53 protein-coding genes (2 of these 53 running past the window's edge) are annotated in these 57,339 nt (G+C 68.2%); 26 read left to right on the forward strand and 27 right to left on the reverse strand.

The genetic code is table 11. From position 1 onward, the window contains the following. The 3 genes from BLW81_RS06535 to BLW81_RS06545 all read right to left on the reverse strand — a co-directional run. Window positions 1–46: the 5' end (the start) of an integrase gene (locus BLW81_RS06535; RefSeq protein ID WP_235632206.1), read on the reverse strand. The gene continues 2,063 nt to the left of window position 1, outside the view; the window shows 46 of its 2,109 coding nt (coding positions 1–46); its start codon is at window positions 44–46; its stop codon lies off the left edge, out of view. 35 nt (window positions 47–81) lie between these two features. Next, entirely contained in the window at window positions 82–843 is a 762-nt protein-coding gene (locus BLW81_RS06540) for a TnsA-like heteromeric transposase endonuclease subunit (RefSeq protein ID WP_083406483.1), read from the reverse strand. 166 nt (window positions 844–1,009) lie between these two features. Continuing rightward, window positions 1,010–2,599, reverse strand: a complete 1,590-nt coding sequence (locus tag BLW81_RS06545) for a TniQ family protein (RefSeq protein ID WP_157897614.1) — start codon at window positions 2,597–2,599, stop codon at window positions 1,010–1,012. 953 nt (window positions 2,600–3,552) lie between these two features. Between BLW81_RS06545 and BLW81_RS06555 the strand changes: the two genes are divergently transcribed. Next, window positions 3,553–3,906 (forward strand): type II toxin-antitoxin system RelB family anti-toxin, encoded by a 354-nt coding sequence (locus BLW81_RS06555; RefSeq protein WP_083406485.1) that lies wholly within the window; start codon window positions 3,553–3,555, stop codon window positions 3,904–3,906. 65 nt (window positions 3,907–3,971) lie between these two features. On the opposite strand, the gene BLW81_RS29270 is transcribed toward BLW81_RS06555, so the two are convergent. From BLW81_RS29270 to rpsF, 7 genes are all read right to left on the reverse strand, one after another. After that, a complete protein-coding gene (locus tag BLW81_RS29270; protein WP_157897615.1) occupies window positions 3,972–4,628 on the reverse strand; it encodes a hypothetical protein in 657 nt (218 codons plus the stop codon). A gap of 126 nt (window positions 4,629–4,754) precedes the next feature. Then, window positions 4,755–5,450: a translation initiation factor IF-2 N-terminal domain-containing protein gene (locus tag BLW81_RS30125; protein ID WP_407662320.1), complete on the reverse strand. Its 696-nt coding sequence runs from the start codon at window positions 5,448–5,450 to the stop codon at window positions 4,755–4,757. Between the two features lie 104 nt (window positions 5,451–5,554). After that, a complete protein-coding gene (dnaB, locus tag BLW81_RS06565) occupies window positions 5,555–6,937 on the reverse strand; it encodes a replicative DNA helicase (RefSeq protein ID WP_083410361.1) in 1,383 nt (460 codons plus the stop codon). A 469-nt stretch (window positions 6,938–7,406) separates the two neighbouring features. Continuing rightward, window positions 7,407–7,865 carry a 50S ribosomal protein L9 gene (rplI, locus tag BLW81_RS06570; protein ID WP_083406487.1) on the reverse strand — a complete coding sequence of 153 codons (459 nt, stop codon included), beginning with the start codon at window positions 7,863–7,865 and terminating at the stop codon, window positions 7,407–7,409. A gap of 14 nt (window positions 7,866–7,879) precedes the next feature. After that, the gene (gene rpsR, locus BLW81_RS06575) at window positions 7,880–8,137 is read right to left on the reverse strand and encodes a 30S ribosomal protein S18 (protein ID WP_069414185.1); all 258 of its coding nucleotides are present in this window, start codon (window positions 8,135–8,137) and stop codon (window positions 7,880–7,882) included. 43 nt (window positions 8,138–8,180) lie between these two features. After that, window positions 8,181–8,687, reverse strand: a complete 507-nt coding sequence (locus BLW81_RS06580) for a single-stranded DNA-binding protein (RefSeq protein ID WP_083406488.1) — start codon at window positions 8,685–8,687, stop codon at window positions 8,181–8,183. 84 nt (window positions 8,688–8,771) lie between these two features. Then, complete coding sequence (rpsF, locus tag BLW81_RS06585) at window positions 8,772–9,062, reverse strand: 30S ribosomal protein S6 (protein ID WP_018603055.1); 291 nt, start codon at window positions 9,060–9,062, stop codon at window positions 8,772–8,774. Window positions 9,063–9,203: 141 nt separating this feature from the next. Here rpsF and BLW81_RS06590 point away from each other — a divergent pair, with 141 nt between their 5' ends. After that, window positions 9,204–10,508 (forward strand): adenylate/guanylate cyclase domain-containing protein, encoded by a 1,305-nt coding sequence (locus tag BLW81_RS06590; protein ID WP_083406489.1) that lies wholly within the window; start codon window positions 9,204–9,206, stop codon window positions 10,506–10,508. Here BLW81_RS06590 and BLW81_RS06595 read toward each other — a convergent pair. The 3 genes from BLW81_RS06595 to BLW81_RS06605 form a co-directional block, all read right to left on the reverse strand. Then, window positions 10,505–12,184 (reverse strand): glycosyltransferase family 87 protein, encoded by a 1,680-nt coding sequence (locus BLW81_RS06595; protein ID WP_083410362.1) that lies wholly within the window; start codon window positions 12,182–12,184, stop codon window positions 10,505–10,507. The two genes, BLW81_RS06590 and BLW81_RS06595, sit on opposite strands and share 4 nt — an antisense overlap. Then, window positions 12,181–14,562, reverse strand: a complete 2,382-nt coding sequence (locus BLW81_RS06600) for a transglycosylase domain-containing protein (RefSeq protein ID WP_157897900.1) — start codon at window positions 14,560–14,562, stop codon at window positions 12,181–12,183. The genes BLW81_RS06595 and BLW81_RS06600 overlap by 4 nt, the downstream gene beginning before the upstream one ends. 166 nt (window positions 14,563–14,728) lie before the next feature. Continuing rightward, entirely contained in the window at window positions 14,729–15,154 is a 426-nt protein-coding gene (locus BLW81_RS06605; protein WP_083406491.1) for a DUF5318 domain-containing protein, read from the reverse strand. Window positions 15,155–15,263: 109 nt separating this feature from the next. Between BLW81_RS06605 and BLW81_RS06610 the strand changes: the two genes are divergently transcribed. The 5 genes from BLW81_RS06610 (at window position 15,264) to BLW81_RS06630 (ending at window position 19,769) form a co-directional block, all read left to right on the forward strand. Next, window positions 15,264–16,109 carry a thioesterase family protein gene (locus BLW81_RS06610; RefSeq protein ID WP_083406492.1) on the forward strand — a complete coding sequence of 282 codons (846 nt, stop codon included), beginning with the start codon at window positions 15,264–15,266 and terminating at the stop codon, window positions 16,107–16,109. Between the two features lie 23 nt (window positions 16,110–16,132). Further along, window positions 16,133–16,987, forward strand: a complete 855-nt coding sequence (locus BLW81_RS06615) for a DUF1707 SHOCT-like domain-containing protein (RefSeq protein ID WP_083406493.1) — start codon at window positions 16,133–16,135, stop codon at window positions 16,985–16,987. 121 nt (window positions 16,988–17,108) lie between these two features. Continuing rightward, complete coding sequence (locus BLW81_RS06620; protein ID WP_083410363.1) at window positions 17,109–17,663, forward strand: PadR family transcriptional regulator; 555 nt, start codon at window positions 17,109–17,111, stop codon at window positions 17,661–17,663. 36 nt (window positions 17,664–17,699) lie between these two features. Continuing rightward, on the forward strand, window positions 17,700–18,776 hold the full coding sequence (locus tag BLW81_RS06625; RefSeq protein WP_083406494.1) for an inositol-3-phosphate synthase: 1,077 nt from the start codon (window positions 17,700–17,702) through the stop codon (window positions 18,774–18,776). 93 nt (window positions 18,777–18,869) lie between these two features. Next, entirely contained in the window at window positions 18,870–19,769 is a 900-nt protein-coding gene (locus BLW81_RS06630) for an Rv0045c family esterase (RefSeq protein WP_083406495.1), read from the forward strand. Window positions 19,770–19,773: 4 nt separating this feature from the next. On the opposite strand, the gene BLW81_RS06635 is transcribed toward BLW81_RS06630, so the two are convergent. Next, window positions 19,774–21,711, reverse strand: coding sequence for an Ig-like domain-containing protein (locus tag BLW81_RS06635; protein WP_157897617.1), 1,938 nt, complete (start codon window positions 21,709–21,711; stop codon window positions 19,774–19,776). 137 nt (window positions 21,712–21,848) lie between these two features. Here BLW81_RS06635 and BLW81_RS06640 point away from each other — a divergent pair, with 137 nt between their 5' ends. The 6 genes from BLW81_RS06640 to BLW81_RS06665 are packed head-to-tail and all read left to right on the forward strand — an operon-like array spanning window position 21,849 to window position 28,534. Continuing rightward, the gene (locus BLW81_RS06640; RefSeq protein ID WP_083406496.1) at window positions 21,849–23,918 is read left to right on the forward strand and encodes a PhoX family protein; all 2,070 of its coding nucleotides are present in this window, start codon (window positions 21,849–21,851) and stop codon (window positions 23,916–23,918) included. A gap of 19 nt (window positions 23,919–23,937) precedes the next feature. Next, the gene (locus BLW81_RS06645) at window positions 23,938–24,738 is read left to right on the forward strand and encodes an LLM class F420-dependent oxidoreductase (protein WP_157897618.1); all 801 of its coding nucleotides are present in this window, start codon (window positions 23,938–23,940) and stop codon (window positions 24,736–24,738) included. Between the two features lie 51 nt (window positions 24,739–24,789). Then, window positions 24,790–25,458, forward strand: a complete 669-nt coding sequence (locus tag BLW81_RS06650) for a GntR family transcriptional regulator (protein ID WP_083406498.1) — start codon at window positions 24,790–24,792, stop codon at window positions 25,456–25,458. Window positions 25,459–25,505: 47 nt separating this feature from the next. After that, complete coding sequence (locus tag BLW81_RS06655) at window positions 25,506–27,296, forward strand: ABC transporter substrate-binding protein/permease (protein ID WP_083406499.1); 1,791 nt, start codon at window positions 25,506–25,508, stop codon at window positions 27,294–27,296. Further along, window positions 27,296–28,030, forward strand: a complete 735-nt coding sequence (locus BLW81_RS06660) for an amino acid ABC transporter ATP-binding protein (RefSeq protein WP_083406500.1) — start codon at window positions 27,296–27,298, stop codon at window positions 28,028–28,030. The genes BLW81_RS06655 and BLW81_RS06660 overlap by 1 nt, the downstream gene beginning before the upstream one ends. A gap of 57 nt (window positions 28,031–28,087) precedes the next feature. Then, entirely contained in the window at window positions 28,088–28,534 is a 447-nt protein-coding gene (locus tag BLW81_RS06665; RefSeq protein WP_083406501.1) for a MarR family winged helix-turn-helix transcriptional regulator, read from the forward strand. A gap of 4 nt (window positions 28,535–28,538) precedes the next feature. Here BLW81_RS06665 and ggh read toward each other — a convergent pair whose 3' ends face one another. Continuing rightward, window positions 28,539–29,879, reverse strand: coding sequence for a glucosylglycerate hydrolase (gene ggh / locus BLW81_RS06670; protein ID WP_083410364.1), 1,341 nt, complete (start codon window positions 29,877–29,879; stop codon window positions 28,539–28,541). 67 nt (window positions 29,880–29,946) lie between these two features. Between ggh and BLW81_RS06675 the strand changes: the two genes are divergently transcribed. Continuing rightward, window positions 29,947–30,615, forward strand: coding sequence for an SDR family oxidoreductase (locus tag BLW81_RS06675; protein ID WP_083406502.1), 669 nt, complete (start codon window positions 29,947–29,949; stop codon window positions 30,613–30,615). Window positions 30,616–30,665: 50 nt separating this feature from the next. On the opposite strand, the gene BLW81_RS06680 is transcribed toward BLW81_RS06675, so the two are convergent. Both BLW81_RS06680 and leuS read right to left on the reverse strand, forming a co-directional pair. Continuing rightward, window positions 30,666–31,523 (reverse strand): type IV toxin-antitoxin system AbiEi family antitoxin domain-containing protein, encoded by an 858-nt coding sequence (locus tag BLW81_RS06680; protein ID WP_083406503.1) that lies wholly within the window; start codon window positions 31,521–31,523, stop codon window positions 30,666–30,668. Between the two features lie 92 nt (window positions 31,524–31,615). Further along, on the reverse strand, window positions 31,616–34,459 hold the full coding sequence (gene leuS, locus BLW81_RS06685; RefSeq protein ID WP_083406504.1) for a leucine--tRNA ligase: 2,844 nt from the start codon (window positions 34,457–34,459) through the stop codon (window positions 31,616–31,618). 177 nt (window positions 34,460–34,636) lie between these two features. On the opposite strand from leuS, the gene BLW81_RS06690 reads away from it, so the two are divergent. Both BLW81_RS06690 and BLW81_RS06695 read left to right on the forward strand, forming a co-directional pair. Further along, window positions 34,637–35,611, forward strand: a complete 975-nt coding sequence (locus BLW81_RS06690; RefSeq protein WP_083406505.1) for an LpqN/LpqT family lipoprotein — start codon at window positions 34,637–34,639, stop codon at window positions 35,609–35,611. Window positions 35,612–35,688: 77 nt separating this feature from the next. Continuing rightward, on the forward strand, window positions 35,689–36,039 hold the full coding sequence (locus BLW81_RS06695) for a hypothetical protein (protein ID WP_083406506.1): 351 nt from the start codon (window positions 35,689–35,691) through the stop codon (window positions 36,037–36,039). 3 nt (window positions 36,040–36,042) lie between these two features. On the opposite strand, the gene BLW81_RS06700 is transcribed toward BLW81_RS06695, so the two are convergent. Continuing rightward, window positions 36,043–36,657: a YqgE/AlgH family protein gene (locus BLW81_RS06700; protein WP_173839702.1), complete on the reverse strand. Its 615-nt coding sequence runs from the start codon at window positions 36,655–36,657 to the stop codon at window positions 36,043–36,045. A gap of 105 nt (window positions 36,658–36,762) precedes the next feature. On the opposite strand from BLW81_RS06700, the gene BLW81_RS06705 reads away from it, so the two are divergent. Next, a complete protein-coding gene (locus BLW81_RS06705) occupies window positions 36,763–38,040 on the forward strand; it encodes an MFS transporter (protein WP_083406507.1) in 1,278 nt (425 codons plus the stop codon). A 10-nt stretch (window positions 38,041–38,050) separates the two neighbouring features. Beyond that, on the forward strand, window positions 38,051–38,827 hold the full coding sequence (locus BLW81_RS06710; protein WP_083410366.1) for a TIGR03084 family metal-binding protein: 777 nt from the start codon (window positions 38,051–38,053) through the stop codon (window positions 38,825–38,827). Here BLW81_RS06710 and BLW81_RS06715 read toward each other — a convergent pair. Together BLW81_RS06715 and BLW81_RS06720 are read right to left on the reverse strand one after the other, a co-directional pair. After that, a complete protein-coding gene (locus tag BLW81_RS06715; RefSeq protein WP_083406508.1) occupies window positions 38,824–39,312 on the reverse strand; it encodes a pullulanase in 489 nt (162 codons plus the stop codon). The two genes, BLW81_RS06710 and BLW81_RS06715, sit on opposite strands and share 4 nt — an antisense overlap. Window positions 39,313–39,318: 6 nt before the next feature. Beyond that, the gene (locus BLW81_RS06720) at window positions 39,319–40,773 is read right to left on the reverse strand and encodes a CCA tRNA nucleotidyltransferase (protein ID WP_083406509.1); all 1,455 of its coding nucleotides are present in this window, start codon (window positions 40,771–40,773) and stop codon (window positions 39,319–39,321) included. 142 nt (window positions 40,774–40,915) lie between these two features. Between BLW81_RS06720 and BLW81_RS06725 the strand changes: the two genes are divergently transcribed. The 8 genes from BLW81_RS06725 to BLW81_RS06760 all read left to right on the forward strand — a co-directional run bounded on the left by BLW81_RS06725 (window position 40,916) and on the right by BLW81_RS06760 (window position 51,694). Continuing rightward, the gene (locus BLW81_RS06725; RefSeq protein WP_157897619.1) at window positions 40,916–41,809 is read left to right on the forward strand and encodes an NUDIX hydrolase; all 894 of its coding nucleotides are present in this window, start codon (window positions 40,916–40,918) and stop codon (window positions 41,807–41,809) included. Continuing rightward, the gene (locus BLW81_RS06730; RefSeq protein ID WP_083406511.1) at window positions 41,806–44,202 is read left to right on the forward strand and encodes a hypothetical protein; all 2,397 of its coding nucleotides are present in this window, start codon (window positions 41,806–41,808) and stop codon (window positions 44,200–44,202) included. Before BLW81_RS06725 ends, BLW81_RS06730 begins: the two co-directional genes overlap by 4 nt. Next, entirely contained in the window at window positions 44,199–47,879 is a 3,681-nt protein-coding gene (gene murJ, locus BLW81_RS06735; protein ID WP_083406512.1) for a murein biosynthesis integral membrane protein MurJ, read from the forward strand. Before BLW81_RS06730 ends, murJ begins: the two co-directional genes overlap by 4 nt. Before the next feature lie 80 nt (window positions 47,880–47,959). Then, complete coding sequence (gene sigM, locus BLW81_RS06740; RefSeq protein WP_083406513.1) at window positions 47,960–48,529, forward strand: RNA polymerase sigma factor SigM; 570 nt, start codon at window positions 47,960–47,962, stop codon at window positions 48,527–48,529. Between the two features lie 57 nt (window positions 48,530–48,586). After that, window positions 48,587–48,934, forward strand: coding sequence for a hypothetical protein (locus BLW81_RS06745; protein ID WP_083406514.1), 348 nt, complete (start codon window positions 48,587–48,589; stop codon window positions 48,932–48,934). Window positions 48,935–49,047: 113 nt separating this feature from the next. Then, the gene (gene trxB / locus BLW81_RS06750) at window positions 49,048–50,019 is read left to right on the forward strand and encodes a thioredoxin-disulfide reductase (RefSeq protein ID WP_083406515.1); all 972 of its coding nucleotides are present in this window, start codon (window positions 49,048–49,050) and stop codon (window positions 50,017–50,019) included. Between the two features lie 11 nt (window positions 50,020–50,030). Continuing rightward, window positions 50,031–50,366 (forward strand): thioredoxin, encoded by a 336-nt coding sequence (gene trxA, locus BLW81_RS06755; RefSeq protein ID WP_083406516.1) that lies wholly within the window; start codon window positions 50,031–50,033, stop codon window positions 50,364–50,366. Between the two features lie 131 nt (window positions 50,367–50,497). Then, on the forward strand, window positions 50,498–51,694 hold the full coding sequence (locus tag BLW81_RS06760) for an N-acetylmuramoyl-L-alanine amidase (protein ID WP_083406517.1): 1,197 nt from the start codon (window positions 50,498–50,500) through the stop codon (window positions 51,692–51,694). Between the two features lie 3 nt (window positions 51,695–51,697). On the opposite strand, the gene BLW81_RS06765 is transcribed toward BLW81_RS06760, so the two are convergent. The 7 genes from BLW81_RS06765 to yidD all read right to left on the reverse strand — a co-directional run. Beyond that, entirely contained in the window at window positions 51,698–52,459 is a 762-nt protein-coding gene (locus tag BLW81_RS06765) for an acetyltransferase (RefSeq protein ID WP_083406518.1), read from the reverse strand. A gap of 218 nt (window positions 52,460–52,677) precedes the next feature. After that, window positions 52,678–53,667: a ParB/RepB/Spo0J family partition protein gene (locus BLW81_RS06770; RefSeq protein ID WP_083406519.1), complete on the reverse strand. Its 990-nt coding sequence runs from the start codon at window positions 53,665–53,667 to the stop codon at window positions 52,678–52,680. Window positions 53,668–53,704: 37 nt separating this feature from the next. After that, a complete protein-coding gene (locus tag BLW81_RS06775) occupies window positions 53,705–54,676 on the reverse strand; it encodes a ParA family protein (protein WP_083406520.1) in 972 nt (323 codons plus the stop codon). Then, window positions 54,673–55,362, reverse strand: a complete 690-nt coding sequence (gene rsmG / locus BLW81_RS06780; protein WP_083406521.1) for a 16S rRNA (guanine(527)-N(7))-methyltransferase RsmG — start codon at window positions 55,360–55,362, stop codon at window positions 54,673–54,675. Before rsmG ends, BLW81_RS06775 begins: the two co-directional genes overlap by 4 nt. A gap of 59 nt (window positions 55,363–55,421) precedes the next feature. Next, window positions 55,422–55,979 carry a Jag family protein gene (locus tag BLW81_RS06785; RefSeq protein WP_083406522.1) on the reverse strand — a complete coding sequence of 186 codons (558 nt, stop codon included), beginning with the start codon at window positions 55,977–55,979 and terminating at the stop codon, window positions 55,422–55,424. A gap of 38 nt (window positions 55,980–56,017) precedes the next feature. Further along, window positions 56,018–57,130 (reverse strand): membrane protein insertase YidC, encoded by a 1,113-nt coding sequence (yidC, locus tag BLW81_RS06790; protein WP_083406523.1) that lies wholly within the window; start codon window positions 57,128–57,130, stop codon window positions 56,018–56,020. Next, on the reverse strand, window positions 57,123–57,339 hold the 3' portion of the coding sequence (yidD, locus tag BLW81_RS06795; RefSeq protein ID WP_083406524.1) for a membrane protein insertion efficiency factor YidD. Its footprint extends 128 nt past the window's final position; the window shows 217 of its 345 coding nt (coding positions 129–345); its start codon lies beyond the right edge, outside the window — the gene reads right to left on this strand; its stop codon occupies window positions 57,123–57,125. Before yidD ends, yidC begins: the two co-directional genes overlap by 8 nt.

A 57,339-nucleotide genomic window follows, 5' to 3' on the forward strand; every position in this document is an offset into this window, starting at 1 on the left:
TAGGGTCGAAACGAACGACGAGCTCCGCACCCGTCTCCGTGAGCACCCGCGCTCCCTCGTAGAGAAATGTCCGGCCGGCGTTCATCGCAATACTTCGACAGATAGGCGCACAGACGTGTCCAGCCCCCACTGGCACGTCGTGTCGATACTCAAAGCCCCCTTCCAAACCATATGCCAAACAGACGATTTCAGTTCACCGCAGCCGTCGTCCGCGTCAAACAACGCTCCGAGGGTTGCTTCGTGACCGGAGACGAGGTCAACAATCTGGCGTTCATGAAATTGCAACCATGATGGCTCTCTTCTAAACCCGTTCAGCCACATGAGATTCAGCCGCTCAGCTTGAGCCATTTCGCCGAACACCTCATAGCGCCATCCCACAGCAGCGCACGCGTGCTCTGTGATGCGGCTCTGGGCCCTGAACTCGTCGTCCTGCTTTTCGGGTGCGCGTACGTCCCAGATAGTCACGCGCCCCTCGACATCAACGGTTAGAAGGTCGGGAGTGTGACGTCCAGGCAAACCTCTCCACGCGAGCCGGAATGGCTGCGAGACCATCCAGGCGACACGCGGGTCTCTGTCGAGTCTCCGGAAGAGGTCGTGCTCCAGTCCGGATTCGAGATGCACGCTCGCACCGTTAGTCATGGAGTGAGCCGTCACGGGTATATGGCGGCTGAAGGTGGACGAGACAATCCTTCGCATTGGTTCGAGACTGTGCACCGGCGGCGAGCTACTCCGCTGCCACATCCACACGATTTCGGTGCCCTGCAGCCTGAACGTCCACGTAAGCCCTGGCGCGCGCAATGCCAAGGCGTCAAGGAGATCGTCTTCATCGTCACTCGAAGGCATGGTTCGGACCTTTTCGTCGGTTCCCGCGCGCCAAGAAGGACAAGCCCCCGCGCGAGACCAGCGCGGACTATCTTACGTGGTCAAGACGACGGTGAATAGCACAAGTTGATTCTGCGAGGGTGTTGAAATGCGCTCTAGCCCAACCGATCTTCTAGTTTACGGGTAGCTATGTTAGGTCCGCGACACCAATTATTTTGAGCGGCGGATGCCACTCTACAGGCTCGTCGATCCCGAGGCGACGTAGATGCACCAGCGCCTGGTCTGGTTGCTGGGGCGCCGTCCGCGGCAGCGTTTCGTCGGCGGATTCGCCCCTGATCCTGAGCCAGTCCTGCCACTCGAGCCGAGCCGAGTAGACCAACTTCCTCCGACGCGCGTAGTCGATTTCTGAACCCTGAGTTACGAGATAGTCGCTCAGACTGATTAGCGTTCTGCATATAGAGTTCCAGCGCGGCAACGAATAGAGGAGCTCGAGTTGTTCATTCACGGTGCGGTGGGACGGGCGCGCAGACAACAGTTTCTCTGCACCACCGATCGTGATATTGCTGCCGACGATGAGCGTGGCGATCGATAGCGCGCGCCTCATATCCGCATCTACTGACGTATCCGCGAGCAGCTTCTCGCACCAGGTTGGCCACATCAATGCGGGTAGTGTCGCCGCGAAGCTCCAGTCATCGAGATAACTGCGCCGTGGGGCTTCGGGCGCTGGAGTTGCCGCGCGGTAGCGGAGTTCGCCCTGCGCTCCAAGCTGTTGCCTACTCGCCTTAATCGTGATCGCCGCAGCTAGCGCATCGTCGGTGCGACACCAGAGCAACTCGGTCTGGCGGGCTTTGGCGTCTTGGCTGTCTACCAGCCACCGAAGCCGGCTCGCTGATTCCTCAATGGTTTCGGCGCCTAAGACCTTGACAGCAACGGTTATCCCCACGGCGGCCTCAACGGTCCGCATCGATGGGTACGAATTCACCGCACTTCGTCCACGGCTCGGATTCGGTTCCGCGGAAAGTTCATCGAATGTGAATCCGCCTCCCAGTCTTGCTGCGGTTGCCAAGCCGTGGCGTGCCGCGAAGTTGATCGTTCGATTGGCCAGACTCCGGACCGCTTCCAGTGACTCACGACGCGATCGCGCCTGACGCGCAAGCACTCCGCCGCTCGGGCGGGCTCCGCTGAGAATCTTACCGATGAAGCGTTGCGCAACAACGACGTCGTGCTCGCTCCCAACCGCAGGGGTGGGCACCGACGTGAGATCGCAGCCGCACCGACATTTGGTCGGCATCGGAATGCTTGTGTAGTTCTGCCGACGCCGCTGATCCTCTCCACAACTCGGACATTGAGCAGCCAGCAACCGGCCGTGGGTTGTGCATGCGAATGACCAGCCCAACCGCCACACGAGCCGCCATCTGCCGCTCGACTCGTGTAGGCACTCGGGACAGAACCTCGACCCCGGTAACACGCCGAACGGGAATGTGCGGTCGGGTTCGTGTGAATCGGTGAGGACGGGCAGACCTTTGACGGCGTAGTCGTCGAGTGTCATCGTTGCGATGTCTTCGGCCGGGGTGCCCGTTAACACTTGAAGAGAGTCCAACTGGTACTGCGGCAGCCACCAAATCCATTGCGGCTTCGCGGCTATCGGTAGATGCAATTGGCGAGATACATCGCCGAGCGTAACTCCCATCACAGCCGCCGTCGCATCCAACCATGAATCGATGCACTCCCCTGACGCAGGCTTGACCCGCACAGGCAAGAGAGCGGCGGTCACCATTAGCCGGATCCCCATCTTGTGGCTCGATCCGGAAGGAGCCAGTCTGCTCGTAGCCGACTGCGCATACTTCAGGAAGCCACGTGCGGAGCGACGTGTCCGCCCTACTAGTGGTGCTGCGATCGCGCCGGTCTCAGCTAGGAACTATGGCGTCGCCGACTCGAGTGCGGCGAGGGCATTATCGCTATACGTTGACCCCGGTACGTTTACATCCACGAGCTGGGTGAGTTCGGACTGATCGAAGTAACCGACCCGGTCTCGAACCGCAAACGCAGCCGCATCCAAGCGGGACAGAAGGGCGAGAAACCCCCTGAGCCCTATGAGATTTCGGTGTCGATGTTCAATGGTATGCCGTCCACCGACGCCCGATTCGATCTCTCGAAGTTCAACATGCCGGCCACCGACCGCGTGGTGTTCAACCTCACCTTTCAAGCGCCACGGTTCAGATAGCACAACGGGGGAGGGTGAAAATCGGCCCCGGCGCGCCATGGGTAGCACGATCCAATGCCGCGCAATTGCTCGATATGGTGTTGGCAGCATATGGCTCTAAAGCCATACTTGTGGACATGGACGTCGACGGACCCTCGAGTTCTTCGACTGGCTGGACCGCACCGAAGACAAGGCCCGAAACGGGGACGAACCCCCAGACGGCTACTGGCCCGCGCAGTTGACGCGCTCAAACAACTGCGAACGCTCGAACAGGCACCGACCGAAGACACACCCGACCTAAGAGGAGTATGACAATCGAAGATTCGCCGGGCGCACAGCCCACCCCTTCGATCGCGAAATCGCCTTCCGCTTGATCTGCTTCTGGTTTCTACCGCACAGCACCACCGTCGTAGTTGCGCTCTTCGCCGCCGACAAAGCCCGCATGGGCGACGTCTTCTACAACAGCGTCGGAAGCCGGGCCGACGCCGCAATATCCATATGGCTTCACGAAACCAAGGAGGACCACGATGAGTGATGAAGGCAAGACGTTCCGTCGGATGAACAACAGGATCGACGAGCTGGTCGCAGATCCCCTCATCGCGGACAACGTGCGCAGCTACGCGGCTGAACGCGAAAACGTAAACCGGGTCTACGCCGAAGGTCTGGCCGACATCCGCCGCGCAGGAAACCTTACGCAACAACAGATCGCGGAGGCCTTGAGCACCGACCAAGGCACCGTGTCACGCATCGAGCGACGCCACGACCTTCTCCTATCGACGCTGCGCGACTATCTCAAAGCCGCAGGCATCGAGCATTCACGAATCGTCGTAGAACGCGACGGAGTCGAAATCAGCATCGACCTCGACACTTTCGCCCAGTAGTAAGAGACCACGACCTGCTTCAACTTGGCCAGCCTAGAGGTCGTCGACGATCAACGAGCGCGACATCAGCCACAAGGTGTCGGGATTGCCGTCGACGAGGTGCGCTCCTCGTCCGTGTTGGCGGCCTGGGCGGCCTCTCGTATGGCCAAACGCCGCAAAGCCGCTCGTTCGTTCATGTCGGCCCTCGCAGTCGGACCCCGAAGCACGCGTCCATCTTCGAGGACGATCCAGCCTGAAACCACCAACCACGGCAGGCTCTTGAGCACATCCGCCTCGCCGCGAAAGATTCGCTGCACTCGAGCATTTCGGAGGAAATCCGCAAACTCTTTGATGGTCGGGTTGTGTTTGTGCTTGTACCTAAACCTTGCGACCGCGCCAGCAACACGACGGCCCATGTCACGCGGCTGTCTAACTCGCAGCTTTTGTCCGGGTGATGCCAGGTAGGTTGGCCCAACGCGAAGCGACCGCGGCTCGTCCGAGTAGGCCAGCCAGCCGCGACCGGCAGCGCGCGCCATCAATGCCTCCATTCGCGGGTGCAAGCCGGGAAGCCTCTCTTGTTCAAGGAAATTCAACACGTCCGGTGAGTCGAAGACTTCCCTCCAGGAGGGGGCGGCAGCGCCCGAGCACCAACGCAGATAGAGCAGGTCACCGACAACTCGACCGAATCGATCGACATACTCGAGGCTTGGCGCAGGCGAGCAATCATGCAGTGTCTCAACCATTTCAACCTCGCAATCGGGTCTCCCGTGCCCTACTAGTAGTACTAGACGATACCGCACTGCGCCCGGAATCGGCGGCATTAACACGCTTGTGAAGACCGAAAGTTGCTGGCGTACAGTCAAAAACGCTTAGAGAGCCTGTTGTTTCGCGCGCCACTGCCGGACTATCGCGGTAGCCTCCGATCGACCGACTTTTCTGTCGCGGAAGCGCTCGTAGATGGTCCCGAGGCGGGGATCGATACGTCCGCCGTGCCCGATACAAAGGCCCGCCTCGCCCGGACTAATGCCACAACCTGCTAGTTCGACAGCAATGTCTGGACGCTGGCCATCACTGAGCCGGATCCACTTGATTACTAGAGATTCATCGTCTCCAAGACCGTTTAGTTGTGCTTCAGCCCACCGCTTGCTGAGTCCTGCGGCCTTTTTCAGTTCCCGTACGAAGTATCCACTCGCCGGTGCGGCGAGATGTTCTGGCCGCTGCGGAACGACAACATCGTCGAGTAGCGCCTGCAGGATCGGTGGATGCCATCGCGCAACCTTGTTCTGGCCCTTAACCTTCGACCGAGCTCGAGCCTTCGCAAGTTCACTCTCGAAACCTGTGTCGTCTTCGCCTGTCGCAAGCTCCGCCGAGTGGCCATACATCCCCGGACTGAGCGTCGCGTCTGGGTTTGGCCCAGTGCTGACGGTCCCAAACTCGCGCAGAAGGGCGCGGACGACCGGCGCCTCTAACTGGCTAGCCGCCGACTTCACGAACTCGCCGCGCCGATTCAACTCGGCGAGCAGCTGCCGAGGCGTCCAACCCAACTCACGGGCCAGTTCGCGCACTCGGACCTTCTGCCGTGGCGGAGGGTTTAGTTTCACCGGCTAACCAACTTGTTAAACAATTAGGGATCGTTTGTTAATTTCCGTTGCATCTCGACAACAAGAGTCTACTGCTTGGCCATGTTCGCGAAGCGGCTCAAATGCAGTTGGTGCGCAACGGTAATCGTCTTCGTCGGGCCGTTACGGTGCTTGCCGAGAATCAGGTCCGCTTCACCACCGCGCGGGTCGTCCCGCTCGAATGCATCCGGCCGATGCAAAAGTATGACCATATCGGCATCCTGCTCCAGCGACCCGCTTTCGCGCAGGTCAGACACCATTGGCTTCTTGTCCGTGCGCTGCTCCGGACCGCGGTTCAGCTGGCTGATCGCCACCACGGGGACGTCGAGTTCCTTGGCCATCAGCTTGAGGCTTCGCGAGAAATCCGACACCTCCTGTTGGCGCGACTCGTACTTCTTGCCCGATGTCATCAGCTGCATGTAGTCGACGACGATCAGCTTCAGGCCCTTCTTCTGCGACAGCCGGCGCGCCTTCGCGCGGATCTCCATCATCGTCAGGTTCGGCGAGTCGTCGATATACAAAGGGGCTTCGCTGATTTCGCTCATCCGGCGCGCCAGTCGAGTCCAGTCGTCGTCGCTCATCCGACCCGAGCGCATGTCGGCCAGCTTGATCTTCGCTTCGGCCGACAACAGCCGCATCACGATCTCCGACTTGCTCATTTCCAGCGAGAAGATCACGCTCGGCAGTTGGTGCTTGATCGAGCACGACCGCATGAAATCCAGTCCGAGCGTGGACTTCCCGACGCCCGGCCGCGCGGCGATGATGATCATCTGCCCGGGGTGCAGGCCGTTGGTCACCTCGTCGAGTTCGACGAAGCCCGTCGGCACACCGCGCGCCAACCCGCCCTGCGAGGCGATCGCGTCGATCTCGTCCATCGTCGGCTGCAGGATCTCCTCCAGCACCACGAAGTCCTCGGCCGCTCGCCGCTCGGTGACGTCATAGATCTCTGACTGCGCGCGGTCGACGATGTCGTTGACATCCGCGCCGTCGGCGCCGGCGTACCCGTACTGCACGACGCGGGTGCCCGCCTCGACCAGTCGGCGCAGCAGCGCCTTCTCGGCGACGATGCCGGCGTAGAAGCCCGCATTGGCCGCCGTCGGCACCGTCGAGATCAGGGTGTGCAGATACGGCGCCCCACCGATGCGGCGCAGCAGTCCGCGCCGGTCCAGCTCCGCGGCCACGGTCACCGCGTCGGCCGGTTCACCGCGGCCGTAGAGGTCGAGAATCGCGTCGTAGACGTTCTGGTGCGCGGGGCGGTAGAAGTCCCCGGGCCGCAGGCGCTCGAGCACGTCGGCGATGGCGTCCTTGCTCAGCAGCATCCCGCCCAGCACGGCCTGCTCGGCGGCCTGGTCCTGCGGGGGCTGGCGTCCGAAGTCCTCGCTCGGCGGCGGCGCATCCATATCCGAATGACCCAAGTCATCCACGACAGCCACGAAGCGGCTCACCCCCTTTATTCACTATCGAACGTGCATTCGATACTGCACATCGCGACTGTAAGCACCGACCCCGACAAATTCTCGGGATCGCCCGCCGACGGCCTACGCTAGACGTTGCTGGCGAGGGTGCAACCCGGCCCTGTTCATAGCCCTGTGGATCGCGTGTGGATAGCTCTGGACAGCCATGTTGAGTCGTTGTGGACAACCTGTTGATCAACCACATCACTTACTGCATCTTCGCAGCTAGGGGCACCATAAACCGGCGGGGATGCTGTGCATGAGAATTGCTCCGGCGTGTCGCCCTGGGTTGCCGGGTCGGGCGTGTTGTATTGCCGCCGGGGGGCCCGCAGGTTAACAGCTCGTAAGCTTCGCTGCGGGCTAACGATCAACAGGAGTTCGCCAGCGCGCACAGCAACGGCCGGGTGGAGGCGTATCGCGCCTCGACCCGGCCGTATTGACGCTGTCGTTACTGTCCGGCGACGACCTCGAGCGAAACCGCAGCAGCGATCTCGGGGTGCAGCCGCACCGCGATCGGGTGCGTGCCCGTCGTCTTGATGTGCGCCTTGGGCAGCTGAACGGTGCGCTTGTCCAGGTTCGGCCCGCCGGCGCTCTTGATCGCGGCGACGACGTCGGCCGTCGTCACCGAGCCGAACAGCTTGCCGCTGTCGGAAGCCGCCTTGACCGACAGCTGCACCGGGCCGAGGCCCTCGATCGCCGTCTTGAGTTCCACGGCGTGCTCGCGGCCCTTGATGGCCTTCTGCTCGCGCGCCCGACGGATCTCCTCGGCCTGGCGCTCCGCACCGCGGGACGCCGTGACGGCCAGCCCGCGCGGCACCAGATAGTTGCGGCCGTAGCCGTCCTTGACCTCGACGATGTCGCCCTGCACACCCAGGTGTTCGACGTCGGCGGTGAGAATCAGTTTCATCTTCTGTGTCCTGCCTATCGCGTCGACGAGCTGAACGGCAGCAGCGCGACCTCGCGGGCGTTCTTCACGGCGATCGCGATATCACGCTGGTGCTGAACGCAATTGCCGGTCACGCGGCGCGCGCGGATCTTGCCGCGCTCGCTGATGTACGTGCGCAGCAGCGCGGTGTCCTTGTAATCGATGGTCTGCCCCTTCTTGGAGCAGAACACGCACTTGCGGGTCTTGACCGGCTTCTCGGGAGCCGGCCGCCTCTTGGTCGAGGACTTGGCCATGTGTCTTTCTCTCTCTTACTTCTTTTCGCTGATCAGTGGTGGATCAGAAGGGTGGCTCGTCGTCGGCGCCGGAGAACGAACCCGATGCCGGGGCGCTGCCCCACGGATCGTCCTTCGGCTGCTCGGCCGGCCGCGAAGCTCCGCCGCCGCCGCCACCGCCGAATCCGCCGCCGCCTCCACCGCTGCGGCTGGCCTTGTTGACCTTCGCAGTGGCATAACGCAGCGACGGGCCGATCTCGTCGACCTCAACCTCGACGACGGTGCGCTTCTCCCCCTCGCGGGTTTCGAACGAACGCTGCTTGAGCCGGCCCTGCACGATGACCCGCGAACCGCGGGTCAGGCTCTCGGCGACGTTCTCGGCCGCCTCGCGCCAGATGTTGCAGCGCAGGAACAGCGCCTCGCCGTCCTTCCATTCGCCGCTCTGCCGGTCGTAGATGCGCGGTGTCGACGCCACGGTGAAGTTGGCGACGGCCGCACCCGACGGGGTGAAACGCAGTTCTGGGTCGGCGGTCAAGTTTCCGACGACGGTGATGGTGGTGTCACCAGCCACGATGTCCTCCTGGGCTTTGGCGGTGTGCGCGTGATAGTCGCAGGCGAGCCTACGGAAGCACTACGACGTGCACACCCCGTTCGGCTAGTGCTTGTCGGTCCGCATCACCTTGGTCCGCAGCACGGACTCGTTCAGGTTGAGCTGACGGTCCAACTCGGACACTGTCGCGGGTTCAGCCTTGACGTCGACGACGGCGTAGATGCCCTCGGCGTGCTTGGCGATCTCGTACGCCAACCGGCGCCGGCCCCAGATGTCGACCTTGTCGACGGAGCCGCCGTCCTTGCGGATGACGTTGAGAAACGTTTCCAGCGACGGAGCAACGGTGCGCTCGTCAAGGGTGGGGTCGAGGATGACCATGATTTCGTATGGACGCATGAAGACCTCATCACCTCCTACGGTCTGATCGGCCACGGACTGTCCGTGGCAGGAGGGTCGCCTGCGTCGGCAACCGGCCCAGGCTACAGGAAACCGCGCTGATCTGCGAAATCGTGCTGCGCGGCGACTTACGCTTCGACCATGTTCTCCGAGACGCGCTACGCGCTCAACGGAGACCTGCACGTCGCCTACCGCGCATCGGCACCCGGCGAGCGCGACGTCCTGTTCCTGTCGAATTGGTTCACCCATTGCGAGGTCGTGCCGGAGATGCCGTTGCTAAGCGGCTGGATCGAGGCCATGACCTCTCTCGGTCGGCTGATCTTTTTCGACCAACCCGGAACGGGCGCGTCCGACCCCGTCGCCCGGGGCGCCGAGGCCACGCTCGAGCAGTGGACCGACAGCATCAGCGCGGTGCTCGATGACCTCGGCAGCCCCGAGGCGGTCCTGATCGCCGTCGACGGAGCCTTCGCGACCGGTGCGCTGTTCGCGGCGACGCATCCGTCGCGCACAACCGCTCTGGTATCGCTCGAGGGGTACGCGGATGTGTTCGTCGACGACACCCGGACAGACGCGCGCACCGACATGCTGTCCCTGTGGGGAAGCGGCGAATTGCAGCGCCTGATCAACCCGGACATGCCCTGGAATGAAGAGATTCGGGCGTCATGGGCGCGGATGGAGCGGCTGGCGGCCAGCCCGGGAGTCGCGGCAACCATGCTGCCCTTCGTTGCGGAGATGAACGTCCGCGCCGTCCTTCCGAGCGTGCGCGTACCGACACTCGTCCTGCAGCACGCCGACGATCCGTACATCACTCCCGCGATGGGTCGCGACATCGCACACCTCATACCGGATGCGGAATATGTTGAGCTGCCCGGCAGTAACATGTACCACTTCGTCGAGCCGTGGCGCGAGTCGTTCCAGGTGATCGCCGAATTCGTCACGGGCGAACAGGCATCCGTCGCCGACGAGCGCGTGCTGGCGACGGTGCTGTTCACCGACATCGTGGACTCGACCCGTCGCGCGTCGACCATCGGCGACCGCGACTGGCACGCCCTGCTCGACGCCCACGACGCCGTCGTGCGCGCACAACTGACCCGTTACCGCGGCCGCGAAGTCAACCGAACCGGCGACGGCTTCCTCGCCATGTTCGACGGACCACAACGAGCCATCCGCTGCGCCATGGCCATTCGCGACGCCGTGCGCGCCCTCGGCATCGAAATCCGCGCCGGCCTGCACACCGGTGAATGCGAAGTCCGCGGCGACGACATCGGCGGCATCGGGGTGCACATCGGCGCACGCGTCAGCGCGCTTGCCGCACCCAACGAAGTCCTCGTCTCCAGCACCCTGCGCGACCTGGTCATCGGCTCCGGCCTGCAATTCGACGAGCACGGCACCCACGAACTCAAAGGCGTCCCCGGCGAATGGCGCCTGTACGCCGTCGCGACCTAATCAGTCGACACTGCGGACAGGTCGCGATTCTCGTCCGATTCGCGATCTGTGCGCAGTCTCGACGCGTCCGGGCGCAGCCAGTCCGGCAGCCATCGCGGCGGCGCGTCCGGCGCGCGGTTGAACACCCCGCCCGCCGGGTCGTCGACCTCACCGCCGGCCCGGACCAGGTCGAGTTCCGGGCGGTAGATCTGTCGAATCACCAACGCGCACAACCCGACCACCGCGATGTCGCGCAGCAACACCGTGATCGTGAACGGCTGCTCCGGCAGGCCCTTGTTCGCCTCGCCGTACAGGTAGAGCATCCGCGGCACCCACACCAGCGCGTCGATCGTCATCCACGCCAGCAGGATGCGCCGGTGCGGCAACGCCAGCACCGCCAGCGGCACCAGCCACAGCGAGAACTGCGGGCTCCACACCTTGTTCGTCAGCAGGAACGCCGCGACCACCAGGAACGCGATCTGCGCGACCCGCGGCCGCTGTTTGGCCGTCAGCGCGATGTATCCGATGGCGATGCAACACGATACGAACAGGATCGCCGAGACCGTGTTCGTCACCGTCGGCGGCTGCCAGAACCCCAGGTCGGGGTCGAACCCGCGCCATCCGGTGAACGACTTGATGACGTTGTAGATCGAATCCATGTCGTCGCCACGACGGGTGTTGAGCCGGAAGAACTCCGACCACCCTCGCGGGAACAACACCATGATCGGCAGGTTGACCACCAGCCACGCGCCGAACGCCGCCGCCGCGGTCTTGCCGACCTCGCGCAGCTTGCCGGTGCGCACCGCCAGCACCGCCAACGGCGCCAGCAGCAACAGCGGATACAGCTTGGCGGCCACACCCAGACCGATCAGCGCTCCGGCCAGCACGGGTTTTCGGCGAGCCCAGGCCAGCAGCGCACCGGTCGCGAAAGCCGTTGCCAGCGCGTCGAAGTTGGTGAAGATCTGGAAGATGACGATCGGCGACGCCGCCACCAGCGCCGCGTCCCACACCCGTCGCGGACCGGCCAGTCGCGACGTCGCCCACACCGTGATCAGCCACGCCAGGGCCAACCCGAACGCGGCGATGTTGAAGAACATCACCACCTCGGCGATGACCGGCACCGACACGAGCTTCGTCACCGCGGTGTAGGTCTTGGCCAACGACATCGACAGGTACTGGTAGATCCCGGTCAGCACCGGATACTCCATGTAGCGCACCGCGGTGTTGCCGTCGTACTGGATGTGCGGCTTGCCGGTGGCGTCCTTCTCCACCCAACTCGACTTGTACGGGAACTTCCCGAGATTGAGCAGTTCGGCGGTGTACAGCGGCACCGTGTCCGAGTAGCACAGCTGGAAGTAGGCGCGCTGGTTCTCCCAGTTGCCCACCCGCTGATCGGCCGGGCCGGTGCCGGTGCTCTGCAGGCACGCCGCCTTCGTCGAGTAGCCCAGCGCCAGGAACACCAGCGCGATGATCAGCATCACCCGCAGCGGCGTCAGGAACCGCTGCCTGCCGATCAACGCGTGCTTGCCGACCGGCCCGCCCACGACATCCGACAGCGCCGACCCGATGGTGTCGGTGCGGCTGGGCAGGTCACGGTTGCCGAAGCTGCGCCGGTCCTCTACGAGAGGAGCAGGCGAAACGAACTGCGGCGTAGCCGGTTTCGGCTCGCCGTGCTCCTCGCCCCCCACCTCGGTCACGGGGGCGGCGGCGGGGCGCCGGGCGCCAGCGGCGCCGGGGCACCGACCGGTCCGGGCGCCGGACCGGGAACGGGAGCGCCCGGTGGCGGCGGCGGAGCGACGGGAACCGTGGTCGGCGGGCCCCACGGGATCGTGATGCCCGGCGCGACCTCGATGGTCGGCTGGATGACCGTCTGCGACGGCGTCGGCGGCGCATCGGTCGGCGTCGTCGGTTGCGGCGGTGGCGGCGGGGCCTGCGGCACACCCGCGTAGCCACCGATCTCCTCAGGCTTGGGGAACGTCTCCTCGTCGGTGCCCTCCAGCGCGCCGTCCATCGTGGCCTTCCAGATGTCCGACGGCAGACCCGACCCGTAAACCGGTGAGCCCCACTTGTTCTCCAGCGGCTTCGTGCCGTCGGTGGTGCCCACCCACACCGCGGTCGACAGCGACGGGGTGTAGCCGACCATCCACGCGTCGCGGTTGTTGTCGGTGTCGCCGAGCTGGTTGGTGCCGGTCTTGGCGGCCGAGGGCCGGCCACCGGCCAGGGCGTGGCCGTTGGAGTAGGCGGCGATCGGCTGCATCGCGGAGGTCACGTTGTCGGCGACCTTCTTGTCGATGCGCTGCTCACCCGAGTTGTCCTGCTGCGACGCGTCGAAGAGCACCTCGCCCTCGGAGTTGACGACCTTCTGCACGAAGTGCGGCTTGTGGTACACCCCCGACGCCGCCAGCGTCGCGTACGCCGAGGCCATGTCGATGACGCGGGACTGGTACTGCCCCAGCACGATTCCGTTGTTCGGCGGTCCGCCCTGCCCGTCTTCGGACAGCGTGTGCTCGACACCGGGGAAGCTCTCGGCGATACCGGCCTGGTGCGCAGCCTCGGCGACGTCCTCGGGCCCGTTCTTGAGCTTGAGCATCAGCCGGTAGTAGCTGGTGTTCAGCGACCGCTTCAAAGCCTCGGCGATGTTGCAGGTGCCGCAGCTGTTGCCCTCGACGTTGGAGATCTTGATCCCGTTGACCTCCAGCGGGGAGCTGTCGACCTGATAGCCCAGGCCCATCCCCTGCTGCAGCGCCGCCACCAACGCGAACACCTTGAACGACGAGCCCGTCGGCAGGCCCGCCTGCGCGAAGTCGAAACCGTTGGCGTCGGTGCCGCCGTAGTACGCCTTCACCCCGCCGGTGCGCGGATCGATCGACACGATCGCGGTGCGCATGTCGGGGTCCTGGCCCTCCAGGTACTCCGAGGCGGCCTCCTCCGCGGCGGCCTGGGCCTTCGGGTCGATCGTCGTGGTGATCTGCAGACCCTCGGTGTTCAGCGACTGCTCGTTGATGTTGAACAGCTCGAGCAGTTCCTTCTGCACCTGCCGCTCGATGAGCCCGTTGGGTCCGGTGGTCTGGTTCTGCGTGCGCGCGAGGTCGGGCGGGACGGTCGCCGGGAACACCTGCGCGGCGCGTTCCTCCGGCGACAGCGCACCGATCTCGACCATGCCGTCGAGCACCCAGTTCCACCGTGCCGTCGCGCCTTCGAGGTTGACCGCCGGGTCCAGCCCCGACGGCCGCTGGATCAGCGCGGCCAACAGGGCGCCCTCGGCGACGTTGAGTTCCTCGACCGGCTTGTTGAAGTACGCCTTGGCCGCCGCGGCGACACCGTAGGAGCCCCGACCGAAATAGATGATGTTCAGGTAGGACTGCATCACCTGGTCTTTGGACCATTCGCCGGACATCTTCGTCGAGATGACGAGTTCCTTGGCTTTGCGGATCAGCCCGCCGACGCCGGCCCGCTCGGAGCCGACCAGCGCGTTCTTGACGTACTGCTGGGTGATCGTCGACCCGCCCTGCACGTCACCGCCGAACAGGTTGTTCTTCATCGCCCTCGCGAAGCCGGTGAACGAGAAGCCCGGGTTCGAGTAGAAGTCGCGGTCCTCGGCCGCCATCACCGCGTTGCGCACCTGCACCGGGATCTGGTCGATGTTGACGTCGACCCGGTTGCCTTCCGGCGGAACGATTTTCGCGAGCTCGCTGCCGTCGCTGGCCAGGATCGTGGACACCTGGTTCGTGCGGATGTCGCCGGGCTTGGGCACGTCGACGATCAGGTAGGCCATGCCGAACGTGATGATCGGCAGCACGATGAACACCGCGGCCATCGCGATCGCGCCGCGCCGCACCCACTTCCAGTTGATCTGCTTGGGCAGCCCGCGGCGCGGACCGGACGGGCCGCCTCCGGAGGATCCCCCGCCGCCGGGTGGGCGTCGCGGCGGTGGCGGCGGTCCGGGAGGCGGCGGCTTGGGCGCCGGGGTGCCGTCGAGCGCGGCCTTGACGACGTCGACGGGGTCGCGCAGGTGCGGCGGCCTGGCCTCACGCACCGGCGGGAGCACGGCGGTGTGGCGGTCGTCGGGTGGCACCGGCCGCTGCGGTGGGCGGCCCTGCCCGGCCGGGCGCTGCTGGGGCGCGTCGGCGGCCGGCCGGTGCCTGCCACCGCCGTCGCCGGTCCTGGGTCGCGGCGCGCTCACGCCATCAGCCTCGCGTCCGGAACGGACCTCGTTGACTGACCGGTCGTGGCGCCCTTCGCTATTCACTGGCCGTGCGCGCACGGTTGCGCGCCGTTCGAGTGCCGCGCGAACCCCCGGTCGGAGGGACCGCGCCGAGCACGTACGACTTGACCAGATGATTCCAGCTGCAGGTCCGGCATACCTCCACCACGTGTACTGAGAATTCGTCGTATCGGGACGCCAGCAGGACCAGCTCCTCTGCGGTCCGCGCGGAACCCGACACCGGGCCTAGATGATCGCCGAACACCCACGACACCAGCGTGAGCTGTTCCTTGCGGCAGATCGGACACATCACCGAACTCTGCTTGCCGTGGAACTTGGCGGCGCGCAGCAGGTAGGGATTGGCGTCGCAGACCTCCGAGACGCCGGTGCGGCCGGAATAGACCTCGGCCAGCAGGGACCGCCGCCGGAGCGCGTAGTCCACCACCTGTCGCTGCAATCGCACGAAGACCAGAGTACGTCGGCGATCCGACTGCGGAGGCGTGACGGCCCCGCGAACGCCGTCTCTAAGGTGTTTGAACTGGACATCCGACGGACCGACCCCTGGAGAACCGATGCTGGACGGGCGCGACTTCGCCCTCGACGGCGGACCGACCGGCGAGCACACCAGCCGCTTCGTCCGCGACCTGCCCGACAACTGGTGCTTCAGCGGCCGCGCGTTCGGCGGCTACACCTCGGCGCTCGCGCTGGCCGCGGTGTTCGAGCACAGCGGGCGCGCCGCGGCGGCGTCGCTGTCGGTGACGTTCGTCGAGGCCGGCACACCGGGTCCGCTCGAGATCGACGTGCGCACGGTGCGCGGCGGCCGCTCCGCCGCGGCGTACGAGGCCACGCTCAGCCAGGCCGGCCGCACGATCCTGTTCGCCGGCAGCTGGCTGTCCGACGGTTGGCTGGGACCGCCGTCGGTGGACGCGCCGGTTCCGTTCGAGCGCTACGGCACCCCGACCGCCGAGTTGCCCGACCCGGAGTCCTGCCCGTCGCTGGAGTGGATCGCGCAGACCTACCCGTCGCTGCGGTTCGCCCACCGGCGCGGCGTCGACTATCCGTCCGGGATCGGCGAGTTCGGCCGCCACCATCCGGAGGTCGCGCTGTGGGTCGCCACCGACGTCGGCACCGGCGGCGACGAACCGCTGCCCCATCCGCAGGTCGCCGACGTGCTGCACGCCGACGCCCACCTCTTCGACGCACCCGGCAAGGTATCCGGCTTCGTCGACGCGTGGCTGCTCAGCCTCGACCTGAACCTGGTGTGGCAGCCCGGGGCGCATCTGCTGCCGTCGACGTCCTGGCGTCTCCTGGAAGCGCGCGGCTCGGTGACCAGCGGCGCCTGCACCGCCTACGGCTCGCTGCGCGGGCCCGACGGATCCCTGCTCGCCGTGCTGACGTCACAGGGTCTCATTCGCTGATCTTTGCTTCTACGATCATCGTCGTGGCAACACGGCAGACGACCGGGACGCGGGCGAAAGACAGCGACCGCAACGACACGTGCCAGATCCTCGACAGCGCGCTGAGCGAGGGTCAGCTGTCGATGGCCGAGCACGGTGAGCGGGTCAAGGCGGCCACCACCGCGACGACGCTCGGCGACCTGCAGGCCCTGGTCGCCGACCTGCAGACCAACAACGCGCCCGTCCAACTACCGACGCTGCGCAAGCCCCGCAAGATGCCCGCGATGCGCAATGGCTGGGGCCTGCGGGTCGCGATGGCCGCCGTCCTCGTGGTGTTCGGCATCGCGGTCGGCTGGGGTCTGTACGGCAATACGCCGTCGCCGCTGAACTTCACCTCCGACCCGGGCGCCAAGTCCGACGGCGTGACGCCGGTGGTGCTGACCCCGCCGCGGCAGCTGCACTCGCTGGGCGGTCTGACCGGTCTGTTCGAGCAGATGAAGAAGCGCTTCGGCGACACCACCGGCTACCGGCTCGTCATCTACCCCGACTACGCGTCGCTGACCCGGCCCGACCCGACCGAGGAGCGGCGCGAGCTGAACTACACCTACCGCGGCGGCTGGGACGACCCGTCGACGAGTTCGAAGACCAGCGATGTGGCTGCCGATCTGGGCAAGTTCGACATGAAGGCCGTCGTCGGCGTGCTGCGCGGCGCACCGGAAACCCTCGGCATCAACCCGGCCGACGTCACGAATACCTATCTGAGCATCGATCCCGCCGACGATCCGACCGATCCCACCGCGCTGTCCATCGACATCTACGTCTCCAACGACTATGGCAGCGGCTCGATCGAGCTGGCCGCCGACGGCAGCGAGAAGGCAATTCGCTACCCCGACAGCTGACCGCGGGCGTTCCCGCCGTCGTCACCCTTTGTTCGCGCCGAATATATCGGGGCGATACTATGGTGCGAGGTGTTGGACCGCCGTAACGGACGAGCTGGGATTTCAGGAGGAGGTGCCCGCGATGCTGGAACTGGCCATCCTGGGGCTCCTGCTGGAATCGCCCATGCACGGCTACGAGCTGCGTAAGCGTCTGACGGGGTTGCTGGGCGCCTTCCGGGCGTTCTCGTACGGCTCGCTGTACCCCGCGCTGCGGCGGATGCAGGCCGACGGGCTCATCGTCGAGGACGCCGCGCCGGATGGCACACCCAAGATGCGCCGGGCGCGCCGCGTCTACCAGCTCACCGAGAAGGGCAAGCAGCGCTTCTCCGAGCTGGTCGCCGACACCGGCCCACAGAACTTCTCCGACGACGGGTTCGGCGTCCATCTCGCCTTCTTCAACCGCACCCCGGCCGAGGCCCGGATGCGGATCTTGGAGGGGCGTCGTCGTCAGGTAGAGGAACGCCGTGAAGGTCTGCGTGAAGCCGTTGCGCGGGCCAGCAGCTCGATCGACCGGTATACCCGGCAGCTACATCAGCTCGGGTTGGAGTCCAGCGAGCGTGAAGTCAAGTGGCTCAACGAGTTGATTGCGGCGGAACGTCTGGGGCAAGGAAGCCCGGACAGCTCAGTGCAGCCGTAGGAATACCGAACCAAAGCTAAGAAGGGACAAGTCGTCATGGCATCAAACGGAGAGGTGCGGGTCGCGATTGTCGGCGTGGGCAACTGCGCGTCGTCGCTCGTACAGGGCGTGCAGTACTACCACGACGCCGACGAGACGGCCACTGTGCCCGGTCTGATGCATGTCCGGCTCGGCCCGTACCACGTGCGCGACGTCAAGTTCGTCGCCGCGTTCGACGTCGACGCCAAGAAGGTGGGCTTCGACCTGTCCGAGGCGATCTTCGCGTCGGAGAACAACACCATCAAGATCGCTGACGTGCCGCCGCTCAACGTGACCGTGCAGCGCGGCCCCACGCTCGACGGCATCGGCAAGTACTACGCCGACACCATCGAGGTGTCCGACTCCGATCCCGTCGACGTGGTCAAGGCGCTCAAGGACGCCGAGGTCGACGTGCTGGTGTCCTACCTGCCCGTCGGCTCGGAAGAGGCCGACAAGTTCTACGCGCAGTGCGCGATCGACGCCGGCGTGGCGTTCGTCAACGCGCTGCCGGTGTTCATCGCCTCCGACCCGGAGTGGGCCAAGAAGTTCACCGACGCCGGTGTGCCGATCGTCGGCGACGACATCAAGAGCCAGATCGGCGCGACGATCACCCACCGCGTGATGGCCAAGCTGTTCGAGGACCGCGGTGTGCAGCTGGACCGCACCATGCAGCTCAACGTCGGCGGCAACATGGACTTCCTCAACATGCTCGAGCGTGAGCGCCTGGAGTCCAAGAAGATCTCCAAGACGCAGGCCGTGACCTCCAACCTGCAGCGCGAGTTCAAGACCAAGGACGTGCACATCGGCCCGTCCGATCACGTCGGCTGGCTCGACGACCGCAAGTGGGCCTACGTGCGGCTCGAGGGCCGCGCGTTCGGCGACGTGCCGCTGAACCTGGAGTACAAGCTCGAGGTGTGGGACTCGCCGAACTCCGCGGGCGTCATCATCGACGCGGTGCGTGCGGCCAAGATCGCGCTCGACCGCGGTATCGGCGGTCCGGTCGAGGCGGCCTCGGCCTACCTGATGAAGAGCCCGCCGAAGCAGCTGCCCGACGATGTCGCGCGGGCGCAGCTGGAAACCTTCATCGAGGGCTGACCCCCTACTCGTCGCCGAAACCGACGCTTTGGTCGATTCGCGCCCGCGCGATCCGCCATTTCGTCGGTCTCGGCGACACGGTTAGATGATTTCGTGACCGATATTTCTGCCGACGACGAACTGGCCACCCTCGACGAGTTCATCTTCCTCGAGGAGAACGCCCGCCAGGCCGGCGTCGCGACGGTGCCCCCCGCCCGGCGCATCGACCGCGGTGCGATCAGCGCGCTGCAGTACGGCGACGCCGCGCCGCGGGTCGTGTTCCTGCACGGCGGCGGGCAGAACGCGCACACCTGGGACACCGTGATCGTCGGGCTGGGCGAGCCGGCGCTGGCGGTCGACCTGCCCGGGCACGGACGGTCGGCCTGGCGCGAGGACGGCGATTACGGACCCAAGCGCAACGCCGTCGAGGTCGAACCCGTCATCCGCGAACTCGCCTCGGACGCCGATCTGGTGGTGGGCATGTCGCTGGGCGGGCTCACCGCGATGCGCATCGCGGTGTCCGTGCCGGAGCTGGTGCGCCGGCTCGTGATGGTCGACGTGACACCGTCGGCGCCCGAGCGGCACACCCAGATGACCGAGGCGCAGAAGGGCACCGTCGCGCTGGTGCAGGGCGACCGGACGTTCCCGTCGTTCGACGCGATGCTCGAGAAGACGACCGCGGCGGCGCCGCACCGGGACCGGGAGTCGTTGCGCCGCGGCGTGTTCCACAATGCCAAGCGCCTCGAGGACGGCACCTGGACGTGGCGTTACGACGAGATGCGCAAGGGCGAGGGGTTCGAGGGTCTGTGGGACGACGTGCCCCGGCTGACCGTGCCGACGACGTTGGTCCGCGGCGCCAACTCGTTCTTCGTCAACGACGATGACGCCGCCGAATTCGCCCGCACGGCACCGGGGTTCAAAGACGTGCAGATCGTCGCCGACAGTGGGCACTCGGTGCAGAGTGATCAGCCGCGCAAGCTAATCGAGATCCTGCGCGCCGTGTTGGCGGGATAGTCCGTCAGCGGTTCGCTGACTTCACCGTGCCGCGCCTGCGGCGCAGCAACACGAACCCGACCAACGCCGCGGCGTAGGCCGGCGACTGCGGCACGACTGCGTGGTAGCCGAGGTCGCGCAGGATGCCGACCTCGAATGCGCTCAGCACCCGCACCCCCGGCCCCGTACCGGTGGCTGCGTTCATCAGCTTCTGGTCATCGCCGGCGAAGACGACGTCGTTCAGATGGCTACCCGAACTGCCGTCTTGCCACGGATTGGGCGTGAACAACGGGACCAGCCCGCCGTAGGCGGCCGTCGCGCGGGGTCCGCCGAAGAACATTCCGCCGTCGCCGCCGACGAGGATCGCGTCGTAATCGGTGTTCCAGGCGTAGTTCGCACCGATCGGGTGCACTCCGTCCGCGGTGACGAGGAAGCTGTCGAAGATCGGCCGTGCCACCCAGTCGTCTTCGCCGGCCGCCTCCGTGTAGGACAGGAACCCGAACGAGTGCAGCAACTCGTGCATCGCGGTCGACACGAAGTCGTACTCGTCCGCGGTGATCTCGTCGGCATCGCCGAGACCCCAGGCCTCCCAGAAGTTCCAGTCGATCGAGCCGTCGGCTGCGGCACCGTTCGCGTCGGTTCCGGTGAGCAGCTTGTGCTGGACGACGGTGCGCCAGAAGCCGGGCTGCTCACTGATCAACGGGCTACCGGCCGAGGCGAGTACGGCGGTGTCCTCCTCGCGTCCGGTGACGTCGTAGGTGAGGACGACCGGCGTCTCCACGATGAGGTAGAGCAGCAATTCGTCTGCCGACCTTTGCAGCGCGGCGCGTCGCTCCTCGGTCCAGACCTCCGCGCCGACGGTGAAGTTGAACGCGAACTTGATCGCCCCCTGGTTGATCACCGCGCGCGCGTTCGTTCCGATCGACCGGAACGGGTCCAGCAGGTTCATGTGCAGACCCACGTCGACTGCCATGACGCTGAAGGTGTCCACGCCGTCGAACGTCTCCCCCGGCGTGTAGGTGTAGGCGCCGTCGCCGTTGAGCTTCACCGTGCCTTCGCGAGGCGCGCGGGTCATCACGAAGAAGATGCGGTCGCCCTCGGGATCTACAGCGGCGAGGGTGCCGTCGATCGGTCCGGTGACGTGACCGCTGATCTGGACGGGCGCCACCGACGGCGCCCGGTTGAGGAACGTGCGGCGAAGCGTCCACAGCGCTCCTTCGAGGGTGGCCCTGGTGGTGTTGTCCACCGGCAACGACTCGATCCACCGCAAGGAGGCGTTGGTCCAATTGTCGATCGCCAGAGCGACCAGGCCGGTCCAGGTGCGGGGCTGCGCCCGCGGGGCCGTAATCGCTGTCGTCGTGGCTGTCGGGGTTGTGGTTGTCGGAGTCGATTCACCGGCCTGCACCAAGTGCGTCTGCGGGGCGCGCGCGGCGCTGTCGACCGGCGGATTGTCGCGCGAAGCTACGGGGTCGACGATCGCGATCTCGTCGTCGGGGACGGACCGGCCAACGACGGTGGTGGCGTCGGCCGACTCGACGCCGCGCTCGACCGGTGCGTCGTCGTCAGCGGCCTCGGGCGCCGGGTCGACCTCGTCGTCGTGTTCGTCTAGTTCGTCGGGTTCGTCTTCCTCGTCGATTTCGTCTTCTTCGTCGTTCTCGAGTTCTTTGTCGTCGACCTCGCCGCGCGAGTTCCCCACGGTGACGGCAGGGCTTTCCGACGCGCCCTGCGTCGCGCCGCTATCCGAGTCGGGCGCATCGGTCTCGTGCGACTCCGTACCCGGCGACTCGCCGGCCTGAGTGTCCGCCGCCGATGGCGGATTCTCCTCGGCCACGGCAATGGCGCTCTGCGGACCCATCAGCGAAAAGCTCAGCAGCGCTGCGCCCATACCGGCCGATGCCGCACCGGCTTGCAGCCAGCGGCGGACCGGGAAGTCGGACCGGCGCACCCGTCGCCTATGAGCCATATTATTATCCCTTCCGTAAATAACTGGAGTTACGGTAACCCGGAGCGGGCCACCTCCGGGGCGAAACGCTCGGCGCGCCAACCCCTTGTTCATCTCGTGCTTGCCGGCTGCTCACCGAGCTGTCGTAACTTCCCGCCGTGGCCCTCATTCCGCTGAATCTGTTTGTCTCCCACGACGGCAAGTCCCGTCGTCAGCACCTGACCTGCCTGTACAAGTGCGGCGACGCCTGCTCCAAACCCGCGCCCAACCGCAGCGACAACGAGTACTTCGGCGACGTGGTCAAGGCGGTCTCGCGCCGCTCGATGCTGCAGGCGGGCGGCATCGCGGTGCTCGCCGTCGGCGCCGGGTCGGCGTTGGCCGCCTGCGGCACCGATGAATCCCCGGCGGCGGTGCCGTCGTCCACGCCGGCACCGGACGCAGCCCCGCCCGGAATGAACTTCGCCTCGGTGGCGCCCAACAGCGACGACGCCGTCGTCATCCCGGACGGCTATCAGCAGAGCGTCGTAATCAGCTGGGGCGACCCGATTCTCGACGGCGCACCCAGGTTCGACGTCAACAACCAGAGCGGCGCGGCTCAGCGCGGACAGTTCGGCTTCAACAACGACTTCGCCGGCCTGCTGCCGATCCCGGGACAGCACAACCGCTTCCTGCTGGTGACGAATTTCGAGTACGTCGACCCGATCTTCATGTTTCCCGGCTACGACAAGGACGCCCCGACCCGCGAGCAGTTCGAGGTCGAGATCGCCGCCGTCGGCATGGGTGTGGTCGAAGTCGAGCGCACCCCGCAGGGCCTGAAACCGGTGCTGGGCCGCTACAACCGCCGCATCACCGCCGACACCCCGATGACGCTGAGCGGCCCGGCGGCGGGCACCGACTTCGTCAAGACCGCCGCCGACCCCACCGGGCGCACCATCGCCGGCACGTTCGCCAACTGCGCGGGCGGCGTCACACCATGGGGCACAGTGCTTTCCGGTGAGGAGAACTTCCAGGACTACTTCGGTGCCGCCGAGGGCGCGCCCGCACCGAACCCGGTGGCCGCCGACCGCCTCGACCGGTACGGCATCTCCGCCGAACCGACCGCGCTGCGCTGGGAGACCTTCGACCCGCGGTTCGACCTGACGCAGACCCCCAACGAACCCAACCGCTTCGGCTACGTCGTCGAACTCAACCCGTGGGAACCGAACTCGACGCCGGTCAAGCACTCGGCGATGGGCAGGCTCAAACATGAGGGCGCCAACATCCACGTGACCGACGACGGCACCGTCGTCGCCTACACCGGCGACGACGAGCGGTTCGACTACATGTACAAGTTCGTGTCGAGCAAGAAGATGCGCCCGGGTGCAGATGCCGCCGCGATGGCGCACAACATGACGCTGCTCGACGAGGGCACGCTGTACGTCGCCAAGCTGACCAGCGACATCCCGGCCGGCGAGATCGACGGCTCCGGCAGGCTGCCGTCCACGGGATCCTTCGCCGGCACCGGCACCTGGCTGCCGCTGCTGCGGTCGGGGCCGGGCGGGCAGGCCGAGTCGCTGGTCGACGGCATCTCGGCGCAGGAGGTCGCGGTGTACACCCGCATGGCCGCCGACAAGGCGGGCGCCACCAAGATGGACCGCCCGGAGGACGTCGAGGCCAACCCCAGGACCGGCAAGGTCTACGTCGCTCTGACCAACAACGACGAGCGCGGCGCGGCGGGCGAGGCCGCACCCGATGCCGCCAACCCCCGCAACGACAACAAGAGCGGCCAGATCCTGGAGATCACCGACGACCACGCAGGCACCGCCTTCGGCTGGGAACTGCTGCTGGTGTGCGGGGATCCCGCCGCGGCCGACACCTACTTCGCCGGCTTCGACAAGACCAAGGTCAGCCCCATCTCCTGCCCGGACAACCTGGCGTTCGACAGCCACGGCAACCTGTGGATCTCCACCGACGGCAACGCGCTCGAATCCAACGACGGGCTGTTCGCGGTCGCGCTGGAGGGACCGAACCGCGGTGAGACCAAGCAGTTCCTGACCGTGCCGCTCGGCGCCGAGACGTGCGGGCCAGTCGTCACCGACGACCTGGTCACGGTGTGCGTCCAGCATCCCGGCGAGCACGACGACAACAGCATCGACAACCCGCTGTCGCGCTGGCCCGAGGGCGGCAACGGCACCGCGCGGCCGTCGGTGGTGGCGGTGTGGAAGTCCACGGGGAATATCGGGACGTGATCCGGGTTACTACATCAGCGTGAGCAACCCAATCCGAATCGGCGTGCAATTGCAGCCGCAACACTCCCCGCAATACCGTCACATCCGCGACGCGGTCCGCCGTTGCGAGGACCTCGGCGTGGACATCGCATTCAACTGGGACCACTTCTTTCCGCTCTACGGTGATCCCGACGGTGCGCACTACGAATGCTGGACCATGCTCGGCGCGTGGGCCGAACAGACATCGCGCATCGAGATCGGCGCGCTGGTCACGTGCAACTCCTACCGCAACCCCGAGCTGCTCGCCGACATGGCGCGCACTGTCGATAACATCAGCGACGGCCGGCTGATCCTCGGCATCGGATCGGGTTGGAAGCAAAAGGACTACGACGAGTACGGCTACGAGTTCGGCACCGCGGGCAGCCGCCTCGACGATCTCGCGGCGGCCATGCCACGGATCATGTCGCGGCTGGCGAAGCTCAACCCTGCGCCGACCCGCGACATCCCGGTCCTCATCGGCGGCGGCGGCGAAAAGAAGACACTGCGGCTGGTCGCCGAGTACGCGACGCTATGGCACAGCTTTTCCGACAGCAGCGCCTATCCGCGCAAGGCCGAGATTCTCGCCGGCCACTGCGCCGACGTCGGCCGGGACCCGTCGGCGATCGAGCGGTCCGCGGGCGTTGCCGGGAAAGACGCCGATGCATTGATCGCCGAGGCCGAGGCGTTGGCCGAGCTCGGGGTGACGGTGCTGACCGTCGGCGTGAACGGGCCGGACTACGACCTCACCGAAGCGGAAGCGTTGTGCCGCTGGCGCGACCGTCGTCGCGACGAAGGAAACTGAAGCGGCGAAATCGCCACGGCGGCGCGGACACCGTGAGAAGCTGTCGCCGCCATGCCCAAGAAGTACGGGGTCAAGGAAAAAGACCTTGTGGTCGCACACGTCGTGAACCTGGTTCTGACCGGCAAACTCCGGTCGGGTGATCGGGTGGACCGCAACGAGATAGCCCACGAACTCGGGTTGTCGCGTGTGCCGATCCAAGAAGCCGTGGTGCAACTCGAGCACGACGGCATTTTGTCCACCCGATATCACCGCGGCGCGTTCGTCGAACGCTTCGACGAGTCCGTCGTGCACGAACACCACGAGATCCACGGCATGCTCACCGGTATGGCGGCCGCCCGCGCCGCCGCCGACGCCGACCCTCGGGTCGCCGAGCACCTCAACGCGCTGACCGACTCGATGCGCACCGCGCGGGAGTCACGCGCCTTCCACGAAGCGGCCTGGCAGTTCCGCGCCGTGGTCACCGACGCCTACGCGGGTCCGCGGCTGGCCGCGATGATCCGCTCGTCGCAGGCGTTCATGCCGCGCGCATTCTGGGTGGCCTACCTCGACAACCACGACGAGCTGCTGCCGTACTACGCGGGCGAAGCGGCCGCGATCGGACGCGGTGACACCGAGGCGGCGCGCACCGCCTGTATCGAGCGCAGTGCGCTGATGGGCCGGATCATGATGACCGAACTGGTGCGCCGCGGCGTCTTTCGGCCGGTCACCGTCGCCTTCTGATCGGGCGCGGTCGGTATGAGGACGGCGTTCGCGGCTACTTTGCATACATGACTCCGTTCGCGCGGCTGAACAGCTCGCTCGTCGTGGTGTTGACGGCGCTCCTGGTGGCCGGCCTCGCCCTGGCCGGTCCGGCGCACGCCAACCAGGACCAGTGCGCCCCGCCGGGCATCGAAAGCGCCAGCGCGCTGCCGACCAACCTGGCTTCCGCGGCCCAGGGACCCGGCGAGGACCGCTACACCACACCGAACGTCGAACCCCTCGACGCGGTCGACATCAACGCGCTGAACCTCGGCACGCCCGGCACGCTGACCGTCGGCACGCTGTCGGACGCCCCGCCGAGCATCTGCATCAACTCCGCCGGCCAGTTCACCGGCTTCGACAACGAGCTGCTGCGCGCGGTCGCCGACAAGCTCGGCCTGCAGATCGAGTTCGTCGGCACCGAGTTCTCCGGCCTGCTCGCTCAGGTGGCGTCGCGGCGCTTCGACGTCGGGTCGTCGTCGATCACCACCACCGAACCGCGGCGCCGCACCGTCGGTTTCACCAACGGCTATGACTTCGGGTACTTCTCGCTCGTCGTGCCGACCGGATCACCGATCACCGGCTTCGACAAGCTCCCGGCCGGCCAGCGCATCGGCGTCGTGCAGGGCACCGTGCAGGAGTCCTACCTCGTCGACACGCTGCGGCTGCAACCGGTCATCTTCCCCGACTACAACACCGTCTACAACAACCTCAAGAGCCGTCAGATCGATGCGTGGGTGGCGCCGTCGCAGCAGGCGTCGGGCACCGTGCAGCCGGGCGATCCCGTCGAGATCATCGAAAACACGTTCAGCCTGGACAATTTCGTGGCCTGGGCGGTCGCCAAGGACAACCAGCCGCTCATCGACGCGCTGAACTCGGGCCTGGACGCGGTGATCGCCGACGGCACCTGGGCGCGGCTGTACACCGACTGGGTACCGCGGGCGCTGCCGCCCGGCTGGAAACCCGGCTCCAAGGCCGCGCCGATGCCGCAGCTGCCGGACTTCAACGCGGTTGCCGCCGAGAACGCCGAGACGCAGGGGGCGCCGGTCGGCGGGGCAGCGCCGAAGTCGACGCTGTCGCAACTGAAAGACGCGTTCCTCGACTGGGATCTGTACAGGCAGGCCATTCCCGACCTCCTCAAGACCGGTCTGCCGAACACGCTGATCCTGACCGTGTCGGCGGCGGTGATCGGGCTGGTGCTGGGCATGGTGTTGGCGGTGGCCGGCATCTCGCGGCAGCGCTGGCTGCGGTGGCCGGCGCGGGTCTACACCGACATCTTCCGCGGCCTGCCCGAGGTGGTGATCATCCTGTTGATCGGGCTGGGGGTCGGGCCGGTCGTCGGAGGGCTGACCGGCAACAACCCGTTCCCGCTGGGCATCGCCGCGCTCGGCTTGATGGCAGCGGCCTACGTCGGGGAGATCTTCCGCTCGGGCATCCAGAGCGTGGAGTCCGGTCAGCTGGAAGCCTCACGCGCCCTGGGCTTTTCCTATCCGACGGCGATGCGGCTGGTGGTGGTGCCCCAGGGTGTGCGACGGGTTCTGCCCGCGCTGATGAACCAGTTCATCTCGCTGCTCAAGGCGTCGTCGCTGGTGTACTTCCTGGGGCTGGTGGCCAATCAGCGTGAGCTGTTCCAGGTCGGCCGCGACCTCAACGCGCAGACCGGCAGCCTCTCGCCGCTGGTGGCCGCCGGCCTGTTCTACCTGATGCTGACCGTGCCGCTGACACACCTGGTCAACTTCATCGACAACCGACTGCGCCGCGGCCGCAAACCCACCGAGGAAGACCCGCTCGAACTGTCCACGTCGCAGGAGATGATCTGATGGCCTTCGATCCGGTTTCGTTGAGCGCCACCGACATTCACCTGTCGTTCGGCCCGAACCCGGTGCTGCGCGGAGTGGACATCGACGTCCCGGCGGGCAGCACCACCGCGGTGATCGGCCCGTCCGGGTCGGGCAAGTCGACGCTGCTGCGCACGCTGAACCGGTTGTACGAACCCGACAGCGGCGACATCCTGCTCGACGGCCGGTCGGTGCTGGCCGACAACCCGGACCAGCTGCGCCAGCGCATCGGCATGGTGTTCCAGAACTTCAACCTGTTCCCGCACCGCAGCGTGCTCGACAACGTGACGATGGCCCCGCGCAAGCTCAAGCGGCTCAGCGCCGAGCAGGCGCGTGACCTCGGGCTCGCGCAGCTCGACCGCGTCGGGCTGCGCCACAAGGCCGAGGTGCGCCCGACGACGCTGTCGGGTGGTCAGCAGCAGCGGGTGGCGATCGCGCGGGCGCTGGCGATGGAACCGCAGGTGATGTTCTTCGACGAAGCCACCTCGGCGCTCGACCCGGAACTGGTCAAGGGCATCCTCGCGTTGATCGCCGACCTGGGCGCCGACGGGATGACGATGGTGGTGGTGACCCACGAGATGGGCTTCGCGCGGTCGACGTCGAACGCGGTGGTGTTCATGGACCACGGCAAGGTGGTCGAGGCGGGCCCGCCCGAGCAAATCTTCGACGCCGCCGAGACCGACCGGCTGCAACGGTTCCTATCCCAAGTTCTCTGAGATTTACGCGTTCGTCACGCATCGTGACAGCGACTGACAGGTTAGACTGCCGAAGTTATGGCGGAAGTCGTCGAGTCGCAGGTGGCGGAACTGTCCGGGGAGCTGCAGCGTGTGCTCTCTCGGGTGTTCTCCGTGCTGCGGCGCAGCGATACCCACCGCACCGATGCCGGGGACCTCACGCTGGCGCAGCTGTCGATCCTGCTCACCCTGCTGGAGCAGGGCCCGATGCGGATGACTGACCTGGCCGCCCACGAGCGGGTGCGCACCCCGACGACGACGGTGGCGATCCGCCGACTGGAGAAGCTCGGCCTGGTGAAACGTTCCCGCGACCCGTCCGACCTGCGGGCGGTGCTCGTCGACATCACGCCGGAGGGGCGCGCCCAGCACCAGGAGGCGCTGGAGGTGCGCCGCAACTACCTGGCGGCGCTGCTGGCCAAGCTCAGCCAGGAGGACCTGGAGACGCTGACCAAGGCGTTGGCCCCGTTGGAGCGGCTGGCCGAGTAACCGGCTATCCGAGCCAGTCCAGTACCGCCGCGGCGGTCCACGACTGCTGCATGCTGCCCAGCGGCTCACCGGTGAACGGTTCGTAGTACTCCGCGAAGGTGCCGTCGCTGGCTTGGCGCAGCCCTTCCTGGCGTAGCAGCCGTGCCCGTTCGGCCCAGCCGCGCCGGGCGAAGCACCAGGAGAACAGCCACGTCATCACCGGCCACACGGGTCCGCGCCAGTACTCGCGGGGCCGGAAGTCGCGCGACACCGGCGATGTCGACGGGATGCAGGCGTACTTGAGGTCCGGGTGCGTGCAGAACCGCGGTCCCTCGAGCAGCTTCACCAGTGTGCGCTCCCGGTCGTGCGGCAGCCCACCGCACAGCAGCGGGGCGAACTGCGCGACTGTCTCCGTGGCGATCCACTGGCCGGAGCGGACGTCGTAATCCCTTGCTGCGCCGGTTCTTTCGTCCGTAGCGTCGATGACGCCGGCGCGGAACCGCTCGGCCCAGGAATACAGGTCGCGGACGTCGGCGTTGGGGCGCCGGTAGTCCTCGCCGATCTCGGCGAGCACATCGCAGGCCACCGCGAGGATCGCCGAGACGAAGACGTCTTCGACCGCGAAGCTCATCACTTTCGGCAGTAGATCGTCGTCGTAGCGGGCCGACTTCATCTCCTCGAGCAGCCACAGGTAGCGGTCGTACTCGAGGTCGGACGGCCGCTGTGTGGCGTCGGTGACGATCGTGTTGTCCTCGCGTTGATACTCGGGCACGTTGCCGGGAATCACGTTGGCGTAGGCGCCGTCCCAGCGCGGCGAGTTGTCCATCCCGGACTCCCAGCCGTGGTACAGCGTGACGCGGCCGTGTTGGTTGGGGTCGCGGGCTTCGGCCAGCCAGCGGTGCCAGTTGACCAGGTCGTCCCAGCGGCGGTCGAGGAAAGCCTCGGCGACGGCGCGGGTGGAGCGGCCGCGGGTGCGGGCGTGGTCGAGGATGCGTTGCACGGCGATTGCGTGCACCGGCGGCTGGGTGATCCCGGAGGTGTGCCGGTTGCGGGGAGCGTGGGCGGCCAGCGCGGAGGTGGCCCAGCGCGCCGGCCCCGGGAAATAGCCGTCGACGCCGTTGGCGAACACGATGTGCGGGATCATGCCGTTGGTCCACTGCGCCGACAGCAGGGTGTCGAGTTCCACGACCGCGCGTTCGACGCTCAGCGGGGCCAGCCCGATCGCCACGAACGCCGCGTCCCAGCTCCACATGTGGGGGTAGAGCAGCGGCGCGGCCGTGGTCATGGTGCCCAGGTCGTTGCCGCGCAGCAGATAGGCGGCGCGGGCAGCGAGTTGCGTCGGGGCGAAGCTGTGGTCGGGTGGCATCCGTTCCATGATGCGTCCCCCGGCTTCCGCGCGCAGGTCGGTTGAGGGGGTGTGTACGGTCGAGCCCATGCCGACCGCGATGATCACGGGCGCTTCGCGAGGGCTGGGCACCGCGATTGCGACGGCCCTCGCCGACACCCACACGTTGTTTCTGGCGGGCCGGCCGTCGGCGGCGCTCGACGAGGTCGCGGCGCGGTTCGGGGCCACCACATGGCCGATCGACCTGACGGACGTGCCCGGGATCGAGGCGGCAGTAGAGCCGATCGTCTCGCTGGATGTGCTGATCCACAACGCCGGCGCGGCTTATCCGGCGCGGGTCGCCGAGTCGACCGTTGATGAGTGGCGGGCCACCATGGAAGTCAATGTCATTGGCGCCGTGGGGCTTACGCTCGCGCTGCTCCCTGCGCTGCGGGCGGCGCGCGGCCACGTGCTGTTCGTGAACTCCGGCGCGGGCATCAACGCGTCGCCGGGACTGGCGTCGTACTCGGCGAGCAAGTTCGCTCTGCGGTCGTTCGCGGACTCGCTGCGCGCCGACGAACCGTCGCTGCGGGTGACGTCGGTGCATCCGGGGCGGATCGCGACCGAGATGCAGGAGGGGTTGGTCGCCTACGAGGGCGGCACGTACGACCCGTCGCGGTTCTTGAGCGTCGAGAGTGTGGCGCGCGTCATTGCCGACGCGGTGCACTCGCCGCCGGATGCGCACGTGCACGAGGTGATCGTCCGCCCGCGCTCCTAGCCCCCTCGGTGGGCGATTTCGGTGTAGTTAGTGGCGCTGGACGCATCTACCTACACCCGAATCGCTGCTCGGATGATCGCGATCACCCGATCGGGGTATGCGGTGAGGTCGAGCCAAGTGAAGCGGAGCACCTGCCAGCGCAGCAAAATGATGTTGTTCTGACGCACACGGTCCTGGTGGAACTCGTCCGAGCCTGAGTGGAAACCGAGACCGTCGACCTCGATCGCGACCTTCGCCCGCGGAAACGCCACGTCGACCTTGTAGCCGCCGACGGGGTAGTTCGCCTCCCAGCCGACGATGCCCGCCTCTCGCAGCAGCCTGATGAGAATCCGCTCCGCCGGAGAGCGCGCTCCGTCGGACGCCGCCTGCAGGAGGACGCGCGCCGCCGGTGACCCGTATCGGCCCTTGTTGCGCATATGGGCACGCCACAGCTCAGGCAGTTCGACATCGCGTTGAAGAGCACGATCCATGATTTTGGCGCCGTCGCGGATCCGCGTCGCCGCTTCGATCACCGTCAGGGGCAGTGCGGTGACCCGCAGGCCGCCCTGCTCGACGATGTCCTGCGGTGCCAGGTCGCGTCGCCGAAGCCGCACACCCTTCTGGGCCCGGCCACTGGCGTTGCGCGGCATCGTCACCTCGACCGTCTGCGGTGCGAATTGCGTTATGCCGTGCCACCATCCGGCCGCCAGCCCACTGGCGACGGCGTGCGGTCCGAGGCTCCACACCGCGACCCGGATACGGGCGGCGTCCGTGAACGGTCGGTCGTCGACGAAGTACACCCCACGCGCACATCGACGCCATTGACCTGACCGCACCCGTCGGGTTACGGCGTCTTTGGTCAACCCGGCGGCGCGGGCTTGGTCTAGCGTCAACACGCCGTCGTGGAGCCGCAGAATTTCGCTGAGCACGTCGATTTGGACGCACCGGACGTCCCGACCGGTTCCACTGCTGGCGATTTGGGTGTCGTTAGTGGCGGTCAGCGCAACTAACTACACCGAAATCACAAGACGATGTTGACCAGGCGGCCGGCGACCACGATCACCTTCTTCGGCGTGGCCCCGCCCAGGAACGCCTGCACCTTCTCGTCGGCCAGCGCCGCGGTCTCCAACGTGTCGGCGTCGGCGTCCGCAGCGACGGTGATCCGCCCACGCACCTTGCCGTTGACCTGCACCGGGTACTCGACGGTGTCCTCGACGAGGTACTGCGGGTCGGCCACCGGGAACGGGCCGTGCGCCAGCGACGTCTCGTGTCCCAGCCGCCGCCACAGCTCCTCGGCCAGGTGCGGCGCCAGCGGCGCGACCATCAGCACCAACGGCTCGAGCGCCGCGCGCGCCGTGACCCCCTGCTTCGTCAGGTGGTTGGTGTACTCGATCAGCTTGGCCGCGGCGGTGTTGTTGCGCAGGTTCGTGTAATCGTCGGACACACCGGCGATGGTGCGGTGCAACAACTTCAGCGTCGCATCGTCGATCGCCTCGTGTTCGGCGACCCGGTTGGCACCGGTCTCCTCGTCGACGACCAGCCGCCACACCCGCTGCAGGAACCGGTGCGCGCCGACGACGTCCTTGGTCGCCCACGGCCGCGACGCCTCCAGCGGACCCATCGACATCTCGTAGACCCGCAGCGTGTCGGCGCCGTAGCTGTCGCAGATCTCGTCGGGCGACACCGAGTTCTTCAGGCTCTTGCCGATCTTGCCGAACTCCTGGAACACCTCGATCTCGCCGTCGGGGCTGGTCCAGTAGAACTTCCCTTCGCGCTCAACGACTTCCGCCGCTGGCACATATGCCCCGCGCGCGTCGGTGTACGCGAACGCCTGGATGTAGCCCTGGTTCACCAGTCGGCGGTACGGCTCGCGGGAGCTGACGTGGCCCAGGTCGTAGAGCACCTTGTGCCAGAACCTCGAATACAGCAGGTGCAGCACCGCGTGCTCGACGCCGCCGACGTACAGGTCGACGCCGCCCGGGTCGTCGGCGCCGTGCTCGGCGGGCCGCGGCCCCATCCAGTAGGCCTCGTTCTCCTTGGCGCACAACGCGTCCGAATTGTACGGGTCGGTGTAACGCAGCTCGTACCACGAGCTACCCGCCCACTGCGGCATGACGTTGGTGTCGCGGGTGTAGGGCTTGAGCCCGTCGCCGAGATCCAGCTCGACATGAACCCACGACGTCGCCTTGTTCAGCGGCGGCGAGGGCTCACTGTCGGCGTCGTCGGGATCGAACAGCACCGGCGAGTAGTCGGGCACATCAGGCAGTTCCACCGGCAACGCCGATTCCGGCAGCGGATGCGCGCGGCCGTCCTCGTCGTAGACGATCGGGAACGGTTCACCCCAGTAGCGCTGCCGCGCGAACAGCCAGTCGCGCAACTTGTACTCCACGCGCGGCCGGCCGCGGCCCTCGGCGTTCAGCCGGTTGGTGATCGCCTCTTTGGCCGACGCGATGCTCAGGCCGTTCAGGTAGTCGGAGTTCACGATCTCGCCGTCGCCGGTGTACGCGGCTTCCGAGACATCGCCTCCCGCAACGACTTCCGCGATCGGCAGCCCGAACGCGGTCGCGAAGTCCCAGTCGCGCTGGTCGTGCCCCGGCACCGCCATGATGGCACCGGTGCCGTAACCCAGCAGCACGTAGTCGGCGATGAACACCGGCACCCGCTGCTTGTTGGCCGGGTTCGTCGCGTACGCACCAGTGAACACCCCGGTCTTGGTCTTGCTCTCCTGGCGCTCCAGGTCCGACTTCGCCACGATCGACGCGCGGTAGCCGGCCACCGCCTCGGCGGGCGTCGCCGCCCCGTTCGTCCACCGCGAATCGACGCCGTCGGGCCACTGGTCGGCGACCAGCCGGTCCACCAACTCGTGCTCGGGCGCCAGCACCATGTACGTCGCGCCGAACAGCGTGTCCGGGCGCGTGGTGAACACCTCGATGTCACCGGCGTCCGTACCGAACAAGACCGACGCGCCGGTCGAGCGGCCGATCCAGTTGCGCTGCATGGTCTTGACCTTCTCCGGCCAGTCCAGCAGCTCCAGGTCGTCGAGCAGCCGATCCGAGTACGCGGTGATGCGCATCATCCACTGCCGCAGCCGCTTACGGAACACCGGGAAGTTGCCGCGCTCGCTGCGCCCGTCGGAGGTGACCTCCTCGTTGGCCAGCACCGTGCCCAGTCCGGGGCACCAGTTCACCAGCGAGTCGGCGCGATACACCAGCCGGAACCCGTCGATGACGTCGGCCCGCTCGGCCGCCGACAGCGCCGACCAGTCCCGGCCGTCCTCCAGAGCCCTTGCCCCGGAATCGAACTCGGCAATCAACTCCCCGATGGGCCGCGCCCTGTTCAGGCCGGGGTCGAACCACGCGTTGTAGATCTGCAGGAAGATCCACTGCGTCCACTTGTAGAAGTCGACGTCGGTGGTGGAGAAGCTGCGGCGCGAATCGTGCCCGAACCCGAGCCGGCCCAGCTGACGCCGGAAGTTGACGATGTTGGCCTCGGTGCGGATGCGGGGGTGCGTTCCGGTCTGGATCGCGTACTGCTCGGCGGGCAGGCCGAACGCGTCGAAACCCAACGCGTGCAGCACATTGCGCCCGGTCATCCGGAAGTACCTGGCGTAGACGTCGGTGGCGATGTAGCCCAGCGGATGCCCGACGTGCAGTCCCTCACCCGACGGGTACGGGAACATGTCCTGGACGAACATCTTGTCCGCGGGCACCGCGGCGCCGTCGGGCGGCGCGAGCGAGCCGACAGGGTTCGGCACGTGGAATGTCCCGTGCTCGTCCCACCACTGCTGCCAGTCACGCTCGATCCGCCCGGCCAGTTCCGCGGTGTAGCGGTGTTGCGGGGTCTCGGTGGTCGGCGCTTCGGTCACGTGAACAGGGTATAAGCACGCCGATCGGCGCTTGCTCGGCCACGGGTTGGTCTCGGTTCCGTTGCAGGGAAGTCAGGACACGGTTGCAGGTCGATTCCGGCCCTGGTGGCTATTGCTCGGCCGTGGATACAGTCAGCGCCTGACCCTGACCCGTGCTGTTCGGAAGGACCGACGCAGATGATCGAGATCGCCCCTCGCTGGCGGATTCTGGCCGCAGGTGTGGCCGCCGCCACCGCCGGCGTCCTCGGTGTCGCGGGCACCACCGCATCGGCGCAGCCGCTCGTCCCGCAACCCCCGCTGCCCGCTCCCGCGACCGTCACCCAGACCGTGACCGTCGCCCCCAATGCGATGCCCGTCACCCAGCCCGGTGTGAGTTCGGCCACCGGCGTGGCGCCCGTCGCCGCCGCCGGAACGGCCCCCGCCACCACCCCCGGTCTGGTCGCCGCGCCTGTGCCGGCTGCGGCTCCGGTCCCCGCCATCCAGCCCGCCGCGTCCGGCACCCTCAGCGAGTTCTTCGCCGAGAAGGGCGTCGCGATGGAGCCGCAGGCCAGTCGCGACTTCACGGCGCTCAACATCGTGCTGCCGATGCCGCGCGGCTGGGCCCACGTGCCGGACCCCAACGTCCCGGACGCGTTCGCCGTGATCGCCGACCGGGTGGGCGGCAACGGGCTCTACACGTCGAACGCCCAGATCGTGGTCTACAAGCTGGTCGGCGACTTCGACCCGAAGGAAGCCATCAGCCACGGCTTCATCGACAGCCAGAAGCTGCCCGCGTGGCGCTCGACCGCCGCGTCGTTCGCCGACCACGGCGGCATGCCGTCGTCGCTGATCGAAGGCACCTACCGCGAGAACGCGATGACGCTGAACACCTCGCGCCGCCACGTCATCGCCACCGCGGGCCCCGACAAGTACCTGGTGTCGCTGTCGGTGACCACCAGCGTCGATCAGGTAGTCGCCGCCGCCGACGCCACCGACGCGATCGTCAACGGCTTCCGGGTCAGCGTTCCGGGCCCGGCTCCCGCGCCGGGCGCACCGGCGCCCGCGCCCGCCCCGGGTGCACCCGCCCCGGCCGTACCGAACGTGTCCGCACTGGGCGTCGCCACCCCCGCGGCGGCCCAAGCCGCACCGCAGCCGGTGGGGCTAGGAGGGTAGACATGTCCCCCGGGCGAAGCCTGGCGCCCGGGGGACGCCCCACCTGCCCGCGGTGCGGCGCCTCGTAAGCTGATCCCATGTTCATTGCCGCGGTGTTGTGTCTCTGCGCCGCCGTCGTGACCGGGGCGATCGGGGCGTGGATGCTGACCCGCCCGCCGGCGGGCGACGCCGTGCGCGAGGTGCTGCGCTCGGTGGCGCCCACCCAGTTGGCGGCCGCCGCGATGCTCGCGGCCGGCGGCGCCGTCGCGCTCGCCGTCGACTCCGGCACCGGGTTGGTCTTGTTGGTGATCTGCGTGCTCGGCGCGCTCGGCACCGTCGGCGCCGGATGCTGGCAGAGCGCCAAGTCCGTCGCGACCCGGGAAGCCGCGGCACCGGCGGGCGCCTGCGGCGGGGGCGCGTGCGCGACCTGCACGCTGTCGTGCAGCTGAGGTTCAGTTCCTGCTGACGTCGATCGGGTGGGTCGCGAGCAGCGACAGCGGCAACGGCTGACGCCGCAGCACCCGCGACCACAGGTCGACCCGCGGCTCGACCAGGACGTCGGACGGCAACGCGGACAACACGATCCAGTCGTCGCGTTCGATCTCGCCCTCGAGCTGGCCGATCGTCCACCCGGAGTAGCCCGCGTAGATCCGCACCCCTTCGACCACCGGCGCGATGGCGTCGGGGTCGGCGTCGAGATCGACCATCACCATCCGGCCCTGCACGTGGCGCAGGCCGGGCACCCCGGTGGCGTCGACGCCGACGCGCAGCGACGCCAGACACAGCGCGGCGTCTCGTTTGACCGGCCCGCCGATGAACATCGTCTTCGGTTTGGCCGACAGCTTCGCCCACTGCGGCAGCACGTTGTAGACCGCGGTCTCGCTCGGCCGGTTGAGTACCACCCCGAGGGTGCCGCCGTCGTTGTGCTCGACGACGTAGATCACGCTGCGGCGAAACGTCGGCTCCAGCAGGTCGGTGTTCGCGAGGAGCAGGGTGCCTGCCCGCACCCGAGGCGCGGCAGGAGCGACGAAGTCCTCCGGATCCTCTGACTGCGCCACGTTGTCCATCATGGCACCAGCCACGGCCGTAGTGGCGGACAAGCGCGCCCCGCCGCGATATTTGTACTGTGGGTCCGGTCCCGATCCGACGTGCTTAGGAACGTGATCCCTCCGGTGGCTGACCCCCGTGCGCTTCTCGAACTCTGGCGGTCGGTGCGCGGTATGCAGGAGTTCCGCCGGCTGCTCGAATTGCGCGCGGTCAGTCAGTTCGGCGACGGCTTGTTCGCCGCCGGCCTGGCGGGCGCGATCCTGTTCAACCCCGAGCGCGAGGCCGAGCCGTGGGCGATCGCGGGCGCGTTCGCCGTGCTGTATCTGCCCTATTCGCTGCTGGGGCCGTTCGCCGGCGCGCTGCTGGACCGCTGGGACCGGCGGCTGGTGCTCATCGGCGCCAACCTCGCGCGGCTGCTGCTCGTCATCGCAGTCGCCGCCCTGCTGGCCGCCGGCGCCACCGACATCCCGATCCTGTTGGGCGCGTTGATCGTCAACGGGTTCACCCGGTTCGTCTCCTCGGGTCTGTCGGCGGCGCTGCCCGACGTGGTGCCCCGCGAACGGGTGGTGGCGATGAACGCCGTGGCGACGGCGACCGGGGCGGCGGCCGCGTTCTTCGGCGCGCTGTTCATGCTGCTGCCGCGCACGCTGTTCGGCGACGACGACACCGGCGCGTCGACGATCATCTTCCTGGTCACCCTGCCGGTCGCGCTGGCGCTGCTGCTGTCGGTGCGCTTTCCGCCCGATGTGCTCGGTCCGCACGAGAGCAAGCGCTCGATCCACGGGTCGGCCCTCTACGCCGTCGCCACCGGATGGGTGCACGGCATCCGCACCGTCGCGGCGGTGCCGACCGTCGCGGCGACGCTGGCGGGGCTGGCCGCACACCGGATGGCGTTCGGCATCAACTCGCTGCTGGTGCTGGTGATCGTGCGGCACACCGAAGCACACGTCGTCGCGGGCCTGGGTACCTCGGTGCTGTTCCTCAGCGCGGGCGGGGTCGGCGGCTTTCTGGCCACCATGGCGACACCGACGCTGATCCGTCGCTTCGGGCGCTACGGCGCGGCCAACGGCGCGCTGGGGTTCGCCGCGGTGGTGCAGCTGGCCGGGACGAGCCTGCACGTGCCCCTGATGGTGGTGTGCGGCTTCCTGCTCGGCGCGGCGGGCCAGGTGGTCAAGTTGTGCGCCGACTCGGCGATGCAGATCGATGTCGACGACGCACTGCGCGGCCACGTCTTCACCGTGCAGGACGCGTTGTTCTGGATGTCGTTCATCCTCGCGTTGTCCGTGGCGGCCGCCGTGATCCCGCTCGACGGCCGCGAACCCTGGCTCGCGGCAGCCGGCGTCGGGATCTACGTCGTCGGGCTCGGCGCGCACGCGGGCCTGGCACGCAACCGTCGGGGTTAAGGTGACCGGCATGGCTGGTGCCGCGCCGATGGTGGCGGATCTGCGTGCCGAGAGCGAGGACCTCGACGCGCTCGTCGCCGACCTGCCCGCGGCGCGCTGGGCCGAACCGACCCCGGCCGCCGGCTGGACGATCGCGCACCAGATCGCGCATCTGCTGTGGACCGACCGGGTCGCGCTGACCGCCGTCACCGACGAGCCGGCGTTCGCGGCGCTGCTCGAGGAGGCGGCCAAGAACCCGACCGGCTTCGTCGACGCCGGTGCCGAGGACCTGGCCGCCGCCCCGCCCGCCGAGCTGCTGGCCGACTGGCGCCGCACCCGCGGACGTCTGCACGAGGAACTGTTGACCGTCGAGGACGGCCGCAAGCTGCCTTGGTTCGGCCCGCCGATGAGCGCGCCGTCGATGGCCACGGCGCGGCTGATGGAGACCTGGGCGCACGGCCTGGACGTCGCGGACACGCTCGGTGTGCGCCGGCCCGCCACTGCCCGGCTGCGGTCCATCGCGCACATCGGAGTGCGCACCCGCGACTTCGCGTTCGCGGTGAACGGGCTTGCGGCGCCGGCCAATCCGTTCCGCGTCGAGCTGAGCGCACCCGACGGTTCGACGTGGGAGTGGGGACCCGAGGACGCTGCGCAGCGGGTGACCGGTTCCGCGGAGGACTTCTGCATGCTGGTCACCCAGCGCAGGCCGCGCTTCGCGTTGGACGTGCGCGCGGTGGGCGAGGACGCCGAACGGTGGCTGGGCATCGCGCAAGCCTTCGCCGGGCCGCCGGGATCCGGCCGCGGTTAGAGCTCGCCCGCCGAGTCCGCGCGCCCGTCGCCGTCACCGTCGGTGAGCTTGACGTCCCACCGGCCGTCGGCATCGGCGTCGACGTAGGCGTCTCCGGCGCCGAGCGCGCGGTCGGCCAGCCCGTCGCCGTCGGTGTCGAGCAGCCGGTCGTCGGGGGCGCCGTCGCCGTCGAGGTCGACCGTCGGCCCGCCGAACTGTTCGACCCCGTCGAGCCCGAACCAGCGCAACCCCCTGACCGCGTCGACGCTGACCGTCCACGTCCCGGTGCCGTCATCGGTGAAGTAGGCGGCGGCGCCGGGGTGGTCGCGCACGAGGTGCTCGGCGGTGCCGTCGGCGTCGAGGTCGGCCATCGCGTCGTCGAGCAGGCCGTCGCCGTCGAAGTCGATGCCGACCGCGTCCAGCGTCCCGTTCCCGTCGACGTCCACATCAGGGGGCGCCGACCAGATCGTCGCCGAACCGTCGCCGTCACCGAGGCAGTAGTCCATGTCTGATCAGACGGACGACTCGCCCTTCGCGTTCCACCACGCCAGAAGTTCGGCCACCGCCTCGTCGCGCGGCAGCGGGCCGCGGTCCAGCCGAAGCTCCTTGAGGTACTGCCACGCCTGACCGACCTGCGGGCCGGCCGGGATTCCGAGGATCTCCATGATCTCGTTGCCGTCGAGGTCCGGGCGCACCCGCGCGAGGTCCTCCTTCTCGGCGAGCTCGGCGATCCGGTGCTCGAGGTCGTCGTAGTTGGCCTGCAACCGCGCGGCGCGCCGCTTGTTGCGGGTGGTGCAGTCGGCGCGCACCAGCTTGTGCAGCCGCGACAGCAACGGACCCGCGTCGGTGACGTAGCGGCGCACCGCCGAGTCGGTCCACTTGCCGCCGCCGTACCCGTGGAACCGCAGATGCAGGTACACCAGCTGCGAGACGTCGTCGACCATCTGCTTGGAGTACTTCAGCGCCCGCATCCGCTTGCGGGCCATCTTCGCGCCGACCACCTCGTGATGGTGGAAGCTCACCCCGCCGTCGGGCTCGTGCTTGCGGGTCGCGGGCTTGCCGATGTCGTGCAGCAGCGCCGCCCAGCGCAACACGAGGTCGGGCCCGTCGTCCTCCAGGTCGATGGCCTGCCGCAGCACCGTCAGCGAATGCTGGTAGACGTCCTTGTGCTGGTGGTGCTCGTCGATCGCCATCCGCATCGCGCCGACCTCCGGCAGCACCACGTCACCGAGCCCGGTCTGCACCATCAGGTCGACCCCGGCGACCGGGTCGGCGCCCAGCAGCAGCTTGTCCAGCTCGGCGGCCACGCGCTCGGCGGTGATCCGGCCGAGTTGCGGCGCCATCTCCACCAGCGCCGACAGCACCCGCGGTGCGACGGTGAACTCCAGCTGCGAGACGAACCGCGCGGCGCGCAGCATCCGCAGCGGGTCGTCGCCGAACGACTGTTGCGGGGCGGCCGGGGTGTCGAGCTCGCGGGCGCGCAGAGCCGCCAACCCGCCGAGCGGGTCGTGGAACTCGGCCGGACCCTCGGCGGTGATGCGCACCGCCATCGCGTTGACGGTGAAGTCGCGGCGCACCAGGTCGTCGTCGAGGGTGTCGCCGAACCGCACCTCCGGATTGCGCGACACCTGGTCGTAGCTGTCGGCGCGGAACGTGGTGATCTCCAGGCGGTGCTCGCCCTTGCCGACGCCGAGCGTGCCGAACTCGATGCCGGTGTCCCACAGCGCGTCGGCCCAGCCCCGCAGCAGCTTCTGCATCTGCTCGGGGCGGGCGTCGGTGGTGAAGTCGAGGTCGGACTGCCCGGTCAACCGGCCCAGCAGCGCGTCGCGCACGCTGCCGCCGACGAGGTAGAGCTGGTGGCCGGCATCAGCGAACACCGCGCCGATCTCACGCAGCACCGCGCGGTGACGGTTCAGCGCGACCTGCGCGGTGGCAAGCAGTTCGGCGTCGGTGGGCGATGCGGGCACGTTCGGACAGCGTAGTCGGGCGACGATTCAGGGGCCCCGGCCGCGCTGAGTCGGCGCGACATTCAGCACGAGTCGGCAACGGCTGTATCACGACCGGTGAGTGCGGCGTGAGCGAATATCCGTGGCAGCTACTATCGCTTGGGTGTCGGACGGCGAACAGGCCAAACCACGACGGCGCCGCGGGCGTCGTCGCGGCCGACGCGCGGCGGGTCCCCCGGAGGCGCCTTCGGAGACCTCATCCAAGGCCCTGTCCAACGCTTCTACCAGCCAAGCAAGCCAGCCCGCCCCGACACCGAAACCCGGCAGCCACCACAAGCACAACGGCGCCGAACCCAAACCCGGCCAGGCGAAGAAGTCGCGGCCGCGCCGGCCGCCGGACCGGTTGCGCACCGTTCACGAGACCTCGGCCGGCGGGCTGGTCATCGATGGGATCGACGGCCCGAAGGACGACCAGGTCGCCGCGCTGATCGGGCGCATCGACCGGCGCGGCAGGATGCTGTGGTCGCTGCCCAAGGGCCACATCGAGATGGGTGAGACCGCCGAGCAGACCGCGATCCGCGAGGTCGAAGAGGAGACCGGGATCCAGGGCAGCGTGCTCGCCGCGCTCGGCAGCATCGACTACTGGTTCGTCACCGAGGGCCGCCGGGTGCACAAGACCGTGCACCACTACCTGATGCGGTTCCTCGACGGCGAACTGTCCGACGAGGACGTCGAGGTGACCGAGGTGGCGTGGGTGCCGCTGCGCGAGCTGCCGTCGCGGCTGGCCTACGCCGACGAGCGCCGCCTCGCCGAAGTCGCCGGTGAACTGATCGACAAACTGCACGCCGACGGGCCGTCGGCCCTGCCGCCGCTGCCCAGGTCCGCACCGCGGCGACGGCCCCAGACGCATTCGCACACCCGCAACCGTCGCCGCGCCGACGAGTCCGCGCAACCGGCCATGGGCGCCGAGCGCTGGGGACAAGGTGACCGGCAGGGGAAGGACCGCGGGCGCACCCAGCCCGGCCGGCGGACGAACGGCTGCGGACAGGGCCCGTGACCCCGACCGCGCTGCTGCGCCTGCTGGCCGCGCTGCTGCTGTTGACGCTGAGCGTCGTCCCGATCGCCGTACCGCGCGCGGCCGCGGCGCAGGAGAGCACCACACCGTTCCTTCAGGTGCGCGTCGACGACGTCACGCCCGACATCGTGACCACGACCAGCGAGCCGGTCGTCACCGTGACCGGCACCGTGCTCAACGTCGGTGACCGGCCGGTGCGCGACGTGGTGGTGCGGCTCGAGGACGCTGCCGCGGTGTCGACGCCGACGGGTCTGCGGACCGACCTCACCGGCAACGTCGACCAATACGAGCCCGTCGCCGATTTCATCACGTTGACGCCGGAACTCGGTCGCGGGCAACAGGTTCCGTTTGTCCTGTCCTACCCGCTGCGCTCGTCGGACCGGCCGTCGCTGTCCATCGAGCAGCCGGGGGTCTACCCGGTGATGGTCAACGTCAACGGCACCCCGGACTACGGCGCACCTGCACGCCTCGACGACGCCCGGTTCCTGCTGCCGGTGCTCGGTGTCCCGCCCGACCCGGCGGCCGGATCCGCCGACGCGGTGACCGCCGTCGAACCTCCCGACACGTCGCGGCCCGTTCAACTCACGCTGCTGTGGCCGATCGCCGACCGGCCGCGGCTGGCCGCGGGCGCGCCGGGCGGTACCACCCCGGTCCGGCTGGTCGACGACGACCTAGCGACGTCGCTGGCCGCCGGCGGACGGCTGGACACGCTGCTGTCGGCCGTCGAGTTCGCCACCAGCCCGCAGGTCGACACCGACGGCCTGGTCCGCACGGCGACCTGCCTGGCGATCGACCCGGACCTGCTCGTCACCGTCAACGCGATGACCGGTGGCTACGTCGTCAACGACGGACCCGACGCCGGGCCGGGCACGCCGACGCGCCCGGGCACCGGCCAGGCCGCCGCGGTGGCCTGGCTGAACCGGCTCAAAGCGCTGGCCAAGCGCATCTGCGTCGCCCCCACCACCTACGCCCAGGCCGATCTGGACGCGCTGCGCCGCGTCGGCGACCCGGGGCTGAGCCACATCGCCACCGCCGCCGCCGGCGACGTCGTCGACCAGATCCTCGGCATCGCGTCGGTACGCGGCGCCACCCTCGTCGGCGACGGCCCGCTCACCGGGCCTGCGGTGCGGTTGCTCTCCGAGCAGGCGCCGACGGTCGCGATCGCGGCCAGCCCGTCGGCGACCGACGATGGCACCGAGACCGGCACCGACACCGCGCCGGTGCGCTACACGCCGCGACTGGTCGCCGCGCCGTTCGATCCGGCCGTCGGCGCCGCGCTCGCCGGCGCCGGCACCGAGCCGACGACCCCCGGATATCTGGACCCGGCGCTCGACATCCCGCTGCGGCCCGAGTCCGAGGTGGCGCGGCGGCAGAGCGCGCTCGGGGCGCTGCTGTGGCGCAGCCTCAACCCCGACGTGGCGCCGCGCACGCAGATCCTGATGCCGCCGCTGGCGTGGAACCTGCGACCCGACGACGCGCAGGCGATGTTCACCGCCGTCGCCACCGCGATCAACGCCGGGTTGGCCCAGCCGCGCCCGCTGACCGCCGTCATCGGCGAGGGCAACGCGGTTCCGCCGGAGCCGACCGCCGCGCTGCCGGGCGACGACGTGGGTGACCCGGCCGCCCGGTTCGACGACGCCGTGGTCTCCGGTATCGCCGCGGTCACCGGCCGGCTGTGGGGGTTGACCGGTGCGCTGACCACCGACCCGCGCACCGGCCTGACGGGCTACGGCTACACCGCGCCGCTGCGGGAAGACATGCTGCGTGCGCTGAGCCAGTCCGTCCCGCCGGACACCCGCAACGGCCTTGCGCAGCAACGGCTTACCACCGTGGGCAGCACCGTCGACGACATGTTCGGTGCGGTCACGATCGTCAACCCCGGCGGCTCCTACACGTTGGCGACCGAGCGCAGCCCGCTGCCGCTGGCGTTGCGCAACGACCTGCCGGTGCCGATCCGCGTCCGGCTCGACGTCGACGCCCCGCCCGGCATGACCGTCTCCGACATGGGCGAGATCGAGTTGCCGCCGGGATACCTGCCGCTGCGGGTGCCGATCGAGGTGCACTTCACCCAACGCTTCGCCGTCGACGTGGCGTTGCGCACCGCCGACGGTCTGCCGCTCGGCGAGCCGGTGCGGCTGTCGGTGCACTCCAACGCCTACGGCAAGGTGCTGTTCTTCATCACGCTGTCCGCGGGCGCGGTGCTGGTGCTGCTGGCCGGGCGCCGGCTGTGGCACCGGTTCCGCGGCCAGCCCGATCCCGCCGACCTTGACCGCCCCGATCCGCTCGAGGTCGCGCTGCGCTACGACGAGAGCGCCGATCCCCCGCTGAGCCGGTCCGGGCGGGACCGGTCGGGCCCGTCGGGCGGTGCGACGTGAGCACCCGAGGCCAGGCCGCTCCCCCACCCCGCCGACACGCACCGCCGCCCCGCCGGCCCCCGCCGCCGCGGATCAGCCGCGGGCCCGCGCCCCGTCGCCGCGCGGGCCGCGAGGAGCTGTCCGACTCGGCCGTGGTGTCGCGGTCCTGGGGCATGGCGGTGGCCACCCTGGTCAGCCGGCTCACCGGGTTCGCGCGGATCGTGCTGCTCGCGACGATCCTCGGCGCCGCGCTGTCGAGCGCGTTCTCGGTGGCCTACCAGCTGCCCAACCTGATCGCCGCGCTCGTCCTCGAGGCGACGTTCACCGCGATCTTCGTCCCGGTGCTCGCCCGCGCCGAACGCGACGACCCTGACGGCGGCACCGCGTTCGTCCGGCGCCTCGTCACGCTGGCCGCGACGCTGCTGCTGCTGACCACCGCGTTCTCGGTGGCGTCGGCGCCGTTGCTGGTCGATCTGATGCTCGGCGCGGACCCGGAGGTCAACCGGGACCTCACCACCGCGTTCGCCTTCCTGCTGCTGCCCCAGGTGCTGTTCTACGGGTTGTCGTCGGTGTTCATGGCAATCCTCAACACCCGCAACGTGTTCGGGCCGCCGGCCTGGGCGCCGGTGTGCAACAACCTGGTCGCACTGGCCACCCTCGGGCTGTATCTGATTGTGCCGGGCAAACTCTCGCTCGATCCGGTGCAGATGGGCAACGCCAAGCTGCTGGTGCTCGGGATCGGCATGACGATGGGCACCGTCACCCAGGTGCTGGTGCTGCTGGTGGCGCTGCGGCGCGAACGCGTCAGCCTGCGGCCGCTGTGGGGCATCGACAACCGGATGAAGCAGTTCGGCGCGATGGCCGCGGCGATGGTGCTGTACGTGCTGATCAGTCAGATCGGGCTGATCATCGGCAACCGGATCGCCAGCGGCGCAGCAGCATCCGGGCCGGCGATCTACAACTACACCTGGCTGGTGCTGCAGCTCCCGTTCGGGATGATCGGCGTGACGGTGTTGACGGTGGTGATGCCGCGGCTGAGCCGCAACGTCGCCAACAACGACCAGCGCGCCGTCCTCGCCGACCTCGAGTTGGCGATCCGGCTGACCATGGTGACGCTGATCCCGATCGTGGCGATGATGACCGTCGGCGGCCCGGCGATCGGCAGCGCGCTGTTCGCCTATGGCAACTTCGGCGAGGTCGACGCCAACTATCTCGGCATGGCGATCACCCTGTCGGCGTTCACCCTGATCCCGTATGCCCTTGTGCTGCTGCAGCTTCGGGTCTTCTACGCGCGCCAGCAGCCGTGGACGCCGATCCTGCTCATCGTGGTGATCACCACGGTCAAGATCATCGCGTCGCTGATCGCGCCGCACCTCACCGACGACCCCGACCTGGTGGCCGGCTACCTCGGCACCGCCAATGGGCTGGGCTTTCTGGCCGGCGCGACGGTCGGCTACTTCCTGCTGCGGTCCAACCTCGATCCGCCGGGCGGGCGGCTGATCAGCCTGCAGGTGGTGCGCACCATCCTGGTCACCATCGCGGCGTCGCTGCTCGCCGGGATGCTCGGCCACGTCTTCGATCAGCTGCTGGGGCTGGAGAAGCTGACCGAGCACTGGGGCGGCGCCGGCTCCCTGCTGCGGCTCGCCGTGCTGGGGCTCATCATGGTGCCGATCATCGCGGCGGTCATGCTGGCCGCCCGCGTGCCCGATGCGCAGTCCGCGCTGGCCGCCGTCCGGCGCCGGCTGGGCGGCCGGGCCGCGACCCCCGAACCGGTAGCCGCTCCGCCTGCCCGGCGCGCCGACCGGCCACGGGCGAGGACCCCGCTCCCGTACCCTGAACAGAGGAATTTGTCCCCGTCGGATGGGCGGCAGCCCGCGGCGACCGTCCGCCGGGGACCGCCCAGTCCCGTTGCCGGGGACCCAAGGGGGAAAGGACCAGCGGTGAGCGACGAATCCGCAGGCGGCTCCGCGGCCAGTCCCGACAGCACCGCCACGACCAAGCTCCCGGTGCCGCCGACCGAGACCGAGCAGGTCGCGGCCGACGACTTCCAGCCCGACGTGCCCGAACCCCCAGATCAGAGCAGCGCCACCACCGAGTTCGCGGCGGAGAACGGCACCGCGCGCATCCCGGTGTCGGGCCGGCCACCGTCCGACTACGGCGGCGATCCCACCCGCGAGCCGCTGGCGTTCGACCCGCCGCGCGAGCCGGCCATCGAGGCCGCCACCTCCGACGAGGACGTGCACCTCATTCCCGGCGCCGTCATCGGCGGCGGCCGCTACCGGCTGCTGGTGTTCCACGGCGGCCCGCCCACCCTGCAGTTCTGGCAGGCCCTCGACATCGCCCTCGACCGGCAGGTCGCGCTGACCTTCGTCGACCCCGACAACACGCTGTCCGACGAGGCGCTGCGCGACATCCTGGCCCGCACGATGAAGCTGAGCCGCCTCGACATGCCCGGCGTCGCCCGGGTGCTCGACGTGGTCAACACCGGTTCCGGCGGCCTGATCGTCTCGGAGTGGATCCGGGGCGGCTCCCTGGCCGAGGTCGCCGAGACCTCGCCGTCGCCGATCGGCGGGGCCCGGGCGATCCAGTCGCTGGCGGCGGCCGCCGAGGCCGCGCACCGCGCGGGTGTGGCCCTGTCGATCGACCATCCCAGCCGGGTGCGGGTCAGCATCGAAGGCGACGTCGCGCTGGCCTTCCCGGCCACGCTGGCCGGCGCCACCCCCGAAGACGACATCCGCGGGATCGGTGCGGCGCTGTACGCGCTGCTGATCAACCGGTGGCCGCTGCCCGAGCACGGGGTGCGCAGCGGGTTGGAGGCCGCCGACCTGGACCCGGCCGGACAACCCGTGGAACCGCGGGCCGTCGACCGCCACATCCCGTTCCAGATCTCGGCGGCGGCCGCGCGCGCCGTGCAGGAGGGCGGCGGCATCCGCAGCGCACCCACCCTGCTGAACCTGCTGCAGCAGGCGACGGCGATCGCCGACCGCACCGAGTTGATCTCCCCGGTCGACGAGCCCGGACCCTCCCCCGACGCGGACGCAGACGACTCCGACCCCGACGATCAGGCACGGCGACGGCGGGCGCTGATGATCGGGCTCGGCGTCGGCGGCGCGATCATCGTTGTGGCGTTGGTGGTGCTGGCCACCGTGCTGAGCAACATCTTCGGCGACGTCGGCGACGGCCTCGGCGGCGACCGCCTGGGACTCAACGACCCGACCACCTCCGAATCCGCCGACGGCGGTACCGGCAACGTCGTCAAACCCGTTGCGGCGACCGTGTTCTCACCGGAAGGCGAAGCCGACGCGCCGTCGCTGGCCGGGCTGGCGATCGACGGGAACAAGACGACGGTGTGGCCGATCGACACCTACACCGACCCGGTGCCGTTCCCGAACTTCAAGAACGGTGTCGGGCTGATCCTGCAACTGCCGCAGCCCACCACGGTCGGCGAGGTCGACATCGACCTCAACAGCACCGGCACCGCGGTCGAGATCCGTTCGGCGCAGAGCGCGAACCCGTCGTCGCTGACCGACACCACGGTGCTGACGCCGGCCACCGCACTGCAGCCCGGCGAGAACACCATCAAGGTGGACAACGCCACCCCGACGTCGTACCTGCTGGTCTGGGTGTCGACGCTGGGCCAGGTGAACGGCGAGAGCCGCTCCGACATCGCCGAGGTCACCGTCAAGGCGGCGTCTTAGCAAGATGTCTGAGCCGGATCTATCCCCAGCCTGACAAAGATGTGTCGGGTGCCCCCTCCGGAGCCGTTTAGTGTTCGGCTGTGGGGACGTTCGGGACCGGCCGAGAGCGCAGCGACGCCGAACTGCTCGCCGCGCACGTGGCGGGCGACCCGTACGCCTTCGAGCAGTTGTTCTACCGCCACCAGCGCCAGCTGTACCGCCTCGCGCGGATGACCAGCCACCACCCCGAGGACGCTGCCGACGCGCTGCAGGAGGCGATGCTCAAGGCGCACCGGCGGGCCCCGGCGTTCCGCAACGACGCCGCGGTCAGCAGCTGGTTGCACCGGATCGTGGTCAACGCGAGCCTGGACCGGTTGCGGCGCAACAAGGTTCGGCCCACCGAGGCACTGCCCGACGATGTCGGCCACATCGGTGACCCGACGTCGCACGTCGACACCGCGATCGTCGTCGAGCGTGCGCTGATGCGGTTGCCCGTCGAGCAGCGCGCCGCGGTGGTGGCCGTCGACATGCAGGGCTACTCGGTGGCCGAGACGGCCCACATGCTCGGTGTCCCCGAGGGCACGGTGAAGAGCCGATGTTCACGCGCCAGAGCCAAGCTGGCCGAGGTGCTCGAGTACTTCGACGCCGAGGCGGCCGCGCGGACAGAGTGAGGGGAACCGCAGCGGGGCCGCGCGCGTCTAACGTCTCGTGGTGGAAACTGGCTGACGATGGACAGCGCAACGGACGGGTCCCCCGACCCGGCGATCGAACGGGTGCGCCGCGAGTTGGTCCGGCTCGGGCGCGATGAGTCCTCGGCCCCCGAGGTGCCGCCCGAGGTCACCGCGCGGATCGGCAGCGCGCTGCGCAACGCGCCCGCCCACTCCGCGCGCACACCGCTGCCCCGCGCCAAGATCATTGCCCTGGGCGTCGGGCTGGTCGCCGTCGTGCTGGCGGCGCTGATCGGGGTGGCGATGCTGGCCCGCACTCCCTCGTCGCCGTTCTCCGACCAGGGCCCGACCGCCGAACGCATCACCGTGAGCCGCACCACCACTCCGGGTTGGTCGACGACACCGTGAGCGCGCAGCCGTAGTCTTTGCAGCAGTCGTAGGCAACACAGATTTGCTCGGGAACACGGCGGCCTACCCTGGTGTTTGTATCCGTGCCGCCGAAAAGCGGCAGAAAGGCGCTCATGACCACCACATCCCCGGTTCATGACCTGATCATCATCGGATCCGGCCCGGCGGGTTACACCGCCGCGATCTACGCAGCTCGCGCCCAGCTCAAACCGCTCGTGTTCGAGGGCATCCAGTTCGGCGGAGCACTGATGACCACCACCGAGGTCGAGAACTACCCGGGCTTCCGCAACGGCATCACCGGTCCCGAATTGATGGACGAGATGCGCGAGCAGGCCCTGCGCTTCGGCGCCGACCTGCGCATGGAGGACGTCGACGCCGTGTCGCTGGACGGTCCGGTCAAGACCGTCACCGTCGGCGACGAGACGTACCAGGCCCGCGCGGTCATCCTCGCGATGGGCGCGGCCGCCCGGCACCTCGGCGTCCCCGGCGAGGAGGCGCTGACCGGCCTCGGGGTGAGCACCTGCGCCACGTGCGACGGCTTCTTCTTCCGCGACGAGGACATCGTCGTGGTCGGCGGCGGCGACTCCGCGATGGAGGAGGCCATCTTCCTGACCAAGTTCGCCCGCAGCGTCACGCTGGTGCACCGCCGCGACGAGTTCCGCGCCTCCCGCATCATGCTCGAGCGCGCCCGCGCCAACGAGAAGATCAACTTCGTCACCAACACTGAGGTCCTCGAGATCGAGGGCAGCCCGAAGGTGAGCGGAATTCGGTTGCGCAACACCGTAACCGGTGAGGAGTCGAAGCTCGCGGTGACCGGTGTGTTCGTCGCGATCGGGCACGACCCGCGCTCGGATCTGGTGCGCGACCAGGTCGAGGTCGACGAGGACGGCTACGTCGTGACGCAGAAGGGTTCGACCAGCACCTCGATCGAAGGTGTCTTCGCCGCAGGCGATCTCGTCGACCGCACCTACCGCCAGGCCATCACCGCCGCAGGCACCGGCTGTTCGGCCTCCATCGACGCCGAGCGCTGGCTCGCCGAAATCGGTTCCGGCCCAAGCGATGAAACCACCGAAACCCCTGTCTGATAGGAGTACCAATGACTGCAGGTTCGACCGCCACCGTCGCGGTTACCGACGACTCGTTCTCCGATGACGTGCTCTCCAGCAGCACGCCGGTGCTGGTGGACTTCTGGGCCACCTGGTGCGGACCCTGCAAGATGATCGCCCCGGTACTCGAGGAGATCGCGTCCGAGAAGGCCGGCGAACTGACCGTCGCCAAGATCGACGTCGACGCCAACCCGGCGACGGCCCGCGATTTCCAGGTGGTCTCCATCCCGACGTTGATCGTGTTCAAGGACGGCTCGCCGGTGAAGCGGATCGTCGGCGCAAAAGGCAAGGCTGCGCTGCTACGCGAGCTCGCTGACGTGGTCTAACGCCGAAATCCGGCGCACGGACACCGGCCTGGGGTTTTCTTGAATCGGCCGGGTGTCTGAGACAATCGTGCCAGCCCGTCAACCTGGCCAGCGCCGATGCGCGCCCGCCGACCGTGACCGAAAGGCCGCATATGTCCAGTCTGCGTCGCGGTGACCGCGGGGCCGCGGTCACCGAGATCCGGGCTGCGCTGTCGGCGCTGGGCATGCTCGACGGTGCCGACGAGGAGATCACCACCGGCAAGCACGTCGCGGTCGACCTGTTCGACGACGAGCTCGACCACGCGGTGCGCGCCTTTCAGCAGCACCGCGGGCTGCTGGTCGACGGCATCGTCGGTGAGGCGACGTACCGCGCGCTCAAGGAGGCGTCGTACCGCCTGGGCGCCCGCACGCTCAGCCACCAGTTCGGTGCCCCCATGTTCGGCGACGACGTCGCAACGCTGCAGGCCCGGCTCCAGGACCTCGGTTTCTACACCGGCCTCGTCGACGGACACTTCGGCCTGACCACGCACAACGCGCTGATGTCCTACCAGCGCGAGTACGGGCTCTACCCCGACGGCATCTGCGGACCGGAGACGTTGCGGTCCTTGTACTTTCTCGGCTCCCGCGTCACCGGCGGCTCGCCCCACGCGATCCGCGAGGAGGAGCTGGTGCGACGGTCCGGGCCGCGACTGTCGGGCAAGCGGATCATCATCGATCCGGGTCGCGGCGGCGACGACCACGGGCTGATCATGCAGGGTCCCGGTGGACCGATCAGCGAGTCGGACATCCTGTGGGACTTGGCAAGTCGGCTCGAGGGCCGCATGACCGCGATCGGCATGGAGACGTTCCTGTCGCGGCCGGCCAACCGCGCGCCGTCGGACGCCGAACGCGCCGCGACCGCCAACGCCGTCGGCGCCGACCTGATGATCAGCCTGCGCTGCGCCACCCAACCCAGCCCGGCCGCCAACGGCGTCGCGTCGTTCCACTTCGGCAACTCGCACGGCTCGGTGTCCACCATCGGCCGCAACCTCGCCGACTTTATCCAACGAGAAGTCGTGGCACGCACCGGTTTACGCGACTGCCGCACCCACGGACGCACCTGGGATCTGCTGCGCCTCACCCGGATGCCCACCGTGCAGGTCGACGTCGGCTACATCACCAATCCGCGCGACCGCGGGATGCTGGTGTCCACCCAGGCCCGTGACGCGATCGCCGAAGGCATGCTGGCCGCGGTCAAACGGCTCTACCTGCTCGGTAAGAACGACCGCCCCACCGGGACGTTCACGTTCGCCGAACTGCTGGCCCACGAACTGTCGGTCGAACAGGCCGGCCGGGTCAGCCCGAGCTAGCCGCTACCCACACGGATTCGCGCCGGCACCGACCGGCTGCTGCAGTTGCGCGCTCTCCAACAGCCGTTCCAGCGCCGCCTCCACGTCGGCCTTCCAGCCCAGACCCTGCTCGAGCTCGAGCCGCAGCCGCGGGAAGTACCGGTGTGGGGACACCACCACGAAGCCGGCGTCCTGCAGCAGATCCGCTTGCAGCACACACTGATCCACCGCGCAGTCTCCCAACACCTCGAGCACCGGCCGCAACTCCGGTGTCGCTGCGCCGGGTTCGAACAGTTCGGTGACCGCGGCGGTGTGGCCGAACGCCTCCAACGCGCGCGCGCCGCGTCGGACGAGGTCGCCGACCACCGCACTGATCAACGTCCGCGAGAGCCCCTCCGCGTCCTCCCCGGATTCCACCCCGAGTGACGTCAGCAGGACTGCGTCCGCGCTGACCGGTCCGGTCGGGAACTGCTGAGCGCGCGGCACCGCACCGGGCGGCGCGTAGAACGCGTACCCGAGGCACGCCTCGTCACCGCTGAGCGCGGCGAACCCGTCGTCGGTGTCGGCCGTCGTGCACTGCACCGCGAGCTGTCCGCACGACCCCCACTCGAGCATGACCATCGACAGCCATGCCTCTTTCTCGAACTCGGGATCCGACAGGTGCTCGGGACCCGCCGCGTCACGGCGCAGCGTGAGCGGATCGACCTCCCAGTACACGCACCGGCGGGCGTGCTTGGGCAGCTGCTCGAACGCTTCGAGCCGCAAGGGCGTGATGCGTGCCGACACTAGACTCCCGGGGTTTCACGCGGTGCGGAGGTGCACAGCTGCCACTCCAGGATAGAAGGGTGCGGCCGCGGTGGCCCGCTTTCGGCAGCGCCGACCGGGCGAAGTCCGCGCGAACGCGAAAAACCTTGGCTCACAACGAAACTCCTCTGAGAAGCGCCCCGCACACGCGCTGCTGACCCGGGTCGTGTCACAGTGACGTAATTACCCGGTGTGGTAGGTCATTGGTCGGACGCGCTCATCAAGTCCACGATGCGTTGCAGATCGTCGACCGACCCGAACTCCACCACGATCTTGCCTTTGCGTTTGCCCAGACTCACCGTGACGCGGGTATCGAACGCAGTGGACAGCCGCTCAGCAACGTCCTGCAGGCCCGGCATGCTGATCGGCTTGCGCTTGGGCGCCGACGGCGGCGTGGGCCCGGCCCGGTTGGCCAGGGTGACCGCCTCTTCGGTCGCGCGCACGGACAAGCCTTCCGCGACGATGCGCGCGGCGAGCTCTTCCTGCTTCTCCGGACCACCCTCGAGTGACAGCAGCGCCCGGGCGTGCCCGGCGGACAACACCCCGGCGGCGACGCGCCGCTGCACGGCGATCGGCAACCGCAACAGCCGGATCATGTTGGTGATCAGCGGGCGCGAGCGGCCGATGCGTGCCGCAAGTTCATCGTGGGTTACACCGAACTCGTCGAGGAGTTGCTGATAGGCCGCTGCCTCTTCGAGCGGGTTGAGTTGCACGCGGTGGATGTTCTCCAGCAGCGCGTCGCGCAGCATGTCGTCGTCGCCGGTCTCGCGGACGATGGCGGGGATCGCGGCCAAGCCCGCCTGCTGGGCAGCGCGCCACCGCCGCTCCCCCATCACCAGTTGGTACCGCGGAGCGCCCGGCTCGCCGGCGGGCAACGCGCGCACGACGATCGGTTGCATGAGGCCGAACTCGCGGATCGAGTGGACGAGTTCGGCGAGCGCCTCGTCGTCGAAGACCTGACGCGGCTGGCGAGGGTTGGGCTCGATCGAGGATGGCTCGATCTCGCGGTAAACCGCGCCGGCCGGGTTGGCGGCGGCAGCGTCGGGCACCCCGCCGCCGATCACCACATCCGCGGCGGCGTCACCCAGGCGCGGGCCGAGGCCGGAGGCGTCACCGTCGGCAGGCCCGGTCGGAATGAGCGACGCGAGGCCGCGTCCGAGACCGCTGCGCTTGCGTGTTGGTTGGGTCATGCCTGCTCTCCTGTTCGGCCCGGTGTCTGCCTGCTCATCACTGCCGCCGCTCCGCGATCTCGCGGCTCGCGTCCAAGTAGCTCATCGCCCCCCGCGAACCGGGGTCGTAGCCGAGGATCGTCATCCCGTAACCCGGCGCCTCGGACACCTTGACGCTGCGCGGGATCACGGTGCGCAGCACCTTGTCGCCGAAGTGCGCCCGTACGTCGGACGCGACCTGGTCGGCGAGCTTGGTGCGGCCGTCGTACATCGTCAGGATCACGGTCGTCACGTCGAGCTGCGGATTGAGATGTGCCTTGACCATCTCTATGGTGCGCATCAACTGGCCCACACCTTCGAGTGCGTAGTACTCGCACTGGATCGGGATCAGCACTTCCGGCGCCGCCACGAATGCGTTGATCGTCAGCAGGCCGAGTGACGGCGGGCAGTCGATGAAGACGTAGTCGAAGTTGTAATCGGTGAGCGACGCCAGCGCGCTGCGCAGCCGGCCTTCGCGCGCGACCATGCTGACCAATTCGATCTCCGCACCGGCGAGGTCGATCGTCGCGGGCACACAGTAGAGCCGGTCACTGTGCGGGCTGCGCTGCAGGGCGTCGCGCAGCGGGATCTCCCCGATCAGCACCTCGTACGACGAAGGGGTGCCGGGCCGATGCTCGATGCCGAGCGCGGTGCTCGCGTTGCCCTGTGGGTCGAGATCGATCACCAGCGTGTTGAGCCCCTGCAGTGCAAGTGCCGCCGCCACGTTGACCGCGGTGGTCGTCTTGCCCACGCCCCCCTTCTGGTTGGCGATGGTGAACACGCGCTGGCGTTCGGGTCGCGGCAGGGTGCCCTTGGCCGCGGCGTGCAGGAGCCGGACGGCTCGCTCGGCCTCCGCGCCGATCGGGGTGTCGATGGCCGCCGGCTCGGGCCAAGCCGGCTCGCCGGCCTCGCTCCATGTTTCACGTGAAACATCGTCCCGCGCGGTTTCACGTGAAACATCTCGGGCGGGCCCGCCGGGCTGCGGCGTCATGCTCTTCTCCTGTTCGGCGACCGGCGCGCTATCGGAGCGGTCCGGTGCGCCACGACGACGGTCGCGGGAGGGTCCAAGTAGTTCGCGCCACACTTCATCACCCTTACATCGGCCGCACCCAGCGACGTCATCACACGCCGGTGGTCGCGGATCTCCTCTTCGGCACGTTCGCCCTTGAGGGCAAGCATCCGACCCTGCACCCGAAGCAGCGGCATGCTCCAACGGGTCAGCTTGTCCAACGACGCGACCGCCCGAGAGGCCACCGCATCCAACTCCCCCACTTGCTCCCTCACGTGTGGCTCCTCGGCCCGACCGCGCAAGACCGTCACGTCGATCTCGAGTTCGTCGACCACTTCGCGAAGGAACTCACTCCGTCGCAGCAGCGGCTCGATCAACGTCACCTCAACATCTGGCCGGGCCAACGCCAACGGTATCCCGGGCAGCCCGGCGCCACTACCGATGTCGCCGAGCCGAGTGCCCGATTCGACGAGCTCGCCGACGGCCGCGCTGTTGAGAATGTGGCGGTCCCACAACCGGTCGACTTCCCGCGGCCCGATCAGACCGCGCTCTACCCCGTCGCCGGCCAGGATCTCCGCGTAGCGACGAGCCCGGGCGAGCCGCGCACCGAACACCGCTTCGGCAGCCTCCGGCGGCGTCGACACCTCGCCATGTTTCACGTGAAACATCCTCCGGATCGTCGCATCGGACGGCCAGCGCCTTGAACTACACGCGTGTAACTCGGCTGTCAGTCGGCCAGCACAACAACCCGGCGAGACGGCTCCACGCCCTCGCTCTCGCTGTGCACGCCATCGACCGCGGCGACGGCGTCGTGCACGATCTTGCGCTCGAACGGAGTCATCGGCGCGAGCTCCTCGCGCTCGCCGGTCTCCAGCACGCGGCGCGCGACCTTCTCCCCCAACGCGGCGAGTTCGTCGCGGCGCCGCCGACGCCAGCGGGCGATGTCGAGCATCAGCCGGCTGCGCTCACCGGTCTTCTGGTGCACCGCCAGCCGGGTCAACTCCTGCAGCGCGTCGAGCACCTCGCCCTTGCGGCCCACCAACTTGTTCAGGTCCGACCCGCCGTCGATGCTCACCACCGCGCGGTCCCCTTCGACGTCGAGGTCGATGTCCCCGTCGAAGTCGAGCAGATCCAACAACTCCTCGAGATAGTCGCCGGCGATCTCACCCTCGGCGACCAACCGCTCCTCCAGGTCGTCCTCCCCCGACGCGGCGGCGTCACGGTCGTCGTCCTTGAGGTCGTCGTTCTCGAGATCCCCGCGCTCGGTGGTCTCAGCGTCCGTCATATCCGTCTCTCCTCATCCCCACAGGGCCTGGGCCCCGGTCAACGTTTCCGCTTCTTCTGCCGCCCGCCCGGCCGCGGGGTCGCCCCCGGCCGCGGCGTGCGGTTGGCCGCTCCGGCCGACGTCTTGCCCGGACTGCTTCCGGTCGCCTTCTTGGGCGCGCCGTTGTCGGCGCCGTTCCCGGTCTCGGCGGTGTCGGAGTCCTCGCCCGCTGCACTCTCGGTGACGGCCGCCTGACTCTTGGCGTTGCGCTTCGGCTTGGCACCCGGCGGCGGCGCGTTCTTGGCCTGTCGCTCCTGGGCCTCGAGCTTCTTGGCCTCTTCCTCTTTCTCGATCTTGCCGAACACGTAGTGCTGCTGACCGAAGGTCCAGATGTTGTTCGCGAGCCAGTACATGATGATCGCCAGCGGCAGGAAGGGTCCGCCGACGACCACGCCGAGCGGGAAGACGTACAGCGCCAGCTTGTTCATCATCGCGGTCTGCGGATTGGCCGCGGCTTCCGGACTCTGCCGGGCCACCGACGCGCGGCTGTTGAAGTAGGTGGCGATACCGGCCAGGATCATGATCGGCACGCCGACGGCGATCACCGCCGGGCGGCTGAACTCGGTGAAGGCGTCCAGACCGGTGGTCTGAATCATGGTGGCGCCCAGGGGTGCACCGAACAGGTGCGCGTCGAGGAAGTTCGCGACGTCGGTCGGGCTGAACACGTAGTTGCCGGTGGCCCGGTTCTGCTCCACCGAGAGCTGGATCTGGCCGAAGCCGCCCTGGGTCCGGTTGAACGAGCGCAACACGTGGAACAGTCCGAGGAACACCGGGACCTGAGCCAGCATCGGCAGGCAGCCCAGGATCGGGTTGAACCCGTGCTCCTTCTGCAGCTTCTGCATCTCCAGCGCCATCCGCTGGCGGTCCTTGCCGTACTTCTTCTGCAGCGCCTTGATCTGGGGCTGCAGTTCCTGCATCTGCCGCGTCGTGCGGATCTGCTTGACGAACGGCTTGTAGAGGATCGCGCGCAGGGTGAAGACGAGGAACATCACCGACAGCGCCCAGGCGAAGAAGTTCGACGGCCCCAGCAGGAAGGCGAACAGCTTGTACCAGACCCACATGATCGCCGACACCGGGTAGTAGATGATGTCGAGGCTGAACCAGTTAAACACGCGTCTCGCTTCCTGCTCGCTCTGCTGACACGCCTCCGCTCACGTCGGCGGCCGTGCCCTCCGAGGACTTCTGCGCGGGCGCGCACCGGTGGGTGTCACCGCGGCGCTCGGGGATCGGGTCCCATCCTCCCCTATGCCACGGCCCGCATTTCAGCAGCCGTATCACCGCAAGCCATCCGCCGCGGATCAGTCCGTACTCCGTCAGGGCG

The organism is Mycolicibacterium rutilum (genome assembly GCF_900108565.1).
GTDB lineage: Bacteria > Actinomycetota > Actinomycetes > Mycobacteriales > Mycobacteriaceae > Mycobacterium > Mycobacterium rutilum.

Bases quoted from the DNA above. Each gene is read 5' to 3' on its own strand.
- BLW81_RS06540 (WP_083406483.1), bottom strand. From the start codon at position 843: ATGCCTTCGAGTGACGATGAAGACGATCTCCTTGACGCCTTGGCATTG.
- BLW81_RS06545 (WP_157897614.1), bottom strand. From the start codon at position 2,599: ATGGTGACCGCCGCTCTCTTGCCTGTGCGGGTCAAGCCTGCGTCAGGG.
- BLW81_RS06555 (WP_083406485.1), top strand. From the start codon at position 3,553: ATGAGTGATGAAGGCAAGACGTTCCGTCGGATGAACAACAGGATCGAC.
- BLW81_RS29270 (WP_157897615.1), bottom strand. From the start codon at position 4,628: ATGGTTGAGACACTGCATGATTGCTCGCCTGCGCCAAGCCTCGAGTAT.
- rplI (WP_083406487.1), bottom strand. From the start codon at position 7,865: ATGAAACTGATTCTCACCGCCGACGTCGAACACCTGGGTGTGCAGGGC.
- rpsR (WP_069414185.1), bottom strand. From the start codon at position 8,137: ATGGCCAAGTCCTCGACCAAGAGGCGGCCGGCTCCCGAGAAGCCGGTC.
- rpsF (WP_018603055.1), bottom strand. From the start codon at position 9,062: ATGCGTCCATACGAAATCATGGTCATCCTCGACCCCACCCTTGACGAG.
- BLW81_RS06590 (WP_083406489.1), top strand. From the start codon at position 9,204: ATGTTCTCCGAGACGCGCTACGCGCTCAACGGAGACCTGCACGTCGCC.
- BLW81_RS06610 (WP_083406492.1), top strand. From the start codon at position 15,264: ATGCTGGACGGGCGCGACTTCGCCCTCGACGGCGGACCGACCGGCGAG.
- BLW81_RS06620 (WP_083410363.1), top strand. From the start codon at position 17,109: ATGCTGGAACTGGCCATCCTGGGGCTCCTGCTGGAATCGCCCATGCAC.
- BLW81_RS06625 (WP_083406494.1), top strand. From the start codon at position 17,700: ATGGCATCAAACGGAGAGGTGCGGGTCGCGATTGTCGGCGTGGGCAAC.
- BLW81_RS06635 (WP_157897617.1), bottom strand. From the start codon at position 21,711: ATGGCTCATAGGCGACGGGTGCGCCGGTCCGACTTCCCGGTCCGCCGC.
- BLW81_RS06650 (WP_083406498.1), top strand. From the start codon at position 24,790: ATGCCCAAGAAGTACGGGGTCAAGGAAAAAGACCTTGTGGTCGCACAC.
- BLW81_RS06655 (WP_083406499.1), top strand. From the start codon at position 25,506: ATGACTCCGTTCGCGCGGCTGAACAGCTCGCTCGTCGTGGTGTTGACG.
- BLW81_RS06660 (WP_083406500.1), top strand. From the start codon at position 27,296: ATGGCCTTCGATCCGGTTTCGTTGAGCGCCACCGACATTCACCTGTCG.
- BLW81_RS06665 (WP_083406501.1), top strand. From the start codon at position 28,088: ATGGCGGAAGTCGTCGAGTCGCAGGTGGCGGAACTGTCCGGGGAGCTG.
- ggh (WP_083410364.1), bottom strand. From the start codon at position 29,879: ATGCCACCCGACCACAGCTTCGCCCCGACGCAACTCGCTGCCCGCGCC.
- BLW81_RS06675 (WP_083406502.1), top strand. From the start codon at position 29,947: ATGCCGACCGCGATGATCACGGGCGCTTCGCGAGGGCTGGGCACCGCG.
- BLW81_RS06690 (WP_083406505.1), top strand. From the start codon at position 34,637: ATGATCGAGATCGCCCCTCGCTGGCGGATTCTGGCCGCAGGTGTGGCC.
- BLW81_RS06695 (WP_083406506.1), top strand. From the start codon at position 35,689: ATGTTCATTGCCGCGGTGTTGTGTCTCTGCGCCGCCGTCGTGACCGGG.
- BLW81_RS06700 (WP_173839702.1), bottom strand. From the start codon at position 36,657: ATGGACAACGTGGCGCAGTCAGAGGATCCGGAGGACTTCGTCGCTCCT.
- BLW81_RS06710 (WP_083410366.1), top strand. From the start codon at position 38,051: ATGGCTGGTGCCGCGCCGATGGTGGCGGATCTGCGTGCCGAGAGCGAG.
- BLW81_RS06715 (WP_083406508.1), bottom strand. From the start codon at position 39,312: ATGGACTACTGCCTCGGTGACGGCGACGGTTCGGCGACGATCTGGTCG.
- BLW81_RS06745 (WP_083406514.1), top strand. From the start codon at position 48,587: ATGGACAGCGCAACGGACGGGTCCCCCGACCCGGCGATCGAACGGGTG.
- trxB (WP_083406515.1), top strand. From the start codon at position 49,048: ATGACCACCACATCCCCGGTTCATGACCTGATCATCATCGGATCCGGC.
- trxA (WP_083406516.1), top strand. From the start codon at position 50,031: ATGACTGCAGGTTCGACCGCCACCGTCGCGGTTACCGACGACTCGTTC.
- BLW81_RS06760 (WP_083406517.1), top strand. From the start codon at position 50,498: ATGTCCAGTCTGCGTCGCGGTGACCGCGGGGCCGCGGTCACCGAGATC.
- BLW81_RS06770 (WP_083406519.1), bottom strand. From the start codon at position 53,667: ATGACCCAACCAACACGCAAGCGCAGCGGTCTCGGACGCGGCCTCGCG.
- BLW81_RS06775 (WP_083406520.1), bottom strand. From the start codon at position 54,676: ATGACGCCGCAGCCCGGCGGGCCCGCCCGAGATGTTTCACGTGAAACC.
- rsmG (WP_083406521.1), bottom strand. From the start codon at position 55,362: ATGTTTCACGTGAAACATGGCGAGGTGTCGACGCCGCCGGAGGCTGCC.
- BLW81_RS06785 (WP_083406522.1), bottom strand. From the start codon at position 55,979: ATGACGGACGCTGAGACCACCGAGCGCGGGGATCTCGAGAACGACGAC.